The following is a 57,671-nucleotide window of genomic DNA, read 5'->3' as shown; positions in this document are numbered from 1 at the left end:
CTCTCATTAAAATAATCGTTTTAATTATAGAGGAAATATATATCAACTTAGTAGATAAAAGTTTACTTTATACTATATTAGGTGATTTATACTGGTTGACTGGTAAGATAAATAAAGCTATTAACTGCCACGAAAAATGTTATCAAATAGTAAATAATTCTCTAAATAATAAAAATTATTGCTCGGAAGAAATCAGGCTCAAATTTAGAGAAAATAAAATAGGATCTTTATTGAATTTAGGTCTTTGTCAAATAGCTTTAGGCGAATTGGAAAAGGCAGATGATTTTCTTCAGCAGTCAATTTTATTTGCTAATTCTGAGGGCCTTATTTCGGGAACTATCAGGAGTTGTTGGTTTTCCATTGCATTTGTTAAGTCATGTTTGGGTTTAACTGAAGAAGCACGTCATTTTGCTGAAAAAAATGAAAATTCTAATTATAAGACTAATGGTATTTGTACCGAGTGGAGCAGAGGAAATAAACTATTTTTTCTTGCCCATACTTATAAAAATTTGGGTGAGTTAGAAAAATCTCGTCAACTTTTCCTTACAGTAATCTCAGATGCTGACGAGAGTGGCTATACTCAAGTTAAAGGACAAGCTTTCAGTGGCCTAGCAGAACTCTATCGCATACAGGGAGAATTTGAAACAGCCCTTTCCCATCATTCAGAGTCGATCGCACTTCTAGAGAAAATCGGCGCTAAATGCGATTTAGCGGAGGCTCATTATCAACTTGCCTTAACTCACCAAAAGATGGGTGATACCGAAAATAGTCAGACTCATTTTCAAGAGGCGATTCGACTCTTCACTGAAATGGAAGCACCGAAGCAAGTTGAGAAAGTCCGAAAGGCCATAGGTAAGAGCGATGAAGTTTAGTTTTAGATATACAAATACCCTCTTAGTCCGCGGAGGCGGACTTCGTTTGTGTAGACGCGGTTTCAACCGCCGAGTCATAAAGAAGATAAATTTGCCCAGATTTAGTATCGCGCACTCCGACCAAAGAAACCGGGTTTTTACCAAATCTTTCAACTGCGACGAAGTATTCTCAAAAAAACCCGGTTTCTGGACTCCCATGCGTAATTCCTACTAAACCAAAGCCTGCCGCTGCGCCTCCAACAACTCCTGAATCCCAGTTTCTGCCAAATCCAAAATTTGATTTAACTGACTGCGACTAAAACTTCCCTCCTCCGCAGTTCCCTGAATTTCAATAATATTCAAATCCCCATTCATCACCACATTACAATCAATTTCCGCCGCCACATCCTCAAGATAATTCAAATCTAAAAACAGCTCGCCTTCCAAAAGTCCCACAGACACGGCCGCTACTTGGCGAATCAAAGGAGACTGCCCTAAATCACCTTTTTGCACCAACTTATTCAAAGCATCAGCCACAGCCACAAACGCGCCATTAATAGAAGTCGTGCGAGTCCCCGCATCTGCCTGCAACACATCAGCATCGACAATAATCGTCCGTTCCCCCAAAAGTTGCATATCCAAGCACGATCGCAAACTCCGGCCAATCAACCGCTGAATCTCTTGAGTGCGCCCCGATAATTTCATAAATTCCCGCTCTTGCCGCTGCGGCGTAGCCCCCGGTAACATTCGGTACTCCGCCGTCAGCCAACCTTTTCCGGTATTCTCCAGAAACCTAGGCACTCCCGGCTTAATCGTAACGCTGCAAAGTACCTGAGTATCGCCGCTTTTCGCTAGCACCGAACCGCTAGCAAATTTGTTGAATTCGCGATCGAAACAAATCGGACGAAGTTGATTTGGTAGTCGGCCATCGGCACGTTTTATAGACATAAAATGGGGAATGGGGAATGGGGAATTGGGAATTGGGAATTGGTGTCAATTTAACTTCTAACCCAGTCACAGACTGCTGTTTGACGATTAGGCCCCGATCCCCCCTTAGCTTGCCCCCTACTCCCCCTTAAGAAGGGGGGGACAAGAGTGCAGTCAAAGTCCCCCTTCTTAAGGGGGATTTAGGGGGATCTAGACTCAGGTAAAAACGAAATTTATCTTAAATCCCCCCTAGCCAAGAGGGCGGGCACTCTTGGCACCGCCCCTACAAGTAGGGGACAAGAAATTACTCAAAGTCCCCCTTCTTAAGGGGGATTTAGGGGGATCCGAGACTCAGGTAAAAACGAGATTTATCAAGGCTTTCAGTCTTAACTTGACACTACTTGAGCATTGGGCATTGGGTATCGATCGACAAATAACAAATAACAGCTAACAACTAACTATTAACCATTTTAAGAATATCCTGCTGCACTTCTTCGGGAGATCGATCGCCATTGATAGTTAACAGCTTGTTCCGATGTTCGTAATACTCTAAAATCGGAATAGTGCGTTCCTCGTACAAATCGAGCCGGCGCTGCAAAATTTCCGGCTCATCGTCCGATCGATCGCGTTCGATCGATCGACTCAGCAACACCTCAGTAGGCACTTTCAACCAAACCGCCCAATCTAGCTCCTGCGCCAAATCGTCTAACAAAAAATCCAATTCCTCAGCTTGAAAAGCCGTTCGCGGATATCCCTCCAACACCCAGCCATTAAAAACATCCCACAGCAGCAGCCGACGGCCGATAAATCGAATCAAAATTTCATCGGGAACTAACTCGCCTTTTTCCACATAAGACACGGCCAACTTGCCCAAGTCTGTCTCACCTGCGATTTCCGCACGCAGAATGTCCCCAACTGCCAGCAAAGGAATGCTCAAATTGGTGCACAAATGTTGTGCTTGAGTTCCCTTTCCCGCTCCTGGCCCTCCCAGAATCACCAATCTCACAGTGCCTGCTCCTAGTGCCACGACATTCAAATTCTATGCGATCTGTACGTTTTATTGACAGTCCTGGAGCCACCAAGACTCTCATCGCCCGGGTTTTTGGATCTATAACTTCATAACTGTCGGCTTCCCTGCTATATTTCGCTAAAAAAGCAGGCTTCTGCACAAGTGCTTGCTTGAGTTCAAAATCTAATTGACGGCTCCGAATGCTACTGCCGCGAGCTTTTGACAATTTGTATATCTAGCGTTCGATCGGATCTGCGATCGGCCAAGTACACTATATATTGTTAAGCAGGCTCCAGCCACGTGCAGCTCGGAGCAGCAGTCAAGACTTAGTTACTAATTAAATATTGCCCTATGGTTGCTCAGTTACAAACCCCTAAACTCAATTTGACCCACAGCTTGCCCTACACAGTTAAAGGGCTGGTGCAAGTTTTTACAGGCCCGCACCGCTGCTTTTTTACAAATGTTATGGCTCAAGCCCTGAGAATTGCAGGACAGGGATCTCCGGTGTTGGCGGTGCAGTTCCTCAAAGGGGGAATCAATCAAGGGCATCAACATCCCGTGCGACTCGGGCAAAATTTAGATTGGGTGCGGTGCGATTTGCCCCGCTGCATTGAGAATGCCGATTTAGATGAGATCGAAACGCGATCGATCGCACAATTGTGGGAGTACGTTCAAAATGCGGTGCTCTCCGGTAGTTACGCCTTAGTTATTCTCGACGAGTTGAGTTTGGCGGTGAATTTAGGTTTGATTCGGGAGACAGAAGTGCTCGAATTGATTGACAGCAAGCCCCACGATTTGGATATTATTTTGACTGGGCCTTCGATGCCGCCAGCAATTTTGGATGTTGCCGACCAAGTTACTGAAATTCGTCGCAGTTAACGACAATGATTTTAGTTGCGATCGCCCGCGCGTGCGATCGCAATTTTTATGTAATATTTTCTGTAAATTTTTATGTAAATTTTTATGTAAAAAAAAGAGGCGATCGCACAGATCGGGCGATCGCAGCACGCCGATCAATTTAGCAGCGACATCACGCTGGAACTACCGGATCGAACACAACAGTTAACCGATCGGCAGGAACCATCCGCTTCAGAATTTGCAAGTGACCGTCTGCATCAGACCAACTACGAAACTGACCCACAACCACCTTTTCCACATTCGGAAGCGATCGAACTACAGTCCACGGCTTGAGACGTTTTTCTTGCAACATAGTAAAGAAATCTCCTTAGTAAATTGGAGCTAAAGCCCGTCCTCATACTTTTCTACGGCTCGGGACTGGTCTGTAGCTTGATAAACTTGCCCTTCACTCAAAACATATCACAAAAAAATAGTTTGTGATTATACAACAGTTCTCAGAAAGATGAGGTATGTTGTTGGGATGCGAGCCCTTCTTAGTTTATTAGTTTAGTGGTGATATAAGCTGTCAGTCATACCTCATCTTTTTGACAAAGGCTATATCTTACTTTTTCTCTTTTTTTTATAAAATTCATACATAACACCTCATTTATGGTAATAGGCAATAGAGAATTGAGAATCGAGAATTAAAAATAACAAACCACCAATAACCAATAACCAATCACTACTAACTAATGACTAATGACTAATGACTAATGACTACAAATCTCGCCGCGACAGCAGAAACCAGATCCCACCCAAGCCCAAAACACCACACAAAACCCCACCTTCCCACCCAAAAACAGTCCCTCCCGGCAAATGTCCAGGCATTGCCTTAGAACTAAAATTCAGTTCAGAATAGTATACCCACTGACCGTTAACTCGCCAGCCCACTCGATCGCCAAACTTCTCCCAAACATCAGCATCATAAACACCAGCCTTTCCCCCCGACTTGACCCAAAAACCCTTTTGTACAGAAAAACCGAACCTCCGGTGACTGTGTCGCACCCAAAGTTGGTCAATCGTCTGCAAATCCTTAGCGGGAAACTTCCTAATATCTTCCTCACTCAAATAACCCCTCGAAACTTGCTGCATCACTTCCAGCATTTTCACAGAAGTTTCCTCATCAGCACCACGCCAATTTTTAGCAGCCAGCAGCCTTTCCAACTGAGAATAATCAATCCCTTTTTCCGACTCTAAATTCACAGAAACAATCGGATTTTTAGTCACAGGTTGAGTCGGCAAAGAAGCACTAAGAACAGTTGCCTGCTGCAACTTAGAATCTGGTGGAACAACAACAGCAGCAGGTTTTAAAATCTCAAAAACTTCCAGAGAAGACTTGTAGCGGTCTTTCACATATTCCTGAATCAACTTATCCAAAATCTGACCTAGATCCTGGCTAATTTTTGTTCCTTTCGGCAAAGCCTCCCTCCAAAGCCAGCGACCTTCGAGCGGGTCGTAAAGGTCATCGTGAATGTCCCCGTAGATATCCAAATAAGGCATCACAGAAGTCAGCAAGCGAATGCAAGTCACCCCCAAACTATAAAGGTCGCTAGCAGGAACAGCCCTACCGTGCCGCTGTTCTAGCGCCGCATAACCGGGAGTTCCCAACTTCGTCCCCGTTTTGGTTGGAGCATCAGTTACTACCTGTTTGGAAACCCCAAAATCTATCAGCACCAACTTGCGATCGCGATTGCGGCGGATCACATTCTCAGGCTTAATATCCCGGTGAATTACATTGCGCTCGTGAACAAAATTCAGCAAAGGCAACAAATCTAATAACAGTTCCCTAATTTTAAGTTCGCTATAAGCACCGTACTTTTCTAACTCATCCTTTAAATTATTCCCATCAATAAACTCTTGCACCAAATACAATCGACCATCTTCCTCAAAATAAGAAATTAGCTGAGGAATTTGTGGGTGCTTCAGTTCGTAAAGCCTTCTTGCCTCTTGTTCAAACAGTCGGACATATTTTTTAAAATGAGCCGGCTTCCGCTGAAATTCCTGCGGTGGCGACAACTGTTTGATAACGCAAAGTTCCTCAAATTTTCCATGATTGACAGCTCGAAAAGTCCTGCCAAATCCTCCGTCGCGCAGCGGTTCGGTTGCTGCATAAAGGTCTTTTAGCAACAGCTTGGAACCACAATTAAGACAATACTTTGTGCCTGGTGGGTTCTGACGCTTGTCTTTTGGGCAATCGAGATTAAGGCAGTATGTCATATATTAACAAAATGCGAACAAAATTATACTCAGGGGCAGAAATAACTCACTAATTCCTAACCAAAGCTTGACTTTACTTCCCAATGGGAAGCGCAGCATTCCATTTTTTAATTTGACATCAGCCTTGGAGAATGTGACCAATTTAAGAGAGTCTTTTCTGTATCCCGGCAATCTTGGATGTTGCGTTACCGTTCCAGATCCAATTCGTTTCAGCAGTCCAATGTATGAACTAAAAGATTCGGCGACGTTGGTTAGAGTTTGCTGTGCGACATGAGAGTACAGAGCTTTAAAATGCAAGTTTGACTTGAACATTTTATGGAAATCGTATTTTCCGGGAATCTTCCTAGTCTTGAAATATAACTGTCGTCCATAGTAAATGGCACAATTTGCTAGCTTGTTTGACTCACCACATACAAACTCTAAAATCGCTCTCAGATGAGAATCGGAACTAATTAAGTTTTGCTGGCAGCCATAACTAGACATTTTTTTGATTCTCAATATATTGCACTTCGAGATGTCAATAAATATTCAAGGCGCTTGAAACCGCTGCCGACTTGAACCCGTGTCTGAAGCTTTCGGGCCCGGCGGGCTCGATCTTCGGTTATTTTATTCAAGAGTCCGATCGCTAGCTGGTTTTTGTGCAAGCGAGATCCCGAACCTTAGGGAGGTTGCAGAACCCTCGCACTTGCTCGGAAGCGCCCTCGGCAGACTGCCCCTGAGCAAGTATACCTCTCTTGAGGGTTTGACCTCAAACTCGAAGTCCAAATCTAACCTTAAACTGCGATCGACGCAAGAGATTTGATTTAGCCCTCAAACAGCCAGCAGATTAAACAAAAATAGTAATTTATTACCAGCCCAGTTAGCTCTGCAACGCCGAAAAACAACTTAGGATTCTGCCTGAGATATAATTTTATTGCCAGAGAGAACCAAACTAACGGGAGCAGCAGCTACCGTTAAGTTCGATCGACCTTAATATTTTACAAGTATAAAATTTTACTCAACCCGGCAAAATCAACAATCCCAAACTACCCAACTTTCCCCTGGTTCAAATAAATACTAGCTTACTCGATCGCAATCCGATCGCAACCCGACAGTTAGCCAGTTTAAGCTGTTTCCTTTTTTCCAGCTATTACCAGTTACATTTATTTCGCTCCGTCTACTTATTTAGGAAATGCCAGTGACACCAAAACTACAGCCATCTCAAACTCAAGACTCCCGCAAAGAATCACCGAAAGTACCCTGGTTCGAGCGGTTCATTGCACTGGTCGCACTAGGAAATTTAAGCCTAGTATTATTTGATATGACTTATGTTACCTCCCGAGATTTCTACTTCCGGCAACTACCGGTTCTCACCCAAATATACGACCCATTCAAAGGAATTAAACCCCACCGAGACACCCAGAAATATCTAGAAACCTTAGCAGAATTAAAAAATCAAGTAGTGCAAACAGGCTTGTCCTCTCCTCAAGTAGCAGCCAAATTGGAAGAAATAAACACTCTGAGCGCGAACACGATCGACGAAGATCCGTTTCGATTAGCATCAAAAAGTGGCACCTTAGAAAAAATTAAAGACCGGATGCGCGATCGCACGCCGAATCCGCAGCAATCAGCCAAACAATCATTCAAAACATTCTGGAGCCAAGAGTATTTAAACAAAAAAGGCTGGCAACAAGAAATCACTTGGTTTGACGCCAAAATCAAGCCGTTAATCGCCACCAACTATTACCGCACGATCGGTGAAAATGGGGAATTTACAGACAACTTCTGGCAAATCGACCTGCCATTTATTGCCATATTCGCGATCGAATTTCTAGCCCGCACCTACTTCATCAGCCGCCGCCACCGCAGTGTCAGTTGGCGAGCAGCCATGCTCTGGCGGTGGTACGACATCTTTCTGTTCCTTCCCTTCTGGCGCCTGTTGCGAGTATTACCCGTCACAATTCGCATCCACCAAGCCAAAATGCCCGACCTCCAACCCATACGCACCCAAATCAGCCGGGGTTTCGTCGCCAACTTCGCCCAAGAATTGACCGAAGTAGTAGTAATTCAGCTGATCAACCAGATGCAACAATCAATTACCACAGGCGAACTAGCCCGTCAACTATTTAAATCGCAAAAACAACGCTATCTAGATATCAACAATATCAATGAAATAGAAGCGATCGCCACCCATCTCGTCCAAATCACCGTCTACAAAGTCCTGCCCCAACTCCAACCCGACTTAGAAGCCCTCCTCCGCTACAACATAGAATTATTTCTCAAACAATCCCCTCTCTATCAAGGATGGAAGCAAGTACCCGGACTGGGAAACCTCCCCGCACAGCTAGCAGAGCAATTAGTTGCAGAACTCTCGAAATTAGTCACCCTCGGCCCCCAAGATGCCTACGAAGCCTTTAAAATCGCCAGCGAAGACCCCGTAGGTACCAAACTATCAAGCCAGCTAGTCCAACATTTCGGGCAAGCTTTAGGGGCCGAACTGCAACAGCAGCAAACCTGGCAAGAAATACAATTGCTATTGTGCGACTTCCTAGAAGAGTTCAAAATCAACTACATCCAGCGGTTGAGCGAAGAAGACTTCGAGAAAATTTTAGAACAAGCTAAACAACTGCAACGGATAGCACCGCGTTAGACAGTTGACAGTTGACAGTTGACAGTTGACAGTTGACAGTTGGCCTGTTGTAGGGGCGGTGGATGGTGCGGGCCCGCCCTCTTTCTTTCTTTCAGTTGTCAGTTGACAGTTGACAGTTGGGGAACTAATGCCCGATGCCCAATGCCCAATGCCCTCTTTGCCCAATGCCCCATGCCCAATGCCCCACTTCGCAAATGGGCTTGTTCCGAAGGTGATTTGTCACTGGACGGGCGATCGAGCTAAACTGAGTAGCGAGGCCTCCCTTCGATCGAAAGTAGCCCTCAAACTTCTTGGAAGAAACTGTTTCACCTAGGAGTGGGTCGAACCCACTTTTTTTGTTGCACGAGTCCCAGCCAAACGGCTTAAGGCATCACACCTGCAAGTTGAAAACCAAGGGCCGCGGGCGACGAAATCAAGTCATCCCAAGGTAGAAAGCAGAAAGTAGAAGGCAGAATTTAAACCCCACAAGCTCATCGTCGGGCTTGAAAATCTGACATCTTTTTCTTCATTCCACGAATCAATTTGAGCGTAAAACACTCATATCTAACGGTCAAAAACCAGTCGATTTGAGATTTGAGACTTCGGCACGAGGTTGAACTGTCGAAGGATTTTAGATTTGAGATTTACTTGCACCTCGGTGAATCTGGGAGCTTGAACTAGAGTCTAAAATTTTGGGCCTAGCCCGAGGGCCCTGCCGGGGCTGGTCTCCGTTTTTTTTGGCCGATCGAAACAAAGCAATCTCAACAACTGATTTTTCATTGCCCTGTCCGAGTTCAGGAGTTTTAGTTTAAGTATTCGATATGACTCATCCCCTAATCCCACAAATCATTGACTTAGCTACCCCCGTTGCAGAAACACTGGGATTGGAAGTAGTGGGAGCAGTGTTTCACACCAACCAAAATCCTCCCGTCTTGCGGGTAGACATCCGTAACGTCCAGCAAGACACCGGTTTAGCCGACTGCGAGCGGATGAGCACAGCCCTGGAAGTCGAGTTAGACGCATCCGACATCATCCCCGACGCCTACGTGCTAGAGATTTCCAGTCCCGGAATATCCCGATTGCTCAGCAGCGATCGAGAATTCATTACTTTTAAAGGTTTCCCCGTCACACTCACAGCCACCGAACCCGACTCGCGAATCAAAGAGTGGAAAGGACTACTTGTGGGCAGGGATGAAACAACGGTTTATCTCAATCTAAAAGGGCGACAGGTTAAAATTCCCCGCCCCCAGATTGTCAAAGTTGAACTAGACGAAGGTAAAGAGTAAAAAAGGGAAATTTTGAATTTTGAGTTGTAGGGGCAGTACCCCTTGTCTGCCCGATTTGAGTTTTGAGATTGCCTCGCAGGAAGCTAAAAATGCTTCGCTGCGAGTTAATTTTTAAGAATCACATCTTTAGCCACAGGCTTGAAGTAGAACAACAATAAATTGTTGCAGCACCGAGATACCCTAATGCTATCTTTGTAACTCATCAATCATCAGTTATCACTTTTTTAAACTATTACCTGCTGTCAATCACCAATCGATCTATTTCCAATTACAAGTTACGTATTGTCCCATCAAACAAAGGAGTGTTTTATATGTCAATGGTTCCCTTGCGCGGACTCAAAGAAATGATCGAAGGTATTAGCAAAGAGCGAAATTTACCCAAACACGCCGTCCAAGCAGCATTGCGAGAAGCCCTGCTTAAAGGATACGAACGCTACCGTCGCACCCAAAAACTCGACCACTTCAGCGAAGAATACTTCGACAATTTTGATGTAGAATTAGACGCAGAACAAGAAGGTTTTCGCGTTTTAGCTAACAAAACTATTGTCGAAGAAGTCGTCAATCCCGATCACGAAATAGCACTTTCTGAAGTACAAGAAGTAGCGACGGAAGCTCAGCCTGGGAGCATCGTACTTGTAGATGTAACACCAGATCAAAAAGAATTTGGTCGCATGGCAGCGATCCAAACCAAACAAGTGCTGGCTCAAAAACTGCGCGACCAACAGCGCAAAATGATTCAAGAAGAGTTTAAAGATTTAGAAGAAACTGTTCTTCAAGCAAGAGTGCTGAGGTTTGAGAGGCAGTCGGTAATTTTGGCAGTTACCAGCAGCTTCGGTCAGCCGGAAGTAGATGCCGAACTCCCCAAACGCGAACAGTTGCCCAACGACAATTACCGTGCGAACGCTACATTCAAGGTTTATCTCAAAAAAGTAGGCGAAGGTTCTACTAGAGGGCCGCAGTTACTTGTTTCTAGAGCAGACGCCGGTTTGGTGGTTTACCTGTTTGCTAACGAAGTACCAGAAATAGAAGATGGGGTGGTGAGGATTGTCGCCGTAGCTAGGGAGGCAAATCCGCCCTCCCGGCACGTCGGCCCTCGGACTAAAATAGCAGTAGATACTCTCGATCGCGATGTAGACCCGGTAGGAGCCTGCATCGGAGCGCGGGGATCGCGAATTCAGGTAGTAGTCAACGAATTGCGCGGCGAAAAAATAGACGTGATCCGCTGGTCTCCAGATCCTGCAACCTATATTGCTAACGCTCTGAGTCCGGCTAGAGTAGATGAAGTGCGTTTGGTTGCCCCAGAAGGCAGGCGCGCTCACATTTTGGTCGCGGAAGACCAACTGAGTCTTGCCATTGGTAAAGAAGGTCAGAACGTCCGCCTCGCAGCCCGCCTGACAGGTTGGAAAATCGATATCAAAGATATTGCTAAGTACGATCGCGACGCCGAAGACATCAAACTGGCAGCAGAAGCAAGCAGGCTCGAAGAACTAGCAGGCGACGACTACGACGAAGAGGAAGGATCCGGCTACGACGGCGACGAGGAAACGGCAGAATTTGAGCAAGAGGAGCCAGCCACGGACGAAACCGCAGCCACAGTCTAAACACTGTGACATTCACTTTTATGTTTCTGGCACGGGAGACAAGGAGGACAATTCCCCTATTCCCCCCTCTCCCACTCTCTCAACTCTCCCCGAATCACTAGAAATGAAACCGAACTACCGGTGTTGCACAAGTTGTCGAAAAATAGCTCCTAAGGAAGCTTTTTGGCGAGTAGTCAGGCTCTATCCTTCTCATCAGGTACAATTAGATCGCGGCCTCGGTCGTTCCGCTTACCTTTGTCCGGCGAGCCAATGCCTCAAAGCAGCTCAGAAAAAAAATCGACTTGGGCGATCGCTCAAAGCGCCTGTGTCTGACGAACTGTACCAAACACTTTGGCAGCGTTTAGCCACATCTGACTGTACATCTGACTCGGAATCGATCGGACACCAAACCGACAATAGTTCGGCCTCGACTGTATAAACCCTCTTGGCAGCCCTACCAGTAATTACCGGTAGCGCCAGCTCTAAAACCCCGATCCGATCTGCCCACCAGTCTGGAAAGATTTGTGTCAGATTAGATAAGGGTAGGGTACTAGCAGAGGTATCCTCAAGGTGGAAAGACAAACTTTAAAGATTGATTTGTGGCAGTTGCCAAAATTCAGACTAGACAGTTCTCGCTTTCCCAAAAAAAACTTGAGAATTCTCCAACCGCAGACTTCAGCGAATTGCATCTTTTAGATAAAATTGCTGAGCGAGTACCAAAACCCCGATTCTTGACACTGAATCAATCACAGCGAATGATGTCGTCATTAGAACAAAAAATCAAAATGTAAAAACTGGTTGGCACAAAAGAGGGCAGAGTGGATGAACAACGGCAAAGTAAGAATTTACGAATTATCACGGGAACTAAATTTGGATAATAAAGACATCTTGGCAGTTTGCGAGCGGCTCAATATTTCAGTAAAGAGCCACAGCAGCACAATTACAGAATCTGAAGCAGAGCGCATTCGCAAAACGGCGGAAAAATACGTAGCCAGCCACTCTACCCCCGGCAAGCCAGCTCCCCCCGAAAGAGCAGCAGCGCCATCTAGAGAATCTGGCCCTCATCCTAACGACCAACAAAAAAAGCAGCAAATTTTAGAAATACGCAGTCCAAAAGTACGGCCGGCTGGTGCTTCGTCCCAGCCCGCAGGCAACGAGGAGCAAAAAAACCAGCCTGGGGCCACCGTGGCCACTCCTCCCAAATCGCCCGCCTCTCAACAACTCCAGCCTCCAGCTAAACCAAATATCAATCGACCTGTACTCTCGAAGCCAAATGTCGGTGGATCGGCGGCAGCTTCAGAAACAAGCTCGGAAACTGTAGGTGCGATCGCCCCGGAAACAAGCTCCCAGGCTCAAGCACCTGCGACACCTCAACGGCCGTCAGAAAAGGCTCCAGAACGCACCCCCCGCCCGCCGGTCGCCCCTCCAGCGCCGCCAGCAGGGGCAAAACTCACGTCGCCACCAGTCAGAGCGGCGTCCGAGCAGGCTGGCCGCAACCCACAAACTCTGGGAAACAAGCCGGTACTGAAACTGGCCAGAACCGATCAAGACCAATCAGAACAGGGAGAAACTCTGGAAGCGCCGGCGAAACCGAGCCGCCCCAGCAGACCTGCACCATCCGGTAGCGACGCTCAAAGACCTCGCCCAGGTGCTGGTGGGCCAGTGAAAACAGCACTTGCCGATCGACCCCAGCAGGGCGGCCCGCGCCGGAGCCTTGCCCCCGCAACGTCAGCCGCTGGGTTGCGTAGCCGGGGCGGTGACATTTCTGCCACCGGAGAAGACGCAGACGATGACGGAGACGATACGTCGTTGTTGCTGGATACTCTTCTCCTTCCAAAGCCGACTCTGCCAAAGCCAGCCAAAAAGACACAGGTCATTTGGGAAGAAGATGATGACGAAAACTCAGATGCTGCCAAAGCAGCCAAAGCAGCCAAGGCCAAAAATCGTCGCCTCAAACCCATAGACGAGGATGACGATGACTTAGAAAATGGCTTGGATATGCCAGCACCAGTCACCGTCAGCCTGTCTCTAGCCCGCCCAGCTAAGGCGAAGACACAAGCAGCACCAAAGTCAACACCAACTCCGGGCGCACCCGGTAGCAGCGGCAAAAATAAGAGACCGGGCCCTTCTCACGATAAAAGCTCTTCTGGTTCTTCCGGGGGACGCGGCAACCGCGGCAAAACAGCCGAAGCTAAGGTAGAACGTCCAGAAAAGCTGCTGCTGAGCAGACCGATGACCGTTCAAGAACTAGCAGTTACTTTGGCTGTTCCCGAAACCGAAATTATTAAGAGGCTGTTCTCTAAAGGTATTGCGGTCAACATTACCGAAACCCTGGACATTCCAGCGGTGAGAATGGTAGCCGAAGAAATGGGCGTAGAGGTAGAAACCCCAGAAATAGAAGAGCCAGCTACCAAAATCATCGAGATGATCGATGAGGCAGATTTGGAATACCTCCAGCGCCGTCCGCCAGTGGTAACGATTATGGGCCACGTGGATCACGGCAAAACTACTTTGCTAGACTCGATCCGCAAAACCAAGGTCGCTCAGGGAGAAGCTGGGGGTATTACCCAGCACATCGGTGCTTACCACGTGGATGTGGTACACGAAGGCAAGAGCCAGCAGGTGGTATTTTTGGATACGCCCGGTCACGAAGCCTTTACAGCTATGCGGGCTCGCGGTACGCGGGTGACAGATATTGCCATCTTGGTGGTGGCGGCGGACGACGGCGTGCGACCCCAGACAATTGAAGCTATCAGCCACGCGAAAGCGGCGAAAGTGCCAATTGTCGTGGCTATCAATAAAGTTGACAAGGAGGGCGCTCAGCCGGAACGGGTGAAGCAAGAGCTTACTGAGTACGGCTTGGTCGCAGATGACTGGGGCGGCGATGTGACGATGGTTCCAGTCAGCGCTATCCGAGGGGAAAACCTCGATACGCTGTTGGAAATGATTCTGACAGTCGCGGAAATGGAAGACCTCAACGCTAACCCGAACCGAGCGGCTAAGGGTACTGTAATTGAAGCTCACCTCGACAAGGCAAGGGGGCCAGTGGCAACTCTGCTGGTGCAAAATGGCACGCTGCGAGTGGGTGATATTGTGGTCGCAGGCTCTGCTCTGGGCAAGGTGCGGGCGATGATCGACGATCGCGGCGATCGCGTAGACCAAGCAAGTCCATCCTTCGCTGTGGAAGTGCTGGGGTTGCGGGAAGTACCGCAAGCTGGAGATGAGTTTGATGTCTTCGCTAACGAAAAAGAAGCAGCGGCGATCGCAAGCGGAAGAGCTACATCCCAAAGAGATTCGCGTCTACTTCAAGGTGGTCGGATCAGCCTCAGTGGCTTCTCTCAACAAGCTAAGGAAGGCGTTCTTAAGGAACTCAACTTGATCTTGAAGGCAGATGTCCAAGGCTCCCTGGAAGCCATTGTCGGTTCTCTGACCCAACTTCCTCAAAAAGAAGTTCAACTCCGATTGCTGCTATCTGCTCCTGGGGAAATCACAGAAACGGATATTGACCTGGCCGCAGCTAGTAATGCTGTGATTATCGGGTTCAATACTACTCTCGCCACCGGCGCTCGCCAAGCAGCCGACCAAGCGGGCGTAGACGTGCGGGAATACAGCATCATCTACAAACTCTTGGATGATATTCAAGGGGCGATGGAAGGACTGCTGGAACCCGAACTGGTGGAAGAACCTCTGGGTAAGGTGGAAGTGCGCGCTGTCTTCGCGATCGGTCGCGGGGCTGTGGCTGGATGTTACGTACTCGAAGGCAAGGTCATCCGCAACTGTAAGGTGCGGGTGCGCCGGGGCAACAATGTCGTTTACGAAGGTGTCCTTGACTCCCTCAAACGGATGAAGGAAGATGCCAAGGAAGTCAATACTGGCTATGAATGCGGTATTTCCTTGAGCGGGTTTAGCGACTGGGCGGAAGGCGATATTATTGAAGCCTACCGGATGGTTACTAAGCGCCGCACGCTATCTCAATAGTTTTGAGTTGTGAGTGTTGAGTTGGAAGAGAATTTTTGAGTGAAGGCAACTTGCATTGCCGATCGCTCCCAACTATTCTCTTCACTCAATACTCCCAAACTCATCGGACAGTTGACAGTTGACAGTTGACAGTTGACAGTTGACAGTTGACAGTTGACAGTTGACAGTTGACCGAAAGAAGAAGGAATAAGTCAAGCGTGAATTCGGAAGAAAGAAGAAAGAATTAAGAACTTCCTAATCGTCTTTACCCTTGCTTAAAATTGAAAATTTGCTCGCTCAAATAAGAATTACCGAAATAAACCAGATTTCTGCTTGTAAGTCCTCGGTTTGATAGCTAAATATTTACTCCTCGCATCGGATTTCAGAGTCAAGAGTGTATCTCAAAATCTCAAAATCCAAGATTCAAAACTCCTAATTCATAACTAATAATTAATTAAAGTGCGTTCTTTTTGGTCAGATCCTTTCTTGTGGATTCACCTTTCTGGGGTGGCTGCATTGCCGCTTTTCCTGGGACTGTGCTTGCTGGGACTTGCAGTGGGTTCTCCCACGCTCTCTGTCTGGTTAGAAGTGTTTTTAGTGGCTGTAGCAGGTATTGTTCCTGTGCTGTGGATGCAATGGTTCCGCCCTTTTTACATTTTTAGTATTTTAGTCGTGGCCGTGAAACCGCAGAATTTAACTTCTGTGCAGCAGCAGATGCTGACTCGGTTTAAAACTAAATTAAATCAAGGAATTGCTCTTTTTATCGCTGTTTTGCTGGCAGTAATTTTGTGGCAGCTATATCGATTTGCTCCCCTCGCTGCTGGGGTGGCTCCGTTTCCTCCTTCCTGGCGGTGGGCTGGATTGTTGTTGGCAGTTGCTGCTTTTTTAGCTAGCAATTTGTTTTTGCAGGTGTCTGCTAGTGTGATGGCTGTTTTGCTGACGCCGGAATCAGAATTTGCAGCGACAAAGCCTCATGTATTAGAAAACATTAGGCAGGATTTTACGATCGCACCTTGGCAAGTCGATCGACTTTTGCCAACTTTTGCGGGCGAGACAACTGTCGATCCGACTGCAGCCGCAGACTCAATCCCACCAGCCGAAGGCATCAAGAATGCGTCATCCAGCAGTACAGTCAACTCAGAACCTGCGGACACCAACGGCCCTACATCCCTAACCCAACAGTCGATCGAAAAATGAAATAAAACATTAATATCGACATAATTGTAGTTTAAGCTACTTTATTTTCGACAGATGTATGCTGTGAAAAAATAGGTAATGCTCCGGCTCAGATAGAGATTATTAATAATCTTAATATTTAATATTTAATCGCAGGTTGTGGCTATTTTATATTGGCTATTTGGAGAAAAGAATCTATAATAGAGAGAGTCAAGGTAAGCTTTCAATCCTTACAGGGAATTAAAACAGAGGTATAACAATATGGCGAATTATCTACCGATCGCACAAGAACCTCAAGCCGCAGAGCCGATCGAGCTGTGCGAAGATTCTGAAATCTGGGGCAGTCTCAAATCCGCGATCGGAGCAAGTTCAGGATTTCAACGCTGGCAGCTAGAACTCAATTTTGAGAGTCAACAGCAAAATTGCACCATCGATCAGCAGGTTCGATCCTATCTGCGGGAAACTTTAGAAACTTTGGCTTACTGAGCGTAGCAAAACCAGAGATTGCCATAGTTTGTGAAATTTAACCTCAAATTCCGCCCTATCCCCTCCAATATGCTATGGGAGTTAACTTTCAACTTCGGAGTTCAAATTGCAGGGGAGAGATCTAACTAAATCAAAGATAACCTAGACATCGCCGGACAATCTGATACAATCAAACAAAAGTTGAACAAAAAACTATTGTCAAGTATCTCCCACCCTAATCATCATCCTCCTCCATCCTTGGAGTCAAAAAAAGAAATCTCCGACGTTGGGAAGAAACAGGAAAAATCAAAAAGCTTCTTGCCCTATTGGAACGAATCTTCTCATGAAATGTCCGAATGGTTGTCGTTGCCCACAAAAACCGATTGGCAAGAAGAGGCTTTGACAAATGCCAATGGAATACCGAGCAAAACCGGTGTAAACTCCTGGTACCGGAGCAAACAAACCTTAGTCCAGAACCAGAAATGCTTGAAGACGTGCTTGCAGTCCTCCACCGAGCGAGTAGTAGATTGTACTCTCGATGAAAGTATAAATCTTAAATCTCACAAGCTCAGGATTTACCCAAGTCAGGAATTAAATAAAGTCTGGCGTAAATGGCTAGCAGCCTGTCGTTATTGTTTCAACCAAGCAATAGCAATGCAGCGAAAAAAGCGATTAAGCAAGCTGAATTGCGTAATTCAGTTATGCGAAGTGATTTACCAGAATGGGTAAAAGAAACACCTTGTCATATCAGGCAGAATGCTATTTTTGATGCTTACCGAGCATTTAAGGCAAGTTCAGACGCCAAGTTCCGTAGCGTCAGAGATTACTCTCAAACCATCAAGTTTAACGATTCAAACTTCAGGTCAGGCACTTGGTATCCTTCCTTAACCAAAGGATTAACCTATCATACTTCTGAGGTAATTCCTGATTGCGATCGAGGTACTCAGTTAGTCTACTGCAAGGGTCGTTGGTTTGGGGTGTTTCCTGTGCCAGTTACTTTGCCGCCTACGGTAGCAACAGGAATTATTGCATTAGATCCGGGGGTGAGAACATTTATGACCGGATTTGATGGCAATAAATTCCTTGAGTTTGGAGGTGTTGACATGGGACGAATAGCTCGTCTGTGCCAACACTTAGATAACTTAATGAGCCGAATATCTCAAGCCACGAAACGGCGCCGAAAACGGATGAGGCAAGCGGCTCATCGCATGAGAATACGGATTCGGAATTTAGTAGACGAATGCCAAAAACAAACCGCTTGCTATTTAACTAGCAACTATCGAGTCATATTTCTTCCAACTTTTGAGTCTTCCCAAATGGTAGCCCGGTCACGAAGAAAGATTCGTTCAAAAACCGCTAGAGCCATGTTGACATGGGCCCATTACAGATTCAAACAAACCATCAAACATCAAGCAAATATCAGAAACGTCAGCGTGATTGATGTCACAGAAGAATACACGTCTAAAACTTGTACCCATTGCGGTCACTTACATCAAAAGTTAGGTGGTTCTAAAGTGTTTACTTGCCCTGAGTGTGGCTACTCAATCCCACGGGATTACAATGGTGATGAAAGGTATATTACTGAAAGCTTTGCGGGATACCGCCTCTATCTCCTATGAGGATCAAGCGTGCTATCGTTACTTTGTCCGGCAATTGCCGGGTAAATGTCGCGTAAATGTATCAGAACTAGATAATTTTCGCACTCCCTCCACCCAAGCCTCAGTATCGTAGGGGAAATTGTGAGGCGACCAACCTTCTGTCGTTAAAAGTAGTTTATCTTTAGGAACTCCGGCTTCTTGAAACGATTTTGCTACTATCGGACTAGGACGAAATAGAAAATCAATTACATTAGACCTGTTGCAAAATAATTTTATGCTACGAGCTAGGGTTTGGCTTAAGTGGAGCAGATTGCAGGTTAGATCGGCACTTTACAATTATGAGTTAGCTCTGGGGGTCTAAAACTCAAAGCCTTTAATTGTTACATAGGTTTTTTTGCCAGAGGTCTATTGTGCGATCGCACAAATCAACCGCTGCTGACAAAATCCCCTACAGTCTAGGCAGGCGAATCTTGTTCAAAATGTCTTGCAGCCGTTCTGAAGCACCACCAAATTGTTCAGACAAAGCTACAAGTTTGCCGTAAGCTTCAACTAAGCGATCGCCCTCAACATTAACCTCTGGAGCAGGATAATTCTTCATAGCTTCCAGCAGCGTAATCTCGTTATCATTAGTTGCCGACAGCACCAAGGCCTCGCGCAAAGCTTCTCGATTTGCTTTCCCAGAAGGAGTGCGAATTACCTGACCCACTTCATCGAGAATTATTTCCCCAACTTTACTGTTGAGCGTCCTATTCAACAAGCTTTGACTAACTTTCACCGGTCTCATCAGACTGCGGCGAACCACTTCCGGGTCTTTTTTTGCCTTTCCCAGCAGCATTTCTAACCCGGGTGACATTTTCCCAGTTTCTGCAAAAATTTCTAATTCGCTGACTGGTAAAGTCATTCGGATCGCACTGTATTTGAGCACTACCTTTTCGGCCGCCGCCGCGGCACTGCTGTAAAACACGATTCCCACACCTGCTGCTAAAAATAACGTCCACCGCCCTTTGCAAAATGACTTGCTCATAGTAAAATCTCCCAAAATCTTGTTCTACTTTGACTTTGACATATTTCCCAATATCCCGCCCATAGCACAAAGCCGAACACCAGCTCTTCTATAAGTGAAGGCTGGCGATCGGCTGAAATTTATTTAATATGTTTAGGGTCTTTATGAAAGCTGACCCCAATTGAACGAGTTACAAGCGGTTTATGATTAGGGTCTTTAAATTTGCTGACCCCAATTGAACCCACCTTCATATAATGACAGGGATCGATCGCAAACCAGGGTTTCGTAATACTTTCTTTATAATTATAACTTTTCCTTGCCTCAGGTATCTTTTTGTGTAGATTTGTAAACCTTTGTTACTTCGACTTCGCCGATCGGGCTTCGGCGCGTTGCTCCCAACGAAACAAGAACACCATCAAAGCCACGACTCCGACTTGGAGGGCAAAATTGGGTAAAGCAGAGCCAAGTTCTCGGCCCGAGGCAATTTTCGCGAGGAAAACTACGCCGCCGATAAAGCCCGAAGCGCCACAAGCTACGTACACAAACTGTCGTAGAGGCCGGTAGGGAGTAGCCATTTCTGCGGTTAAACGCTGGTATTGTTGGCGGCTGAGGTTGCGCGGGTTTTTTGGGAGTAAAGTGCGATCGTCAGAATTTGGGGCTGGCATAAATTTAGAGAATAAGATGGGACGGCGGTTGAAACCGCGTCTACAAAAACCCCAGGACGCCTCCGCGGAATGAAGAAAATAACGTAATTGTAATCGCTCAGTATTCAACCCGCGGAGGCGCGTGAAAGTTTGTGTAGATGCGGTTTCAACCGCCCGGTTTTCTTTACCTACAACAAATATCTCACAAGTTCCGGAATAAATCATCGTTGAATCAACATCACAACTGTCTGCAAACAGCCTACAAAAACGCCCAAAATCCCTCCTAAATTTACAATTCCCTGCAACTCGCTTTTGACAATTCCCTGAATAGCTAGCTCCAACTCTTCGGGAGAAGTGCCTTTTACTCGATCGATAATTACCTGGTCGATATTCAAAATCGGGATAGCCTGAGCTACAATATTTTCTAAATCCCGCTCCAGATAGCGATCTAACACCAAAGCCAGTTCTTTGCTAACAATTTCTAGGGAAGCGCTCATCACCGCTGAAGTTTGCAATCGATTGAGAATTAACCGCGAAATATTTTCCCAGTCAATAGATTTGCTCAACCCATCAAGTACCTCTGTGCCCCGCTCTTGAACGTAGCTGCGAACGCTGTCGCGCATAGTTTTTCGCAACTGTCTCACCGTCGAAACCGGTAAGTTTTGCATCGACAAATTTTGCAGCCATTCCTGAAGTCGCCCACGAATTCCCAAAGAAACAGTTAATTCTGCTAACCGCTGATTTGTGACTTGTCTGTCATCCAGACAAAAAGTCCGCAGCCGAGTTAAAGTGTTGCGTAAACCAAACAAATTGGCTACTACCCAATAAGTGCCGCTGGTTTTTTCTCGAAATCCTTCATCGACGATCGAAATATTGCGATCGGTCAAAAAGTCAATCAAAGCCTGCCGCAGCACTTCTGGCGGTATTACTACCTGCAACAGCCAATCAGACAACTGACCAGCTTGAGCTTCTGTTAGCTGAATTTCCAGCAAAACTTGGTCAAAAATTTGATTTAGCTGAGCTTCTAAAAAATCTTCCCGGCGCGCCAAAACTTTGAGAATTCGCGGCACAGATTCCCCGAGCAAGTCTCGCAGAATGTTAGCAAGAATTTTAGCAGTTTTTTGCTCTGTGTCTGCCTTTACTTGATCCAGGGCCAACTGCAACAGCCAGAGAATGACTGACTGCATCCGCTCAGTTTGAAGGAGGCGGCGCGCCAAGTTTTGCAGTTCCTGCGGCGTCAGCAGCGAACCCATGATTGTGTCGGAAATTCGCTTAGCCAAGCGCTCTTGGTTGCGGGGGATCAAACCGGGAGTGAAAGGCAACTGCCGCCCTTTGATGTAAATAGCTCGATAGGGGCGGAACAGCATTTTGATAGCTATATCGTTAGTGAAATAGCCAATAATTCCTCCCACTACAGGCGGGGCTAACAACAGCCAAAGTTCAGAGGGATTCATCAATTATTGGGAAATTGGGAATTGGGCGAAGCGAAGCGGAGGGATGGGGCATGGGGCATGGGGCATTGGTTATTGGTTATTGGTTATTGGTTATTGGTTATTGGAAATTAGAACAACAAGTAACAAGTAACAAGTAACAAATAACTAATAGCAACTGTCAACTGTCAACTGTCAACTGTCAACTGACTAACACCAATACTCCCATCATAGCTCCGGCAATGGGATAGTGGGTGGCGGTGGCAAATCCGGCTTGGCGGGCGATCGCGACTTGCTGCTCGCCGATCGGGAATTTTTCTAAACTAGGATTAATGTAGGCATATTCTTGAGTCATGCCAAATTGCTGAGCCACTGGCACCACGAGAGTATCTAGATAAAACTGCTGAAAGCTCCGCATCAGGGAATTGCTGGGGCGGTGGAGGTCGAGAATAGCAGCCTTTGCGCCCGGTTTGAGGACGCGGTGCAATTCCTGAAGACTGCGGGGGATGTCCGTCACGTTTCGCAAGCCGTAACCCATGGTGGCGCAGTCGAAGTAATTGTCGGGAAAAGGCAAGTTTAGGGCGTCAGCTTCTACCCAGGTAATGGGACTTGCAGGAGTGAGAAAAGGTCGATCGCGCTTACCTGCAACGGCCAGTTGTTCAGCAGAAAAATCTACTCCAAATACCGAACCGGTAGGCCCTGCTTGTTTTGCCAGCAGCAATGCTATATCGCCGCTGCCGCAGCACAAGTCTAAACAAGTATTTCCCGGGCCCGCACAGCTCCATTTCACTGCCATTTGCTTCCAAATCCGGTGCTGCCCCAAGCTTAACCAGTCATTCAATTGGTTGTAAACTGGTGCAATTCGATTAAATATAGTTTTAATTTTTTCTGCGTTATTAGTCATTGGTGATTAGTTATTAGTTATTGGTTATTTGTGATTAGTTATTTGTGATTAGTTATTGGTTATTAGTTATTAGTTATTTCTCTGTTACGAATAACTGTTGACTGTTGACTACTAACAACTGACCACTGCCAACTGTCAACTAACAACTGTCAACTAACAACTAACAACTAACAACTGTCAACTAACAACTAACAACTGTCAACTAAAAACTGTCAACTGTCAACTGTCAACTAACAACTGCCAACTAACAACTGTCAACTAATTAATCACCCTGAAAACTCGTCAATACCAAAGCAACTTGTTGAGCGGCGAGGTGAACTGTTGTGAGTTCGTCGGGACGCAGGGAGCAAGGTTGCTTCCACTGAAGGGATATCAGGGCGATCGATCGACCTTTGTGAATCACCGGAACAGCCAAGTGAGCTTGAATGCCCGATTTTTGGTAGTGTGGCAGACTCGCTAGGGCTGCGTCGCTGGCAATATTCACAGCACCCTGAATAGCTTGAGAGGAGATCGCTTCTAGAACAAGAGGGTCATCTGCCAGCCAATTTTCCACAGTTTTACCGCTGGTGTGAGTGCCTTGAGCCGGCATTAAAGCAGTTCCTTCGACCAGTTGCAAAATGCAAGTATCAGCCAAAAAATTATCGCTCACAGCAGTAGTAATTGGATCTAAAGTTGCTTCCAAACTTGGATGATCTACAGCCGTTTGCATGATGGTTGCTAACAGTTGTATTTGATTTTGGGCGCGATGCAATTCCTCAGTCCGCTGCTTGAGAACTTCATAAGTCTCGGCCGCCTTTTGTACCACCATTTTCAATTCGTTCGGATCCCAAGGCTTGGTGATATACTTGTAAACCTGTCCGGAGTTAATCGCATCCACCAAGTCTTCAATATCCGTAAAACCAGTCAAGATAATTCTGACCGTATTCGGAAACTGGGGCACGGTTTTGCTGAGAAACTCAGTTCCCTTCATTTCTGGCATTCGCTGATCGGAAATGATGACGGCGACTTCGCCCTCTATGCCGAGGACTTCCAAGGCGCGAATCCCACTCTCAGCTTTGAGCACGTTAAAATCTCGTCGGAAAGTGCGGTAGAGTAAATCCAGATTGTCTGGTTCATCGTCTACTACCAGCATTTTTGGTTTTTTCGGTCGGTGTAGTGTCATGAGCTGGCGTTTAATTTGATCGAGCTCTGGAATGGCATTATCCATAACAATACGATAAACTCCCCTTTGTAAATTTAGGCGAGCAACTATTCTGTAACAATAGTCTCATAACTCCCTTACTATCAATCTATTGCTCTGCCGCGACACGAGCCTTGCTGGTATCCAATTACACATTACTCAACGCTGGTTTTTGATTCAATTATGACTGATACACCTCAAGATTCTTCCCCTTCTAAACCTGCACCCTCCACTGATGCTGTGGATGTGGAAAAGTTAATTCGATCGCTCCGCCGCAAGGAAGGCACCTGGGTAGAGTGGGGACAAGCCTGCACGGCACTGTTGCAAGCGGGCTGCAACTCTCAGCAGATTTTTGAACAAACTGGTTTTGAGCCTATTCAACAAAATCAGGTCGGCGTTGCAGCACAAGTTTACACCAGCATGGTCAATGCTGGTGCTTCGGAGGAAGTTCGATCGCACTTTCTGCGGAAAGGTAGTGATATTTTATACGAGTTTCGGATTCTTTCGCAAGCAGAACGAGCCGGAGCGGCAGCTTTGATGTTGGCCCACAATTTGGATGTTGATGATTCCCGCCAAGTTGCTAAGGCGATGAAGGAGTTTTCGCACTTCGGGAGTCTCCCACAGGGGTTCACAGACACTCCTGGGGATGCTGTAGCTTACCAGTGTTGGCAGTTGGCGAGACAGAAAAGCGATTTGCAAGAGCGATCGCGCTTAATTGCTCGCGGTTTAAAATTAGCTAGCAGCCAAACTGCTAGGGCGCAAATCGAGCAGTTGCTGGTCGATTTTACCGTAGTTCCGAGGCAGGAAGCGCCCCGCTTACCAGTTTACAGGCTCGATACCGAGGAACAACTGCCTCGGATTGTCCCGGTTGTAGGCAAATTGCCGCTTTCTACGTCAGATTTGCTGGCAGTGCCTTTGCCGGAGGAAATCGAGCCCTTCCGCATGGTAAAGTTTTCGGGAGCCGGAGCTTGGGTGGCGATTCCCGGATGGCAGGTAATTTTGAACGCGGAAGATCCGGTGGCGGTTTTGGAAATGAGCGATCGACTGCCGGTACCGCTGCAAGGTAAAGTTGAAGAAGTTTTGATTATTGCCGATCGCGCCCAAAGACAGTGGGATGCTGAGAGTTATTTCCTGGCCGATAACGGGGGGAATTTAGAATTGCAATGGTTTGAAACATCCCCGCAGTTGTCGATTTTGGGGCGAGTTGTTTTGGTGATGCGACCGAAGAAGATTGTGGACGAAGATTATACCAAAGATGGATGGCAAATTGACGATTAGTCAGTTGACAGTTGACAGTTGGCAGTTGACAGTTGACAGTCATTCATAGGGTGTGTCGCGATCGAAAATCCTAAACAAAGATAGACAATCTCATCGCGACGCACCTTATATTATTTGCGATTCTGAATTTGGGCAGGAGTTGCACAACTGTTACATTAATTGACACTCCCAGGTCTAAAGACACTGAGATTCTTAAGAAATTTCGTTCTTAATATCCCTATTGCTAGGGTTCCTGGGCGCAATCCTTTTGCCAAAAAATGGTGGGCTGCTATCCTTGCCTTTGGGCAAGCTCCTCAAGCGTTTAAGGGTTTTTAGCCCTTGGTAACGCGAGAGTCCCCGCGTACCTTTAATGTATGGTAGGCATTTGCTTCTCAGGTTTGCACCTGTGTATCCATCCCACTATGCTTAGTATAAGAGCTTTTGCCCTTTTTACACTGCCAAAAATGTTAAGAATTAAGAAAGACTCACGGCGGTTAAAACCGCCCGCGTCGCTTTCATCGAGCGGTCTAAAGACTCTGAGTTTTTCGCTTCCCGACTGTTTTTTATAAAAAAAAAGGTACGTAGTTGCGCTTCAGCGCTCTTTATAAATATCAGGAAAGAGCGCTGAAGTGCAACTACGTACCTTAAAATTAACCCCCCATAAGAGTAACTGTTGCGTTCAGAAGTGTTGGGAATGATATTACGTGCGATCGCAATATTTCGGTGCTTGGTGCGTCGCTACCAGATATTCGATTTGCTCCAAATATGGTCTGCAAGCGACACACCCTACAAACTGATGGGTGACCAAACGGGTCAGTGGCGGCACGTCGCAATTCACTTTTCCCTACAGGGGAATTGAAACTCAAATTGTCCTGAAAGAGGTGTCGCATTCCCGGAGAGTGAATCAGTAAAGTTGCTATTCACTTTTCCCTGCAAGGGGATTGAAACCAAAAAGGAGATATACATGGAATTAGTTGAATGTGGAAAATGCGATCCTGGCAATAAATATTCTGCATGGTATGCTGCTTACGAAGGTAAATATCGAGATTGTCATATCCGTGGATATGGCACTGGCGATACCAAAGCAGAAGCCAAAGAATCTGCACGCGAAGATTACCAGAATGAAAAAGAAAAGATTAAAGAAAAGTATTATTCTTAATCTGTCATTTGAGTCGCAATAAGTAAGGTGCGTCGCCATCAACAATCTGCAAGTTTCATGGAACAAGTCGTAGCGACGCACCCTACAGTCCTCCGTTTAGATCGTTCCGATGAAGAGCGGAATTGATATGACTAATTCGCAGCAGGCGGTTTCGGTTCTTGAACTTTCGGAACAGAATGCTGTTTCTTAAATCGAATTATACCATAAGTCGCCGCCCCAATTACTAGGAAATAAGGACTGTAAGCCAAAAGCCAAATGCTCAGAGCAAACAAACCTAAAGTTAATTCGCTCACAGAATGAGTCGCTTGTCCCCAAGTTTCCTGCACCCGCAAGCCGAGAGAAGGTTCCGGTTCTTGCTGGGCCGAGACTGCTGCTTCTAGAGTTAAACTAATAGTCGAATAGGCTACTTGATTCCGCAAACTTTTTAACTGAGCGTCGATGCGCTCGATCGACTCCCGAATCGTACTCAACTGCTGAGAAGCTTTGAGCACGTCGCCAACAGAGCCGGAGCGCTCCATAATTTTTAACACAACTTCCTCGGATTTGCGAAGGTTACGCAGCCTAGCCTCGCTGTCAACTAATTGCTCGCTAACATCCTCAGCCGTAAGCCCTCGGTTTTCGACACTTCCGAGTTTTGCTAAAGCATCTAAAGTAGTTTCTAACTTTTCTTGAGGTACCCGAATCTGCACGGTTGCAGTTTGGCGCACGCTAGAATCCGGCGGCTTTTGGTTTTGGAAACCCAAAATATCGCCTCGCTGTTTTTTCACAATCTCAGTAACTGATTTAGTGCTGCTGTCAATAGATTTGACAACTACACTGAGTTCGGCTTTTTTAATCAGTTGGGGAGCAGTTGCTGGAGTTTCTGCGGCTGGTTTTTTTGCGGTGTCAGCAGCAACTTTTGACGCTGCGCCTCCGGGTGTGCTTACAGGTGCGGGTGCGGATTGGGGAGCAGATGCGGCAATTTGCTTTTCAGCGCTGCGGGATGAGGTAAAGCCGTTTGCAGAGCCGGTGGGGGAAGTTGCACAGCTTGGTAAAGCAATGGCTGAGGATAAAGTTAAGAATGCTACAACTGCAAAGCGAGTTGTGCTGTTGTTGGCTGGGTTTGGCTGGTGTGGCGGGAAATTGGTTTTGGGGTAAGTTTTCATTGGGGATTTTTCCTGTAAAAAGGTTTGGGTATTGAATTTTATGCTGGTTTTAATTTAAGCTCGGATAGATAGGGTTAGTTTAGCCGATACCAAAATGGAAACGGTAGAGGTTGAAGAGTTGTTGGTTTTTAACCGCAGATGAACGCAGATAGACGCAGATTTAATACGAGTCCGATAACGGTTCGGGGTTCGGACTTTCACCCGAAATTCAGCAACTTGGTTTCTGATACGGTTTGGGGGGTATCTCAGTTTTGTATTTATAGTGCGAGCTTAAGAGCTCGCGTATTGTACAATACGCGAGCGGGGACAGCACTCAAAGAAAAAATGCTTTTTACAAAAATGAGATGCTCCCTACGGTTTGAAACTGTCGATCGCGAACAATATTTTTCTAATCTAAAATCTCAAATCTAAAATCGCATGACTGATGAATTTGATACTGATTTTAGTCGATCGACTGCCGAGATCGATCGCCCGAACAGCACTTTCTCCGAGTTAGAGCCCGCCGCGCTTTTGGCTGCCGCTTGCGGTAAAATTCGCGACAGCTTGCGTGCGGGCCAGCACGAGATGGCGGATTGGGCGGGCGGCCCCCTTGCGGTTTCGGCGGTTCCAGGGGCCGGGAAGTCTACAGGAATGGCTGCTGCGTCGGCAATTGTGATCGCCCGCAATCGACTTAACAACCGCCGTCAGTTAATTGTAGTGACGTTTACGCGATCGGCTGCTGCTAATATTAAAGCTAAAATTCGGGAAAGATTGGCACAATTGTCTTTATCCCAAGGCGGTTTTGCCGTGCACACTTTGCACGGTTTAGCTTTAAATATTGCGATGCGCCATCCCGATTTGTCGGGTTTAAATCTCGATAATTCGACATTAGTCACTCCAACTCAAAGTCACCGCTTAATTCGGACTTGTGTAGAACTTTGGATCGCCGAAAATCCGCGCCGATATCAAGTTTTGTTGGAAGGACAGCAATTTGATGGAGAAGAAACAGAGAGATTGCGGCGCCAATCGGTTTTACGCACAGAGATTTTGCCGCAGTTAGCTAAAACTGTGATTCACGAGGCAAAATCTTCCGGTTTATCACCCGAAGAGTTATTAAAAATGGGCGATATTGATTCTGGCGGTGGTTATGAAATTTTAGCCGTTGCTGGCGGTTTATATCAAAAATATCAGGCTTTGTTGAGAAGCCGGGAATTCATCGATTATGACGAGATGATTTTAGCAGCTTTGCGGGTGTTGGAAAATCCGGGAGCGAAGGCGATCGAGCAAAAGCAAGTATTTGCGGTGTTTGAGGATGAAGCACAGGATTCTACACCTTTACAGACTGAGCTTTTGAAAACATTGGCGATCGATCCCGACCGTCCTAATTCACCTCCTAATTTTATCAGAGTTGGCGACCCAAATCAAGCAATAAATTCAACTTTCACTCCCGCAGATCCGATTTATTTTAACCAATTTTGTGACGAATGCGAAGTTGAAAATAAGTTAGCAACAATGGACGGTGCAGGCCGCAGTAGCCAGATCGTTATTGATGCAGCTAACTTTATGTTGCAATGGGTAAACCGCTCAGAATTAGCGGGAACCGAACAGCCTTTTCGCGACCAAACTATCAAGACAGTTCCCAGCGATGACCCGCAGCAAAATGCCAATCCCGCCCCCATAGGTCGAGGCTTAGAATTGCATACTCCCCGCGATATTTACCAGACAGTTGAGTTAATTGGCAAGCGGGTAATTGAGTTAGTCGAAGAATTTTTACCTGCGGATTTTGTCTGGACAAGTCACGAGCAAAATATTCAATCTAGCAGTGAATCGAGGGATGAAGAAAATCGCCCTAAATTGCCGTTAGAAAATCTAAAATCAATGGCTGTTTTGGTGCGGGAAAACAAACAAGGCAAGTTTATCAAAGAAGTCCTAGAAAATCCGCAAAAACACGGATTGAGCTGCGATTTACGCAAATACGGGATTAAAATTGAGGATGTCGGGGAACGAGACAGACATTCTCAAGTACCTTGGGAAATATTAACATTGCTGCAATTTCTCGATCGCCCGCACTCACCAGACTACCTGAAAGCAGCCTTAAAGATTTTGAGCGATCGACAACTCATCCCCAAACAAGACTATAATGCCTTCGCCACCAGCCCCGAACAATTCCTCTACCCAGGCCCCCTAGACCCCCAGCAGTCAGATCCAGTCCGCAAATGCCGTTATTTTTGCTGCGGTTTGCTGCAAGCACGCTTAGAACTCCCGCCCTACCAAATCATCTCATTCTTAGCCTTAGCCCTGCAATACGACCAAACAGAATTAGCCACCGCCGACAAATTAGCAGAACGGGTAGCAATCCAAACAGCAGGTAACAATTCAATGAGCAATATTTTGGGAGTGCTCAGCGAAATTGTTAGTTCAGAAAGATTTGAGCCTGTAGATGCAGATGACAAAATAGAAGAACGCTACACCAGCAAAGGTCAACTCACAATTATTACCATGCACAAAGCCAAAGGATTAGATTGGGATTGTGTATTTTTACCATTTCTGCACGACCAAACAATCCCCGGAAGCTTGCGAGTTTTGCCACAAACCAGATTTTTAGGAGATTTCACTTTATCCGAGGTAGCGAGAGCGCAAATTCGAGCCAGTTTGCACGAAAAACATCCTTTACCAAATCTCGGCGAAGCGTGGGAACAAGCAGGTTATTTGAAAACAGCAGAAGAGTTTCGATTGCTATATGTAGCCATGACGCGGGCAAAAAGTTTGCTGTGGATGGCAGCGGCTAAAAAAGGGCCTTTTACCTGGAACAAACCCGAGAATTTGCAAGAGCAAAAACCTTGTCCGGTAATGCCTGTTCTGAAACAGCAATTTCCGGGAAATGTGATGTTGTAAAATAGATTTTTGGAACGAACCGCGAACTCCGCAAACTTGGAGAACAAAAGCTCGATCAAAAAAACATCCTTGGTCGAGTTTATTGAGTCCGAAATTTGGTACAATGCCAACAATTTCTCTCAAAAACTTCTCTTTTCTTCCTCTGCGTTCTCTGCGCCCTCTGCGGTTAAAAAAAATCTCATTCACAAATCAAATAAAAACAGCAATTTCCGGGAAATGTGATGTTGTAAAATAGATTTTTGGAACGAACCGCGAACTCCGCAAACTTGGAGAACAAAAGCTCGATCAAAAAAACATCCTTAGTCGAGTTTATTGAGTCCGGAATTTGGTACAATGCCAACAATTTCTCTCAAAAACTTCTCTTTTCTTCCTCTGCGTTCTCTGCGCCCTCTGCGGTTAAAAAAAAATCTCATTCACAAATCAAATAAAAACAGCAATTTCCGGGAAATGTGATGTTGTAAAATAGATTTTTGGAACGAACCGCGAACTCCGCAAACTTGGAGAACAAAAGCTCGATCAAAAAAACATCCTTAGTCGAGTTTATTGAGTCCGGAATTTGGTACAATGCCAACAATTTCTCTCAAAAACTTCTCTTTTCTTCCTCTGCGTTCTCTGCGCCCTCTGCGGTTAAAAAAAAATCTCATTCACAAATCAAATAAAAACAGCAATTTCCGGGAAATGTGATGTTGTAAAATAGATTTTTGGAACGAACCGCGAACTCCGCAAACTTGGAGAACAAAAGCTCGATCAAAAAAACATCCTTAGTCGAGTTTATTGAGTCCGAAATTTGGTACAATGCCAACAATTTCTCTCAAAAACTTCTCTTTTCTTCCTCTGCGTTCTCTGCGCCCTCTGCGGTTAAAAAAAAATCTCATTCACAAATCAAATAAAATTGCACTAAAACTCCCTATGACAAACCCAGAAATTCGCACAGCTAACGTCACAATTCCCAACGGAGATTTGCAAATCGCGGCTTACCTAGCCCAACCCGCCACAACAGGTCAATTTCCCGCTGTTATCGTTATTCAAGAAATCTTTGGCGTCAACGCACACATCCGCGAAGTTACAGAAAGAATAGCAAAGGAAGGATATCTGGCGATCGCCCCAGCCATTTATCAGCGCCAAGCCCCCGGCTTTGAAACCGGCTACACGCCCGAAGACATCAAAATCGGCAGACAATACAAAGAACAAACTACCGCATCCCAACTGCTGAGCGACATCCAAGCCGCCATCGATTACCTCAAAACTTTACCCTCCGTCAAACAGCAAGGTTTTGGGTGCATCGGTTTTTGCTTTGGCGGGCACGTCGCCTACCTCGCCGCTACTCTGCCCGAAATCAAGGCTACAGCGTCGTTCTACGGCGCTGGTATCGCCACTCTCACCCCCGGTGGTGGATCTCCCACGATCGATCGTACAGCGGACATTAAAGGTACTCTCTACGCCTTTTACGGCACTCAAGACGCCAGCATTCCCAAAGAACAAGTTGACCAAATTGTCGCAGAATTGCAAAAACACAGAATTCCTCACCGAATTTTCAGCTACAATGCCGATCATGGCTTCTTCTGCGACCACCGTGGCAGTTACGACGCTACCGCAGCAGCCGAGTCGTGGGAGGAGGTAAAGCAGCTATTTCAACACGAACTTCAACCAGCGTAGAGAGTTGAAGATAGTGTTTGTAGGGGCGGTGCCCCCGTGCCCGCCCCCGATGGGAAGAAGGGGAGAGTGGGAGAGTGGGAGGACATCTTCCTTCTTGCTTCAACAACAGACAACTGTCAACTAACAACTGACAACAGACAACTGAACAACTGACAACTAACAACTGACATGAATTCCAAATCTACAGGTTCTCAAAGCGCAAAAGCATCCTTTTCAATGGATGATTTTGCTAAAGCCCTCGAACAGCACAATTATGAGTTCCAGAAGGGACAAGTAGTGCGCGGCAAAGTGTTCGAGTATGACTCAAATGGCGCGTATGTTGATATCGGTGGCAAGTCTTCGGCTTTTTTGCCGATCGAAGAGGCTGCTTTGAGAACGGTAACGGATTTGTCGGAAGTCGTTCCGCTAGACGAGGAACGGGAATTTTTAATTATCCGCGAACAAGATGCAGACGGCCAAGTTACTCTGTCTCTGAAACAGTTACAAATTCAGCAAGCTTGGGAAGATTTAGTTGCATTGCAGGAAACTGGTAAAGTGCTTCAGGTGCGGGTTTCTGGGGCGAATAAGGGCGGCGTGACGGTGGATGTTGAGGGAATGCGCGGTTTTATTCCCCGATCGCACTTAGCCCAACGCGATAACATAGAATCGCTGATTGGTCAATCTTTGACCGTGAATTTCTTGGAAGTCGATCGCGAACGAGAAAAACTCGTACTTTCCCAGCGGATGGCCACTCAATCTTCTGCCTTAAATCAGTTGCAAATCGGTCAATTAGTGGAAGGAACAGTCAGCAGCATCAAGCCTTTTGGCGTGTTTGTGGATTTGGAAGGAGTTAGCGGTTTGCTGCACATCAAGCAAGTCAGCCAAAAATATATTGAGAACCTCGGACAAGTTTTTGCCCCTGGCCAACCCCTGAAAGCCGTGGTAGTTGACCTCGATCAAAGTCGCGGCCGAATTTCGCTTTCTACTCGGGTATTGGAAAATTATCCAGGGGAAATGGTGGACAAAATGGCGGATGTCATGGATACCGCAGAAGAGCGATCTGAACGTGCTAGAAAAACTCTTTCTTAGGTTTTGACAATTGTAAATGTCTAAGGTATGTAGTTGCGCTTCAGCGCTCTTGGTATATTAAATTTATCAAGAGCGATCGAGCGCAACTACGTGCCTTTTCGGAGCGATCGATCGCAACTACGTGCCTTTCCGGAGCGCTGAAGCGCAACTAATTGCCTTTCCGGAGCGCTGAAGCGCAACTACGTACCTAAGAGCGTCCAAGCGCAACTACCTGCCTTTTTGGAGCGCTTTCATCGCAAGTTTCCATTAAACAGTTTTAGTAGCAGTCGAACTTGTTTTAGTCTCAGCCTGTGCTTGCACCGTCCAAGCATTTTCCATATCTAGCGCTTGTTTTGCCTGATAAACTGGTAAGTCAAACCAGAAAGTAGTACCCACATTAACTTCGCTAACTAAATTAATTTTAGTGTGGTGTTTGTCAATAATGTTTCTGACAATCGAAAGACCTAATCCCGTGCCTTCTAGAGTGTGGACTCGGTTTTCTACCCGGAAAAAGCGATCGAAAATTGCCTGCTGATCTTCGGGATCTATGCCAATCCCGGTATCAGAAATTTCGATCCGCACCACCGGAAAATGGCTGGTATTTGGTGGTAATTTGTGGGTTCCGGATGCGTCGTCTTCGCGTGGATGAGCATCCGACTCTAGGAAATAGGCTCGAATTGCCACCTTACCACCGGACTCGGTAAATTTTAAGGCATTTCCTACTAAATTTGCAAATACTTGGAGCAGCAAATCGTAATGACCTAAAGCTGGCGGCAAACAGGGGTCAACTTCTTGTTCTAATTCAATGCCTTTATCCTTGGCATTTAACTGATAAGTCCGCAGGGTTTGTTCGACAGCTTGGGGGAGGTCAACAGCGTCCAATTGATAAATTCGGCAGGATTCTAGGCGCGATAAGTCTAACACGTCGTTGACTAAACGAGTGAGGCGATCGGTTTCTCGATTGGCAATTTCCAGAAATTCCCGGCGTTCGCTTTCTAGAAGGTCTTCTCCGTACTCGTGGAGAGTTTCGATAAAAGATTTGATATTAAATAAAGGGGTTCTCAATTCGTGAGAAACATTGCTGATAAAATTGCTTTTAGCCTCATTTAGTTCGACTTCGCGAGTGATGTCCTGCACTGTCATGGCAATGCCTTTGAGACTGTCTCGGTACTGTCCGGAACCTTGATGCTTCGAGGTTTGCTCGTAGAATGTACACTCGATCGCGTTTGGGCGTTTTGACTCGGTACAGGTATTTTCCTCGTCGCGCACGCAGCTTTTGCACAGCGGTTCGGTGCCCGGGGCTTTGTGGAGAATTACGGTGGTTAGCAGAATCCGAATTGTGCGGTTGACTGGTTCGCTCAGAGTAATCCGAAATTCGCCGCCTTCGCGATCGCCCGCAGCAATTTCGTACAGGGGTCTTGCTAACTCGCGCTGCACTTCCGCAGGTAAAATATTGACGACGTTAATGCCGATCGCATTTTTACCTTCCCATCCAAAAATCCGCGTCCCCGTCGGGTTGACTAAAATCACCTGCAAATTCGCATCCAGCAACAGCGCCCCATCAGCAATAGTTGAAACCAAAGTTTCTAGTTTCGCTTTTTCCGCTGTCAACTCTTCAATATTTTGTTCTTCATAACTTTCTAATTTCTCGGCCATCTCGTTAAAACTGCCGATCAACTCGCCCAATTCTCCCCCCAAAGGCAGGTCAACTCGCTGCTTAAAATTCCCGCCCGCGATATTTTTTACCCCAAATACTAATTGTTTGATCGGGTGAGTAATTGTCAGCGCATTAAATACAGCGCCCAAAATCACCATTACCCAAATCGTGACAAATACTGCTAAAGTGACATCCCTGGTCAGATTTGAAGAGATAACTGCTGCGGGATTGGGGTTAATGCCGATCGCCAAAACGCCTAAATATTTGTCCTCGTGAATTAGCGGCACAAATACGTCAGTAACTTCTCCGTCTGGCGTCAAGTGCTGCCGCACCAAAGGCAAAGAAGTTAAATTTCTTGCCTCAATGTCGGCGATAAAATTATCTGGGAGTTTAATTTGGCGCCGCAGTGTCAGGGAAGTACGCACCTCAGATTCCGAGAAAGGTATCCCCAGAAAAATATCTCCTGCTTCGTCGCCGTACAGCATATAGCGGACGCTGGAGGTGCTGCTATAAAATTGGCGGGAAAAACGGGCCACTTCGGAGCGATCGTTTTTTGCAATCAACGGCGCCACATTTGCCGCCAATAGCAGACCGAGGTCCCGGCCGTAGCGAGTATCGTTAAGTCTGGCGTCTTGCTGAATAGTATTCACGGCCCAAAAAGTCAGGCCGCTCATAATTAACGAAACTACGAGGGTAGCACCGGCCATCAGGCGAGTCTGGAGGGTAAAATCCGACCACCAGCGGGCAATAATTTCTCCGATTTTGTTTAGTATGGCCAGCATTTGAGCAGTTCACCAGTTGAATATTAAAAGGAAGATTAATTCAGTTTGCGATCGATCGATTTTTCTGCCGCGAGTTGTCCGCTACCGCCACCGCAGATGTGCCAAACTTTATTGTGGCACTTCTACCTTGAAATTGCTCTGCTTTGCTGCGGTCAAAACCTGTATCCTCCGGGGTTTTAATTCTATCTTCTGCCTGGGGTAGTTCTACTATCCCCAGCGTGTCCAGCTTTCGGATAGCAGCGGCCAGCAGGCCGCAATTCCTAATTTCGATCTACACTGGGTTCGACACTGGGCTCGACACTGGGCTCGACACTCGGCTCGACACTGGCCTCGACACTGGGCTCAACACTGGGCTCGACACTGGGCTCGACACTGGGCTCAACACTGGCCTCGATACTGGGCTCGACACTGGGCTCGACATTTTGATGAGCCAGCGCCCGAAGGCCGATATCCCGGCGGCAGTAAACCCCTTCAAATTGGATGCAATCAACTGCTGCATAAGCTTTAGAGATAGCTTGTTCCAAAGTTTCTGCAACCGCCGTTACCCCCAAAACGCGGCCGCCCTCGGTCACCAACTGCTGGTGCTTCAACTGAGTGCCGGCGTGAAACACTTCTGCACCTTTGGCTTCAGCTTCCTCGATACCTGTAATAACTTTGCCTTTTTGATAATTTCCGGGATAGCCCCCAGAAGCTAAAACCACGCAAACAGAAGCCCCAGACTTCCAGCGAATGTTGGAATATTCACCCAGACGCTGCTGACAACAAGCAAACACCAAATCTTCCAGGGGAGTTTCCAAGAGGGACAAAACCGCTTGAGTTTCGGGATCTCCAAAACGACAGTTGAATTCTAAGACTTGAAGTTCTCTTTTCGGTGTAATCATTAAACCTGCGTAGAGGACGCCCCGGTAATCGATGTTGCGTTTTTGTAGCGCAGCGAGGGTAGGTTCAAGAATTTCTGCTTGAATCCTGTCCATGAGTTTGGGCGAGACAATTGGCGCTGGGGCGTAGGCTCCCATACCGCCGGTATTGGCTCCCTTGTCGCCTTCGCCAATGGCTTTGTGGTCTTGAGCTGCCAGCAGCGGTTCTACTGTGATACCGTCGGTGAGGGCGAGAATCGAGACTTCTTGACCGGTTACATATTCTTCGACGACGACTCGGAGGTTGTCGGTGCCGAATTCGCCTCTAAAAATGGTGTTGATGGCGCTGTGAGCCATTTTGACGGTGGTGGCAACGGTGACTCCTTTGCCTGAGGCGAGTCCGTCTGCTTTGATGACTATGGGTACTCCTTGTTCCACAACATATGCCTTGGCTGCTTCTGCGCCTGTAAATACGGCAGCTTTGGGTGTTGGGATTTGTGCTTCCAGCATCAATTCTTTGGCCCAGGATTTGCTGGATTCAATTTGGGCGCCGGCTTTGTTGGGGCCGAAAATCATCAGTTTTCGCTGTTGGAAGTAGTCAACGATGCCTAGCGATAGGGGCAATTCCGGGCCGACGATGACGAGTCCGATGTTGTTCACCATCACAAAGCGTTCTATGCCTTGGAAGTCGTCGATGTTGAGCGACAGATTTTGACAGCCTTTTGTGGTAGCTGTGCCGCCGTTGCCCGGAACGCAGAATACTTGTTTAATCCGCGTAGATTCTAGCAGTTTTTTTGCGATCGCGTGTTCGCGACCTCCGTTCCCCACAACCAAAACTTTCACAGTATCCTCACCTATAAATTTTGTTCCCTGAATGTCGCATTTTCAGTGTTTGCACCTGTCTATCTGCTTTTTGCAGTGCTGTCAATTATGCCATGCTTGGCGCTAAGGAATTGCTAGATGTGGCACTTTTCTGGAGGAGTGGGGAGCGATCGCTATTTGCCAAAGCCTGGGATCGTGCAATAATTCAAGACTTTCGCCGGCGATTTTTTATAGGTTCTGCCTCGATTAAATCGTGCAATTAGCTAAAAAAAATTGCTTTTAAATATTCAATATTTCTCATACATTCGGCTACAAATAGCGATAAAATAAACAAGTTGATACCAGGAATTTTACTCACATGAAATCTAATCAAACCGCTGCGAGTTCGCCTGCCAAATTGAAGCGGGTGGGCGTTGTCGGCGGCGGCCAGCTAGCTTGGATGATGGGAGAAGCTGCTAGCGCGCTGGGTATTGAATTGGTAGTCCAAACTCCTAATGGTGATGACCCGGCAGTTTCTGTTGCTGTGGGTGCTGTTTTGGGGGCTGTTGATGATGTTTTGGCTACGGCTTATTTGGCAGATGGCTGCGATGTTATTACTTTTGAAAATGAGTTTGTGGATTTGGATGGTTTGCGAACGCTAGAACAGCAAGGTGTGTTATTTCAGCCGAGTTTGTCGTCGCTTTCTCCTTTGTTGGATAAGTACGTGCAGCGCTGTTATTTACAAAGGTTGGGTTTGCCAACTCCCAGGTTTTGGGCGCCAGATAGTATGGCGGATTTGGACTTAGATTTGTTGCAGGAACCCCAGGGAAGGCAGATTGGAGCAGGGGCTGTGGGGCATGAACCTATGTGCGGGGAAGTTGCGATCGACAATTTAGCAATTTCTGTTTCCGACAGCACACAGATAGAACAAAACTCGGAATCTGGGCCTAGAGATTTTCCCTTTGTCGTCAAAGTTCGCCGCCACGGTTACGACGGCCAAGGTACTTTTATTGTTAAGGATCGCGAGAGTTTTGAGTCAATTAGCGCTACACTTAAAGGTCAGTCTTTGCTGGTAGAAGAGTTTGTGCCGTTCGATCGCGAGTTGGCTGCGATCGCAGCTCGATCGGCAACTGGTGAAATTGCGATTTACCCGATCGTCGAAACTCAACAGCAAAATCAGGTTTGTCGTGTAGTGATTGCCCCCGCCGATATTAGTTTAGAGGTGCAAACCGAAGCTTGTGCGATCGCCCGTACTCTCCTCAATAGCTTAGAAGCTGTCGGCGTGTTTGGCATTGAATTATTTTTAACCGCCGACAATAAGCTGTTAGTCAATGAAATTGCCCCCCGCACCCACAACTCGGGACACTTTACAATCGATGCTTGCAAAACTTCACAATTTGAACAGCATTTGCGCGCAGTTTGTCAACTGCCTTTAGGCAATTGCGATCTGAAATGTGCAGGTGCAGTGATGGTAAATTTGCTGGGCTACGAGTCTGCGGAGTCAGATTATTTAGAGAAACGAAAACAACTGGCACAAATTAGCGGCGCTTTTGTACATTGGTATGGTAAGAAAGTATCGCGCCCGGGCAGAAAACTGGGTCACGTTACTGTCCTCTTCGACGGGGACTTGGGGGAGAATGAAGGAAAGTCGGCTAGTGCGATCGCTCAAACCATTGAATCTATCTGGTATGCAACTTAACTTGCTTCAAGCTTGCCAAAATTTGGTTAGTTGCTGTATATTGAATAAAGGTTCTACTGCGACGTTGGTGACTGCCAATAATGTTTTTTTGATCTATAACTCTTAACTCTCGGGAATCAAGATGTTTGGACAGCAGTAAACTGGGCTTGTACCCAGAAACTTTAAGTCCGAGCCAACGGTGCCCACCTGGTAAAATACCAGGTCAAAAGCTGAGGTAAGACGGCGTTGCGGTGAACCCTTAAAATATTGATAGAGATAGGCGCTAATATGGCTAGCCTATTTTTTTTAATTGGGAATTGGGAATAGGGAATAGGGCATCGGCCAAAGAGGGCATTGGGCATCGGCCAAAGAGGGCATCGGCCAAAGAGGGCATTGGGCATCGGCCAAAGAGGGCATCGGCCAAAGAGGGCATTGGCCAAAGAGGGCATAGATAATTGATTACTGATTCAGTAATAACAAATAAATACTGACTAATGACTAATGACTAATGACTCATGACTAATGACTCATGACTAATGACTAATGACTCATGACTAATGACTCATGACTAATAACAAATAACAAATAACAAATAACCAATAACCAATAACCAATAACTAATGACTAATGACTTCTTTTCAACCTTCACGTACCATCCAGACAAGCATCGACAAAATTGTCTCAACAGGAGGAAACGGATAGTCGCTGACATCAATAGTAACAACTTGCCCTTCGAGTTTCATAAATCTCCAAGCAGTGCCGCTAGTTACTGAACCGTAAATAATCGGAATTGAATTATTGTTAATTTCATTAAATCTTTGAGCCGCAACCATTTCAGCAATGCACTGTCCCAAACCGCTGTTGATGTTATCTCGCTTCGCTTCTACCAGCATAACAGCAGGTGCTTCTATCTCAAATTGTTCGGGAGAGCGACTGATTAAAAAGTCACAAACTCCGTTTAATCCCGCTGCGGTATCCACGGTGAAATCAGTACCTGAAAATACGCTGATTTGGCGGTTCAGCAACCGTTTGACTTCCAAAAGTGCAGGAGCGATAATTATTTCTGATTTAGCTTTTTCGGTTCCTACGGCGATCGCCCAAGGCACTGTATCTGCCAACAAACCTGCTAAAATGGCACTGGGTGCGATCGGCTCAACTTCCGGCAAAAAGCGCCCGCCTTCAACTGCCGTCAATCCGAAGCTTTGCTTCACCTTTCGCAGTGTAAAATCGCTGTATACCATGAATTTTATTTCAGATTTAATCCAATGCTACGTTTATGATTAAGGCAAGCGTGTCACACTGAAATCAACTTGTAGGGTGCTCCAGAAAAAGTTATAGACGGATTATCGAGGGTTTGGGGATCTGACGAACCTTACTCTATTATTCTCCAATCTGTGATTCTAATGACGAAGGCTCAATTTTTCTCAGAGACAGAACCTCGATCGGTTCAGCTAATGTCTCTTCATAAGCTTTCAAGACCTGTTTCACATAGGGTTGTTGAAAGTGGGCATCGAGAGCTGCTTGACTTTCCCAATTTTCGTAAAGCACAGCAACAGCTAAATCTTGGTCATCTACAAGCAAGTCAAAGGTAATACAACCCGCTTCTGACCGCGTTGGAGCCAGCAAGCTGAGTAGGTCTTGTTGCATTCGCTGCTCCATACCAGGCTTCGCCTTGATTCGAGCAATGATTGTGATTTGTTCAGTGAGCATTATTTCCCTCTACAAATATATTATGGTATCTTCAATGCCCTACAGTGAATTTACGCTCAAAAAGGCTAAACGCGATTTCGGATTAACAACCGTAGAAGCAGGGCGATTTCTGCCACCAACCGAACCCATCGCCCCTAGTGTATATTTGACTGAATCGCTAATTGAAGGATTGCCGCTTGCTACGGCTACTGGTTCAGAAAAAGCTCGCTCGGAACTGATTATTAGTCCTATTTTAGTCGAAGTCCGCAAGATTTTACAGCGGCAAGTGAGTCTATTTTCGGGAGAAGATTTTACTGTAGAGCCGGAGTTGGGATTGGGCGGTATCTGCGATTTTTTAATCAGTCGTTCTCCCGAACAAATATTAATCGAAGCACCTGCGATCGTAATTGTTGAAGCTAAAAAAGCCGATTTAAAAGTGGGATTAGGACAGTGCGCGGCCGAGATGGTGGCGGCTCAAAAGTTTAATGAAATCAACAATATTGCGATCGGCACAATCTACGGAAGTGTCAGTAGTGGCACTGCTTGGAGATTTTTGAAGTTGGAGGCAAAAACTCTGACAATTGACCTCAACGACTATCCTGTGCCGCCTGTGGAACCTTTGCTGGGGATGTTGGTTTGGATGGTGCGGGATGGTTAGGGCGATCGGCTTTAAGTTAAATTTTAAATTAATTGCCGATCGCCCCTTGCCATTCACAGTTCGCTCTGCTATTCTCTAAAAAAGACCGATAAGTCGGTTAGCGCCATAAAAATGTCAAAAGCTCAAGAAACCAGAGAAAAAATTCTCAGGGAAGCCGCAGCACTGTTCAATCAGTACGGCTACTCAGGTTCTTCTATGTCTGACATCATGCGCGTTACAGGCTTGCAAAAAGGAGGAATTTACAACCATTTTAAAAGTAAAGACGAGTTAGCCCTGCAAGCTTTTGACTTTTCTGTCGAATGTACGCGCAAACAATTTCTCATAGTTTTGAAAGGAAAACACAATTCGGTCGATCGGCTAAAAGCTATCATATCTTTATTTAGCAATCTCACCGAAAATCCGCCAATTCCAGGCGGTTGTCCCCTGTTAAATACAGCAATTGAAAGCGATGATGCTCATCCAGCTTTGCGTCAGCGGGCGCAAATAGCAATGGACGGTTGGCGCGCTTTGATTTGCAACATTATTAACAAAGGAATTGCCAAAGGCGAAGTTCGAGAAAATGTCGAAGCCGATGCAGTCGCAACTATTGTGACTTGCACGCTGGAAGGGGCAGTGATGATGAGCAAACTTTACGGAGATGCAATTCATATCAAGAGAGCCATTGAGCATTTGCACGGATATCTCGACAGTCAACTTTAGAGCCGGATAATTTTTTTTGAGACAAAACAGACCGTTCGGTCTCAAAAGTGCGATCGGCTAGTTCTACTCGTTACTAGGATCTGCCTAGTAACGCAGATCCGGGGGCTCTGCCTCCAATTTTTCTACTCCAAGCGAACCCGTTTTTCAATCATTAAAAATAGACTAAGAGTACCCAAAATGCAAGTATCTAGCGAACAAAAAAGACCTTTGGAAATAGAATTAAGCTTTCCCGTACAAACTTACGATATCGACTTTGCGGGAATCGTCAGCAATATTGTTTACATCCGCTGGTTAGAAGACTTGCGAATCGCACTTGGTGCTGCTTATTTCCCCATCCAAAAAATGCTGCAAAACGGCGTAGCTCCGATGCTGATGAAAACAGCAATTGAATACAAGCAGCCGATTAATATTTTCGATAAACCAACTGGTAAAATGTGGATTAGTAAAATGAAATCGCTTAAGTTAATAATGGAAGCTGAAATAATTGTAGCTGGTAAAGTCGCTGCGATTGCCCAACAATCTGGTTGTTTTATTGAACTGTCAACTCGCAAACCAGTGCCGATTCCATCTGAGTTTTCTCAAGCATATTTTGCACAGCAATAAATCGATAAATCTTTAGCCAAAATACTGTTTGTATTAAGCACTTCAGTCCTTTAATTTTCCGGACTAGAAATAATGCGAATGTCCAAAAAACTGCAAACATTCACAAATCTCAATTACTTTATGAATCATTCAACAGTTTCCAATACCGAAGTTGTCCGCCTTATCACCATCCCCATCAGCCACTACTGCGAAAAAGTTCGCTGGGCGCTAGACTTGCTAAAAATTCCCTACGTTGAAGAACAACACGTACCTGCTTTTCACCGCTCTGTTACCCGCAAATACGGAGGTAGCAGCGTTCCCATATTAGTTGCTAAATCTGGTATTTTTACCGATTCAACCGATATTTTGCATTATCTCAATACCCTAAGTTCATCAGATTTTTGCTTGTATCCAGAACAAGCTGAATTGCGTCGAGAAGTCGAAGAATTGGAAGAGTTGTTTGATACGAGATTGGGGGTAGATATTCGCAATTGGGGATATTATTATCGATTGGATAATCGCCAAACAATGCGAAAAGCTTGGTGCAAGGGGACGCCCCTGTTTGAGCGAGTGGGATTTGAAATAGCCTTTCCGTTTATTAGCGCCAAAGTGCGGCAACTCTACAGCATTACAGCAGAGTCAGCAGCCCTTTCGCTGCAAGGGATTCGGGAAGTTTTCGAGATAGTTAATCAAAGATTAGCAGACGATCGCCCTTATTTAGCTGGCGATCGACTATCGGCAGCAGACTTGACTTTTGCAGCATTAGCTGCTCCTGTGTTGCAGCCTCGCGAACATCCGGTTTTGGTGGCTAAAATTGAGGAATTGCCGATCGATATGGCAGCGGTAATTAAAGAATTGCAGGCTACTGTTGCCGGAAATCACGCACTCCGCTTGTACCGAGAGCAGCGCCAAGTTTACTAATGATACGACTTGTACCACAGGATTTTTAGCCTGGATCGGCAACGAATATTCACGATTTTGCCTGCTGTCTTGCTGTCTTTGCTGCTGCGATTAATTTGTTGTACAAAAACGGATCTGTAGACTGTAGCGGTTGAAGCATCGCATCAAATTTGGCTTCTTCTGCCTCCATATAAGCATCGATTTCAGTACGATTGGCTCAGATGCACCTTCCTACTGCCGTGATGCTGCTTGTTTTATGATGAATCGCATAAAGCGATCCATCATAGCGTCACTCGCAAACTTGCGAAATGTAACCAAAAACTTAGCTCCATTTCCTGCTGCATATCGTGCTTTCGGTTTCTCTGCTTTGAGGGCTTTTGATATTGTATTTGCGATCGCTTCGGGTTCAGAAGCAACCTTCTCATCATTGCTGAGCGCTAATAATTTTGCTCCAGTTTGAGCCGCCTTTGCATAGACAGTATGACCGGACATCCGCATCAATTTTTCGATCGCAATCGAACCCCATTGCGTTCTAATTGGTCCCGGTTCAACAATGATTACGTCAATCCCAAAAGGTTCAAGTTCAAGTCTAAGACAATCACTGAGTCCTTCCACAGCAAACTTGCTGGCGTGATACCAGCTTCCAAGCGGTTCGTAGATTTTGCCGCCCACAGATGTAATATTGACAATTTTTCCAAACGACTGTTCGCGCATCTGTGGGATCGCTAACTGTGTCAGCCTTCCCAGTCCAAAAACATTGATTTCAAATTGATGTCTTGCCTCTTGCATCGGAATATCTTCTAGAGCACCGTAAGAACCGTATCCAGCATTGTTGATTAAGATGTCGAGTCTGCCGCATTCACGAATGATGCGATCGACTCCCGATTTCATCGATTCGTCTTGGGTGACATCCAATTCAATAATTTTTGCACCTCTGGCTTCTAGGTGTTTCAATTTATCGATGCTTCGTGCAGATGCGTATACGCAGTAGCCATCCTCAAGTAGTTTCTCAGTCGTCGCCTTACCGATTCCACTTGAAGCACCTGTAATTAGAACTGTTTTCATCATTTTCACGCTCTCTATGTCGAGATCGTAACCGATCGCCCATCCACACAGCCAAGATTAGCCGATCGCCCATCCCGATCGATCGTCGCAAATCTCGCTTGCAGAAAGTACCACAAACGTGATACAGTTGAAGCTTGTGTCCAAATAACACCAGTCCATGCCAAAACTCAAAACTCGCAAAGCAGCCGCAAAGCGCTTTAGAGCGACCGGCAGCGGAAAAATTGTGCGCCGCAAAGCTTACAAAAGCCACTTGCTTTCACACAAAAGTTCAGCTCGCAAAAGCCGTCTCTCTAAGCTGGTCGTCATCGATGAGACCAATGATGGTAACGTGCGGTTAATGCTTCCATACTTGTAAAGTTTAACGGAAATTAAAGATGACACGGGTAAAACGCGGTAATGTCGCCAGAGCGCGCCGCAAAAAAATTCTCAAATTAGCCAAGGGTTTCCGAGGCGCACAGTCCAAACAGTTCCGCACAGCTAACCAACGGGTGATGCAAGCCCTGCGTAACGGTTATCGCGATCGCAAAAAACGGAAACGCGATTTCCGCCGCCTGTGGATTGCTCGGATCAATGCTGCATCGCGCCAACACGGCACGAGCTACAGCAGACTGATCGGCAACATGAAGAAAGCCAATATCGAAATCAACCGCAAAATGCTGGCACAAATGGCAATCATTGACCCCGCAACATTCGGTAAAGTCGTGGAAATGGCAAATCGAGCCGGATCGTGAAAGCTTGAATAGTTTTCCGACAGAAGAAAGCAGAAGTAGGAAAGATTTAGCTATCTGCCAGAGAAGGAAAACTCCTGATAAATCTAGGAGGTTGAGACTCATTTTCCTTCTTTGTTCTTACTTCTGGATTCTTGATTTTTCAGAAATTGCGATCGGGCTAGTCGATCGCCATTTTCGTCTTTTTATCAGAAGAATGGGTTTAAAACCCCGTCTTTTAAGACGGCTTTGTATTTAATCTTTTTCTATGTTACCATAGTATTAGTAGTTTGGTAAGCAAAATGCTAAAAGCCTTCAAGTACAGAATATATCCGACCAGTGAGCAATCCATTTTGCTTGCGAAGTCGTTTGGCTGTGCAAGATGGTTTTACAACTACACGCTCAATCTAACGTCTGAAACCTATAAGCAAACAGGGAAAGGATTAAGTAGAAATGAAATAATCAATCTTCTACCTTCTCTTAAGAAAGAGTACGAATGGCTGACAGAAGCACCATCACAAGCCCTGCAGCAAGCAGCCTTAAATCTTTCTAGTGCTTTCCTTAACTTTTTTGAAGGTAGGGCTAAATATCCTAACTTTAAGAAAAAGCGGAATAGACAATCTATTAGATTTCCTCAAGGATGTAAATTAAAAGACGATATATTGAGATTGCCTAAAATTGGTGATGTTCATTGTAAAGTCTCAAGGCAACCAGAAGGGACTCTAAAATCTGTCACGGTTTCAGTTAATCCATCGGGGGAATATTTTGCAGCCTGCCTCTATGATGATGGTAAAAATTTACCTGAAAAATCATCAGAAGGAAAGGCGATTGGGATAGACGTTGGTTTAACCCATTACGCTATTACATCCGATGGAACCAAGCATGGGAATCCTAAATATTATCGAAAATATGAAAAGAAGTTAGCTAGGAGACAAAAGCAACTAAGCCATAAGCTTAAAGGTTCTAATAACCGTCATAAAGCTAGGATTAAAGTTGCCAAGGTTCACGCTAAGATTGTCCGATGTCGCGAAGATTTTATACACAAACTAAGTCGTAAATTAGTTGACGAAAATCAAGTCATAGTTGTAGAGAATCTAGCAGTTAGAAACATGGTGAAAAACCACAAACTAGCTAAATCAATTAGTGATGCTGGTTGGGGAGAATTTTGTACCATGCTGAAATACAAGTCGGAATGGGAAGGAAAAACCTACATCGAAGTAGATAGGTTCTATCCCAGTTCTAAGACTTGTAATAACTGTTTAAATCGCGTGGATAGCTTGAGTTTGGATATTCGTAGTTGGCAATGTCCTAAATGTGGAGAAAACCATGATAGAGATATTAATGCTGCTAAGAATATTCGGGATGAAGGTTTACGAATTTTGGCGGTAGGGCATACCGTTACTGCTTCAGGAGGGAGAGTAAGACCGAGTAAAGGCACTGCTTTTACAAGGCATCTCCCTGTGAATGAAGAATCCTAGCCGTTTACGGCGGGGAGTGTCAAATAGTTGCCAAGGCAAATCTCACAGATTGCTAACAGATTAAAATAAATAAAACCTTCCACAAACCAACTAACATAAAAAAACATGGATAGTAATTTGCTGATTGTTTACCTGTCAGTTTTGTTGGCTATACTCGGCGGCAGTGCCTGGTTTATTGTGCGCCAGATTTTCAAAACTCGGAAGCTGGAAATGTCTTTGGAACGCTTAGAGAATAAGCTGACCATAGAAAAAGGAACAGCACAGGAATACTACGAGTTAGGCAGTATCTATGTAGATAAGAAACTTTACTCCCAGGCGATCGTACTATTTCAAAAAGCTCTGAAAAGCCAAGAATTAGCAGGCGAAGAAGATCTAGCATTTCTTTACAACGCCCTAGGTTTTGCCCACTTCGGCCAAGAACAGTACGACATCGCGATCCGTCAGTACAAAGAAGCCCTGAAGTTGCAGCCCGACTACGTTACATCTCTCAACAATCTCGGTCACGCCTATGAGCGCAAGAAATTAACCGCTCAAGCCTTGGAAATGTACGAACAAGCTCTTACCTGCGATCCAGAAAATGCCACTGCTAAAAAGCGAGTAGAGTCCCTCAGGAAGCGTTTGGTAATCTATAATTGAGGGCCGGTGTTACGAGCAATACAGATCCCGCAAACCTGGTTTCATTCAGAAACCGGGTTTTTTCTTCCCATAATCAAAGAGACTCGACTATCGAACACCTTAATGCGTTAGTTTTTAAGAACAGGAATTCACCTAATGCGAGCGATCGCAGGCGATCCCAACAGTTTAAACTACTGTCAAGATCGAAGCAGTGCCTGCAACATCGGTCAGTCCTAAACAATTGAAGGAGGAGAACGTAGTGACATCAATTCTCGTTGTCGAAGATTCGTGGTTGACTCGCAGGGTAATCTGCAAAATCCTGCGAGCAGAAGGATACGAGACTTGGGAAGCATCGAGCGGCCCGGAAGCTCTGGAACTGCTGACCGCTAAGACCCCAAACTGTATGCTCTTAGATTTGCTGATGCCAGAAATGGAAGGTCGCGAAGTCCTGCAAGCCATGCGCGATCGAGGATATAACATTCCAGTCATCGTCATTACCGCAGATATTCAATCAACCACCAAATCCGAATGCATGGAACTCGGAGCCCTGGCAGTAATTCACAAAATGCCCAACTCAGACGAACTGATCGGGTGGATCAAAAAAGCTCTCAGTGCCAGCGAGGAGAGCGCCCCATGAAATTAAGCGCTCGACAGCTCGATGCTTTGCAGGAACTCGTCAACATCGGGATCGGTCAAGCAGCAGGGATTTTGAACGACATGATCGAATCTCCCATTCGCTTGCAAATTCCCTACCTCCAAATCCTGTCTCCAGCCGACGTGCAAACAGAATTAGAGCAGCACCTCAACGGCGAACAAATTTCCGCCGTCCAGCTCAAATTTACTGGTTCCTTTGGAGGCATTGCCCAGCTAGTCTTTCCCACCAACAGTGCGGCCACGCTCGTGACCATGCTGACTGGGGAAGAAGCTGGAACTCACGACCTGGATTCGGTCAAAATTGGTACGCTGAGTGAAGTAGGAAATATTGTAATCAACGGGGTCATGGGTGCAATCAGCAACGTACTTCAGCAGCGCCTGAACTACTCAATTCCCAATTACACGGAAGGGACGATCGCTACTTTGCTCACATCTGGCGGTTTGGCTGCTGATACAGTGGTTTTATTAGCCCAAACCCGTTTCATTATTGAAAGGCTTCACATTGAAGGAGATATCATCCTCATTTTCAATGTCAGTTCCTTTGACGCCTTGTTGGCTGCGATCAATCAACTTGCCGGGGGTCTATGATCGAGGAGAGCAAAACTATTGAGGAAAAGTTTGGAGTTCTCGACAGTGTACCAGTCGGCGCCTGCCTGCTGCGAGATGATTTTGTGGTGCTGTTTTGGAATGCCTGTCTGGAAGACTGGACGAAAATAGGGCGCGAGCAAATGTTGGGAACCAAGATCACAACTCATTTTCCTCACCTGAGCCAGCTCAAGTACGCAAATCGCTTCCAGCAAATCTTTGCAGGAGGCCCGCCAACAATTTTTTCTTCTCAAATTCACAAGCACCTGATTCCGGCAACTTGGCAAGAGGGCCAGCAGCGCATCCAGCAAACTACTGTGACGGCTGTCCCTGCACTTTCACCGGGCGTTGCAGAACTGAATATTCCCAACTTGATTCGATCGACTGTGGAGTTGGAACCAGATGGTATGGTGCGACAAGGAGATTCTGTTGGTGTCGGATTGCCATCAAACTTTCGGGATTCAATTTCGCCTTACGGCTTTATCCCACCAAACTGTCAATCGTTTTACGCCCTGTTGGTAATACAAGACGTAACCGACCTCACCCACCGCATCCAAGCTTACCGCACGATGCGAGATCAAGCTTTGGAAGAAGTGGAAGTGCGCCAGCGGGTGGAAGCAGAATTGCGCGAGAGCCAGCATTTCATCCAGCAGATTGCCGATGCGGCGCCTTATTTACTATACATTTACGACTTGACCGAACAGCGCAACGTCTATGTCAACGGTCAAGCTTCTAAGCTGCTAGGCTACACTCCCCAAGAAATTTTACAGATGCAAACAGCTTTGTACTCCAGTTTGGTGTACCCAGAAGATTTGCCGAGGCTATCAGCCCACCTGCAAAAATTTCCCTCAGCCGCAGACGGGCATATTTTGGAGTTGGACTATCGGCTCCAACACCGATCGGGCGAATGGCGCCACTTTCGCTGCCGCGATCAAGTGTTCGCCCGCACAGCAGAGGGTAAGCCCAAACAAATTTTCGGCACCGCTCAAGATATTACTGAGTACAAGCAGGCAGAAGAGGCGCTGCGACAGCAAAACGAACGGGAACTGCTGATGGCGACGATTACTCAGCACATCCGCCAGTCTCTAGATTTGGGCGAAGTGCTCAGCACGACAGTGACAGAAGTGCGCCAGTTCCTTCAGGCCGATCGAGTGATGATCGTCCGCTTTAACCCCTGCACGGGCAGTCACTGCGCCACACCCGCAACGGGAGCGGTGACAGTGGAATCTGTAGCACTCAACTGTCGGCCGATGCTGGGAGAAACCCTGGAAAATTTCTGTTTTGACGAGTTCTATCTTGAAGCCTACCAACATCGGGCGATCCGACCGATCGCGGATGTCTCCACCGCCGATTTGCCGCACGATCAAATTGACTTGCTCGCACAATTTGAAGTCAGAGCTTATTTGGTAGTACCGCTAGTGCAAGGGGAGGAATTGTGGGGACTGCTGATGGCTCACCAGTGCAGTCCCCGACAGTGGATGCAGTTGGAAGTCGAGTTATTGTCTTCTCTGGCAGCTCAGTTGGCGATCGCGATCAAACAAGCAGAACTCTACCAGCAGTTGCAAGCAGCAAACCTCAAGTTAGAGCGTTTAGCAACTTTAGACGAACTCACGCAGCTAGCAAACCGCCGTCGGTTCGATCAGTATTTAGACAGGGAGTGGCACCGACAAGCGCGGGAACAAACACCTCTGTCCCTAATTTTGTGCGATATTGATTCTTTTAAAACTTATAACGATACCTACGGACATCCAAAGGGAGACGAGTGTTTGCGGCAAGTCGCCCAGGCGATCGGCAAAGCAATTAACCGCCCTGCCGATTTAGTAGCTCGCTACGGAGGCGAAGAATTTGCCGTTATTTTGCCGAATACGGCGAGTGAAGGGGCCGAGCTGGTAGCCGAACACATACAGCTCAAAATCGCAGCTTTACAGATTCCTCACGCTGGTTCTCAGGTGAGCAACTACGTCACTGTCAGTCTTGGGATAGCGACTATGGTTCCTATCTCTGAATCCGAAGCCTCTATGGTGATTGACGCAGCCGACGCAGCAGCGAGTACGGTTCCTGCATCTAAATCCCCAGCCTCGATATTGATTGACGCAGCCGACGCAGCGCTGTACCAAGCCAAAGATCTCGGGCGCGATCGCATCCAAGTTTACCAACCAGACCCTCCCACAGCCAAGACCAACGGCACAGCCCCTCCCGTGCGCCCGGTTGACTTTTCCCGACCCAATACTAATTTCCCCTCACCCACAAGCGCTTGACTTCTGCCAATATTTGTGAATTCGGCATAGACACTGACCCGAATCCGGCACTAATACCATTAAATATTTTAGATTAAATATTTTAAATTAAATATTTTAAATTAAATATTTTAGAATGACTTATGACTATCAGGCTTTGGAGCTTGCCTACAGTTACATTCTTTTTTTAACCGCTATAACTTCGACACCGGAGACATTTTTATTCTAGCATTTTGGAACCAGCTTTGGTAAGAAAAAGTCTCAAATATAATCCAATACGGTTTACTTAAGGCAGATCCCCCCTAACCCCCCTTCCCAAGAGGGGGACAAGAAAGCTCTTAAGTCCCCCTACAACCAGGGGGATGCGAGGGGGATCTCCGGGGCATAAAAAGTGTTAAGTAAACCGTATTGAAATATAATCAGTTTTTTCTGACAATTTTAGTGACTTTATACCATTTTTTTAAAGTTATGACAGACTTTAGCAAACAGGGAAAGTGGATAAATTACAATGTCTTGTCGTCCTCGATCTCTATCGGATCTTGAGAAAAATGGTATGATCACTTGTTTGACCGAGAATGCTCCCAGTATAGATTAAAGTTTAATATCAAGTCCGCTGCTACCGGACTTGTATGGTGGGCTTCGATCGCAATTAGCAATAGAACAATGCCACCAATGAAAGAAAGTTAAATCAGTAATTAAGTCTTGTTGTTGAATTAAGCCCTGACAGCGATGAAATATTACCTCTTCGGCTACCCATCTTCTAGCGTTCCAGCCAGATCGTATGGTATCAAGTGAGATCGATCGGGTCGGATGCCTAACCGTAGTTGCCTTCAACTTCTTCTACTGAAAGATGTGATTCAACAACCAGACGCTTGACCATAATTGTACGATCGCACGCTATATTCACCACACCGCCATTATAGCCAGGACGGTGCTACCGGACTTGATATCAGTAAAATTCAAAAAAGTCAAAAGTAATAAAGCTTTGAGTAAAAACAAGATTTTTACTTTTTACTTTTGACTTTTGACTTTTTAGCACATCGAGTATCAAACTCAAAACTCAAAACTCTTAAGGCGCTGCCGCCGCCCTGCGGTTGGCAACAATCAGATTTGCCTGATACTCTGCCGCTTTTTGCTGAGCCTTTGAATGGTTGGGGCTAGTTGACGGCACGGCTCTCATAAGCTGAACCGCTTTCTGCCATTCGCTTGCTACCGCAATCCACTCTGCTTGAGATTGAGCCGTCTGTGCCAAAACTGCCGCCTTCTGAGCGTTGTTAACGCCTTCCCTCCAAGAGTCAGGCTTAGGCGCGGCGGCTTTTGGTGCAGGAGATGCTGCTTTTGGCGCTGGAGATGCTGCCTTGGGCGCTGGAGATGCTGCCTTGGGCGCTGGAGGTTTGGGAACAGGGCTCGCGGGCGCAGCAGCAGTAGTGGGAGCGGCTTTTGGTGCAGGAGGAGATGCTGCCTGTGGGGTCTCCCCAGATGCGCTGGGAGATGGAGATGTGGCTTTAGACGCAGGAGATGTGGCTTTTTTGGGGGAGGGCGAAGCTGCTTCGGGGGCGCTCGGTTCAGGGTTCGAGCCGCCACCGAAGGGGAAATTTCCAGTCAAGTAAAGCGCTGCGATCGCCCCCAGAGGCACTAAGATACCCACAGGTATTGCCCATTTTGGGAATTGTTTTTTCGGAGGGGGGGCTACATCTTCGTCTTCGTCTTCCTCGTCGTCTTCCTCGTCGTCTTCCTCGTTGTCATCTGGATCGAATTGTCCCTCTTGATAATAGTCTTCGCCATCCGGTTCGACATCATCTAAACCTACAGAGTCGTCAGGCATTCCAGTATCCGAGGCATAAAGCATTGGATCTGCGGGCATCAGATCTATTTCATCTTCCCACGCAGGGGAGCCGTCACCTGTGCGACGCCCGTAAACTTTGACAGTGTGAATTGATTCGACTCCCAAATTCGTCATCCCGCTGCGGATGAAATCCACCAATGCCATTTGACTCGGTACTTTGCCTGACTCCAGAGTTATGTGGAGGCAGCCGTTGTCCCGCGTCACATCGGCGTTGATGCCTTTGGGTTTGAGTGTACGGTTGATGCTAGATGCGATCGCTTTTGGATCGCCCTGCTTCAGAAGTTCCCGCAGGTTCTGTTGTGTCATGGTAGCGCTCTTGTTTTTTTTGGGGGGAGTGGAGAGCCGACAAATAATATTAATCGATCGGCGTTAGGCGGCGGACAATATTTATTTACCGAAAAATTGGGGTAGGAACCCCGTCCCGATCAGACGGCTTTCATAAAAATACTCGGTAAGTGGGAAACGAGCGAGTCTTTAGATCTGAGAGGAAAACGACTCGGCGGTTTCAACCGCCTTGAATCCCCTTGCGGGGTAGAGGGGTATGGTTGCCCCTCTGCGGAGATATGGTTGTCTCCAAGCCCTTACGGGTAATGTTAGGCAACGCCCAAGGTTATGAGAGCTTGAGAGACCTGCAACACTGTTGAGCGTGACTTTCAAACTGTTTAATTGCAGATGACAGAGCAAGGAACTAGCGAGAGCATTCGCTTGGTGTCGTGACTCAAATAACGTAGTCAGTTAAGACGCTTGGCCCGTCAGTATAGCTTGCTCAATTACTCTTACAAGCTCAGTGGCGTTGACTCCCTGAGTTACTGACGATAGAATCATAGATTGTTGATTCGCGAGATGTAAAAATCCGGTCTCAACTCTATAGTCCAAAAAAATCTTATAGGTTGGGGCATCAACCTATGGGCCAGGCAACATCAGACAAGCTGTGCTTGAAGAAAGCTGTTTGAATCCAGAATCCCATGCCTTTATGGTGGGGAGTATGTCAACACATTAACTTCTACTGTGGCATTCTGAGAGTATTTCTCGTAGTTATTGAGCTTTTTGTGCGCGATCGCACATCTAAAGATATATCCGATCGCGGACTTTGTTGTAAAAATTTACAGTAAGATATTGTCCGATCGATTAACGGCAGTAAAATTCGATCGCACGTGTGGAATACGAGTCCGCACTCTGGCTGCGGGCTTAAGCCCGCACTACAAACCGGCGAGTCCGCACTCTGGCTGCGGGCTTAAGCCCGCACTACAAACCGTTAAACCGTTGTTGTTATGGTAATCGACCGGACATGATATAATCCGCCAATTTTGCTGCGCGGTCTCTCGTCAGCGAAACAAGCTAGAAAGTTCTATTACTTTGGTTTGCAGGGTTGAGACTTCTTCCCGGCCCCGCTTTAAAGAAGCTTCTAACTCTAGCAGCAAAGGCAAACTTTTTTGCAGTTTTTCTAAGCTGGCGTTCTTGACTTCTTGGCGAAAGTAGTATACTCGTTTCGGATTGCCGAGGTCTAGAGCTTGAGCAATTTTATCATCGCGATCGCCCGCTTGGATCATCGCCTTCACCCACAGCCAAATCCGAAATTTACCAGTCAAGCCCGCCACAATCCTCAAACCAGGCTCGCTCTGAGCCGTTAAGCCCGCCAATAACTCTAAAGCACCGGAGGTATTGCCGGCGCGTATCGCATCGGCTAGCTGAAAGGTATTCTGGGCGTGACAGTGCACCAGTGCGGCGACTTCCTCGGGGTTGAGAGGTTGACTGCGATTGCCGGCAAACAGCAGCAATTTTTCGAGTTCGCTGTATAGCTGGCGCGTATCGCTACCGATGGATTCGGCCAAAAGTTCGATCGCGGTGGCGGTCAATTTAACATTCATTTCCCCGGCAACTTGGCGCACCCGCTGGGCTAACTCTTTTTCATTCCAAGGCGGAATCGGTGAAAATTCTCGAAATTCGACGGACTTGGCGATTAACTTGGTAGATTTGAGCCGGCTGTCGGGTTTTTTGACGGATGTCAGCAGCAATACGGTACTGGGGGGTATGACTGGCAGAGTGCGTTCCAATTGGGCTAAAAGTTCCGCAGAACACTGCTGCGTTACAGTAGTATTTGCGAGCCAGACAAAACGGCTGCCGGTGCCGAAGGGTGGCGTTAAAGCTCGATCGAGTCCTTCAACCACAGCGTCGGGTCGATCGGCAACAATCTTGTCATAGTTAAAACTAGCCCAGTTGGGGTCGAGGACTGAGGAGCGCAAACTTGTGACTGCTTGCGCGATCGCAAAGTCGTCTTCCCCCCAAAACAGGTAAATTGGCATATTTCAAGTTCAGCAGGCCAAAAAATCAGATTTGCACGATCCCGAAGTCCAACATATCCTGAATCAGACTGTTGATACAAAGTAAATGATTTTCTAGAAAATTCTTGAATAATTAGGTAAAAGCTGGTAGTGTAGATTGAGAAAAAAAAATGCTTTAGCGATTAAAACAGCTAAGACCATGGTCACTTAGAGTCATTATCATTTCCAGCAAATGTTGAAGCATCAAGCTGCTGTTAAATATGGCAGTTTTGTAGTAGGCATAACGGAAGAATACACATCAAAAACCCGTTCAAAGTGTGGACAGAAATTCAAATGGCGCTTTCAATATCTTGTTGAAAGCTTTGAGAGATACCTCCTTGACAGGAGAGCTTGCAGCTTTTTCTGTATTGCCATACACGGTAGTATCAGGCTTAGTCCTGGATTTGCCGGGTTAAATGTATCTGTTGGAAGCCCGCACGATAATATAAAATTTGGTGTGGCAGTATTTCACCGCGAGGAAATCAAGATTGGATGATACTTATCAAGCTTACGTAAATCGGGTGGCGCGAATGACGCTGCTGGACTCCTACAAGTCCCAGGTGGAACACATTCAGGAATCTCCAAAATTTAAACCTGATGAAGTCGGTCACAGAACTCCTGTACCTTTTCCGGGTTATTCGGTGATTACGCCACCTGCGGGAGAAGATGCAGACAATACTGCACTTTATACTAATTTACACTCGGTCCAACAACGGCTATTGCAGGAAATCGCGGACGGTGCGATCGTAGCACTGCCTCCTGATAGCTTCCATTTAACCGTGGCCGATCTGATTTGGAGCAGCGCTTTTCGAGATGCCTCTGAGAAAAATCCAGAATTTGAGGGGCAACTGCGCGATCGCATGAAAGATGGTTTTGCGGCCTGCAAACCCTTGGCGGGCGGCCCTCCCATACGCTGGACGGTGCTGGGGTTGATGGTGATGACTAGAGCTGTAGGTGTGTGTTTGGCACCGACGGACGAAAACTCTTACAAGCAAATTCTGGAGTTTCGTCGATCGATCTATCAAAATCCCGATTTAATTGCTTTGGGAATTGAACAGCAATATCATTTTACGGCACACATTACTCTGGCTTATTTTGGGGACACCGGGCCGAACCTAAACCGCGCTCATTTTTCTGCCCTGATGGCTGAGTTAAACGACCAATGGCTCGACACGCCCCAGGATTTGTGGGTGCACAAAGCCGAACTGCGGAAGTTTGACGACATGACTAGCTACGTGCGGCAACCAGACTGGCCTGTTTTTGAGTTTTGAGCCGATCGTCAAATATTTAGTGTTGGGCATTTGGCAGCATAAAAATCAAATATGCTGTCAATTGTCTAATACTTGTCGATCAACTATTAACTATTCAAAAGCAGTGGAGCGCCGAGCAGTCGCCTTCAAGCCGTAGATAGGATTATTTACCAGATCTTTGCCGTAGGGCGTAAGACCTGAGAAATTCCCGTCCCGAGTCATTTCCCTGCGATCGCAACCATCCTTCCACCAACACCAAGCCAGCCAACCAATTTCCTGCTCTTTTAGCACCTTCAAAAGCGCTTGATAGGTAAAATTATTCTGGGGTGAATGATTTTCCTTACGGCCATCGATATCGTAGTAGCAGTATGCGGTTTTTCCCGCGATCGATTCATCTTGTTTGTTGGCGATTTCACCAAAGACGATCGGTAAATTAGCTTTGATGACTGCATTAAGATGCGACATTCCATCATAACCAGCCCAATAAGCGTGTCCGCTAAACAAAAGATTGCGATTTGGATCGCTATCGATTAATTCCCGACCTATCTTGGCGAACACTTCGATCGAACTACCGCAATCAGGTGCATCAATTGCGATCGGAACTTGCAAGTGTTGTCGAATCCTAGCAATTGCATTTTTATATGAGGTTTTATACGCCTCCAATGCTGCCACAGAATTGCTCGCCCAACGATAGACACCCAATTCGTTAGCAGGATTAACAATCAGATACCGCTGATGTTTTTTCAATACAGCCAAAACAGGTTCGGAAGTCCACCAAGGAATCAACTGGGTGTTGAGGAGGGTGGTATCGGGCTGACAGGTTAAGTCAAACAACCCCAGGATCGGAATAATTTTGTTCGCCTTGCATTTGGCGAGAAAATTATCCAAGTTTTGCAGCGAATAGGCAGGGCGAGTCAGTTGACCGTAATCCTTGTACCATTGGATTCTGACAGCATTGGCTCCTGTTTTTTCCAATTCTGCCAGTCGATCGCTTTGAGGAAAATTCCAGTCATCCAGGAGGGGTAGGTTAATTCCTCGCAGGACTATCTTCTGCCCGCTTGAATCAAAAAGATAGCGTCCCTTTGTATAAAGTGTATTCTTGGTTTGCGAAGGCTGCCTAGCGGGTTGGGCTAAAACGACGGGGCGATCGCCAAACATAACTGCACTTCCTATTCCAGCAATTAAACCGACACCTGCCTTCAAAAATTGACGGCGGCAAAGCTCATCAGACATCATGTTTTCTCCATAAATAGAACTTCGAGTAATTTGAGATGTAGCTGGCGATCGCCCGATCGACAAAAACAATTGGGCTTGTGAGATCGATCGGGAAAACTAACCTAATTAAAATCGGCGATCGCACTAAATGTTTGAAGGTTAGACCTAACCTCATTTCTTGCTTTTTTATAGAAAGCGAAGAAAAGAAACGAGACTGTACTAAGTAAGTCCACTTAATTAAAACCAAGATCTCCTTCTCTCAAAAGCTTACTGGCTGGCTTTTCTTCCTTCTTCCGACTTCCCTCGGACTTCTTCCTTCTACTTATTTCCAGCATGAAAGCGGATATCGCTTACCGTTCCACGTCGTCCAACCCGTGGTTCTATTGCCTGTGGGTTTAGCGCTCTTTCATCACTTTAGCCATAGTATAATATTCCTGAAGCCGTCAAATAGTTAAAATGTATGGTAGTACCCCGCGAACCAGTCCCTACAGTCAGTTTTGTAGACGAATACTGTCAAGCCTATCA

Annotated in this window: 51 protein-coding genes, 1 other RNA gene and 3 pseudogenes (1 of these 55 running past the window's edge); 34 read left to right on the top strand and 21 right to left on the bottom strand. The window is 46.3% G+C overall.

Features of this window, described 5'->3' with window-relative positions; genetic code table 11:
• Positions 1–872 carry the end of a tetratricopeptide repeat protein gene (locus QZW82_RS12845; protein WP_293148657.1) on the top strand. 1,519 nt of this gene lie to the left of the window's left edge, so the window shows 872 of its 2,391 coding nt (coding positions 1,520–2,391); the start codon falls outside the window, past its left edge; its stop codon occupies positions 870–872.
• Positions 873–1,082: 210 nt separating this feature from the next.
• On the opposite strand, the gene rph is transcribed toward QZW82_RS12845, so the two are convergent.
• Entirely contained in the window at positions 1,083–1,799 is a 717-nt protein-coding gene (rph, locus tag QZW82_RS12840) for a ribonuclease PH (protein ID WP_293148655.1), read from the bottom strand.
• Between the two features lie 433 nt (positions 1,800–2,232).
• A complete protein-coding gene (locus tag QZW82_RS12835; protein ID WP_293148737.1) occupies positions 2,233–2,784 on the bottom strand; it encodes a nucleoside monophosphate kinase in 552 nt (183 codons plus the stop codon).
• 354 nt (positions 2,785–3,138) lie between these two features.
• On the opposite strand from QZW82_RS12835, the gene QZW82_RS12830 reads away from it, so the two are divergent.
• Positions 3,139–3,666, top strand: coding sequence for a P-loop NTPase family protein (locus tag QZW82_RS12830; RefSeq protein WP_293148653.1), 528 nt, complete (start codon positions 3,139–3,141; stop codon positions 3,664–3,666).
• Positions 3,667–3,671: 5 nt separating this feature from the next.
• Positions 3,672–3,809 carry a hypothetical protein gene (locus tag QZW82_RS12825; RefSeq protein ID WP_293148651.1) on the top strand — a complete coding sequence of 46 codons (138 nt, stop codon included), beginning with the start codon at positions 3,672–3,674 and terminating at the stop codon, positions 3,807–3,809.
• Between the two features lie 8 nt (positions 3,810–3,817).
• On the opposite strand, the gene QZW82_RS12820 is transcribed toward QZW82_RS12825, so the two are convergent.
• Both QZW82_RS12820 and QZW82_RS12815 read right to left on the bottom strand, forming a co-directional pair.
• Entirely contained in the window at positions 3,818–3,997 is a 180-nt protein-coding gene (locus QZW82_RS12820) for a hypothetical protein (protein ID WP_293148649.1), read from the bottom strand.
• Between the two features lie 404 nt (positions 3,998–4,401).
• Entirely contained in the window at positions 4,402–5,901 is a 1,500-nt protein-coding gene (locus QZW82_RS12815; RefSeq protein ID WP_293359695.1) for a GUN4 domain-containing protein, read from the bottom strand.
• Between the two features lie 1,177 nt (positions 5,902–7,078).
• On the opposite strand from QZW82_RS12815, the gene QZW82_RS12810 reads away from it, so the two are divergent.
• Positions 7,079–8,530, top strand: a complete 1,452-nt coding sequence (locus QZW82_RS12810; protein WP_363318750.1) for a hypothetical protein — start codon at positions 7,079–7,081, stop codon at positions 8,528–8,530.
• Here QZW82_RS12810 and QZW82_RS12805 read toward each other — a convergent pair.
• Positions 8,489–8,695 (bottom strand): hypothetical protein, encoded by a 207-nt coding sequence (locus QZW82_RS12805; protein ID WP_293148644.1) that lies wholly within the window; start codon positions 8,693–8,695, stop codon positions 8,489–8,491. The two genes, QZW82_RS12810 and QZW82_RS12805, sit on opposite strands and share 42 nt — an antisense overlap.
• A gap of 635 nt (positions 8,696–9,330) precedes the next feature.
• Here QZW82_RS12805 and rimP point away from each other — a divergent pair.
• The 9 genes and pseudogenes from rimP (at position 9,331) to QZW82_RS12760 (ending at position 18,592) form a co-directional block, all read left to right on the top strand.
• A complete protein-coding gene (gene rimP / locus QZW82_RS12800; protein ID WP_293148642.1) occupies positions 9,331–9,795 on the top strand; it encodes a ribosome maturation factor RimP in 465 nt (154 codons plus the stop codon).
• Positions 9,796–10,106: 311 nt separating this feature from the next.
• Positions 10,107–11,396, top strand: coding sequence for a transcription termination factor NusA (gene nusA, locus QZW82_RS12795; protein WP_293148640.1), 1,290 nt, complete (start codon positions 10,107–10,109; stop codon positions 11,394–11,396).
• A 103-nt stretch (positions 11,397–11,499) separates the two neighbouring features.
• Positions 11,500–11,814, top strand: a complete 315-nt coding sequence (locus QZW82_RS12790) for a YlxR family protein (RefSeq protein ID WP_293148638.1) — start codon at positions 11,500–11,502, stop codon at positions 11,812–11,814.
• Between the two features lie 383 nt (positions 11,815–12,197).
• Positions 12,198–15,353, top strand: a complete 3,156-nt coding sequence (gene infB, locus QZW82_RS12785; RefSeq protein ID WP_293148636.1) for a translation initiation factor IF-2 — start codon at positions 12,198–12,200, stop codon at positions 15,351–15,353.
• A 438-nt stretch (positions 15,354–15,791) separates the two neighbouring features.
• On the top strand, positions 15,792–16,529 hold the full coding sequence (locus QZW82_RS12780; protein ID WP_293148634.1) for a low-complexity tail membrane protein: 738 nt from the start codon (positions 15,792–15,794) through the stop codon (positions 16,527–16,529).
• Positions 16,530–16,769: 240 nt separating this feature from the next.
• Positions 16,770–16,994 carry a hypothetical protein gene (locus QZW82_RS12775; RefSeq protein WP_293148632.1) on the top strand — a complete coding sequence of 75 codons (225 nt, stop codon included), beginning with the start codon at positions 16,770–16,772 and terminating at the stop codon, positions 16,992–16,994.
• Positions 16,995–17,227: 233 nt separating this feature from the next.
• A pseudogene (locus QZW82_RS12770) lies at positions 17,228–17,530 on the top strand (hypothetical protein).
• Positions 17,520–17,585 (top strand): annotated as a pseudogene (locus tag QZW82_RS12765) (transposase); the annotation flags it as partial. The pseudogenes QZW82_RS12770 and QZW82_RS12765, both read left to right, overlap by 11 nt.
• Positions 17,585–18,592 carry a transposase gene (locus QZW82_RS12760; RefSeq protein ID WP_293148630.1) on the top strand — a complete coding sequence of 336 codons (1,008 nt, stop codon included), beginning with the start codon at positions 17,585–17,587 and terminating at the stop codon, positions 18,590–18,592. The pseudogene QZW82_RS12765 and the gene QZW82_RS12760, both read left to right, overlap by 1 nt.
• 427 nt (positions 18,593–19,019) lie before the next feature.
• On the opposite strand, the gene QZW82_RS12755 is transcribed toward QZW82_RS12760, so the two are convergent.
• The 5 genes from QZW82_RS12755 to QZW82_RS12735 all read right to left on the bottom strand — a co-directional run bounded on the left by QZW82_RS12755 (position 19,020) and on the right by QZW82_RS12735 (position 23,759).
• Positions 19,020–19,595 carry an alpha/beta hydrolase gene (locus tag QZW82_RS12755; RefSeq protein ID WP_293148628.1) on the bottom strand — a complete coding sequence of 192 codons (576 nt, stop codon included), beginning with the start codon at positions 19,593–19,595 and terminating at the stop codon, positions 19,020–19,022.
• Positions 19,596–19,930: 335 nt separating this feature from the next.
• On the bottom strand, positions 19,931–20,239 hold the full coding sequence (locus tag QZW82_RS12750) for a DUF3493 domain-containing protein (RefSeq protein WP_293148626.1): 309 nt from the start codon (positions 20,237–20,239) through the stop codon (positions 19,931–19,933).
• Positions 20,240–20,439: 200 nt separating this feature from the next.
• A complete protein-coding gene (locus QZW82_RS12745) occupies positions 20,440–21,672 on the bottom strand; it encodes a DUF445 family protein (RefSeq protein ID WP_293148624.1) in 1,233 nt (410 codons plus the stop codon).
• Positions 21,673–21,850: 178 nt separating this feature from the next.
• Positions 21,851–22,552: a bifunctional demethylmenaquinone methyltransferase/2-methoxy-6-polyprenyl-1,4-benzoquinol methylase UbiE gene (gene ubiE / locus QZW82_RS12740; protein ID WP_293148622.1), complete on the bottom strand. Its 702-nt coding sequence runs from the start codon at positions 22,550–22,552 to the stop codon at positions 21,851–21,853.
• Between the two features lie 262 nt (positions 22,553–22,814).
• Positions 22,815–23,759 carry a response regulator gene (locus QZW82_RS12735; RefSeq protein ID WP_293148621.1) on the bottom strand — a complete coding sequence of 315 codons (945 nt, stop codon included), beginning with the start codon at positions 23,757–23,759 and terminating at the stop codon, positions 22,815–22,817.
• A 156-nt stretch (positions 23,760–23,915) separates the two neighbouring features.
• On the opposite strand from QZW82_RS12735, the gene QZW82_RS12730 reads away from it, so the two are divergent.
• From QZW82_RS12730 to QZW82_RS12720, 3 genes are all read left to right on the top strand, one after another.
• A complete protein-coding gene (locus QZW82_RS12730; protein ID WP_293148619.1) occupies positions 23,916–25,010 on the top strand; it encodes a RuBisCO accumulation factor 1 in 1,095 nt (364 codons plus the stop codon).
• A gap of 652 nt (positions 25,011–25,662) precedes the next feature.
• Positions 25,663–25,848: a hypothetical protein gene (locus QZW82_RS12725; protein ID WP_293148617.1), complete on the top strand. Its 186-nt coding sequence runs from the start codon at positions 25,663–25,665 to the stop codon at positions 25,846–25,848.
• 105 nt (positions 25,849–25,953) lie between these two features.
• Positions 25,954–26,148: a hypothetical protein gene (locus QZW82_RS12720; protein ID WP_293148615.1), complete on the top strand. Its 195-nt coding sequence runs from the start codon at positions 25,954–25,956 to the stop codon at positions 26,146–26,148.
• Between the two features lie 131 nt (positions 26,149–26,279).
• Here QZW82_RS12720 and QZW82_RS12715 read toward each other — a convergent pair whose 3' ends face one another.
• A complete protein-coding gene (locus tag QZW82_RS12715; protein WP_293148613.1) occupies positions 26,280–27,293 on the bottom strand; it encodes a DUF4349 domain-containing protein in 1,014 nt (337 codons plus the stop codon).
• Positions 27,294–27,710: 417 nt separating this feature from the next.
• On the opposite strand from QZW82_RS12715, the gene QZW82_RS12710 reads away from it, so the two are divergent.
• From QZW82_RS12710 to QZW82_RS12700, 3 genes are all read left to right on the top strand, one after another.
• Complete coding sequence (locus QZW82_RS12710) at positions 27,711–30,167, top strand: ATP-dependent helicase (RefSeq protein WP_293148611.1); 2,457 nt, start codon at positions 27,711–27,713, stop codon at positions 30,165–30,167.
• A gap of 909 nt (positions 30,168–31,076) precedes the next feature.
• Positions 31,077–31,823 carry a dienelactone hydrolase family protein gene (locus tag QZW82_RS12705; RefSeq protein WP_293148609.1) on the top strand — a complete coding sequence of 249 codons (747 nt, stop codon included), beginning with the start codon at positions 31,077–31,079 and terminating at the stop codon, positions 31,821–31,823.
• Between the two features lie 168 nt (positions 31,824–31,991).
• Positions 31,992–32,891: a S1 RNA-binding domain-containing protein gene (locus QZW82_RS12700; RefSeq protein ID WP_293148607.1), complete on the top strand. Its 900-nt coding sequence runs from the start codon at positions 31,992–31,994 to the stop codon at positions 32,889–32,891.
• Positions 32,892–33,137: 246 nt separating this feature from the next.
• Here the strand turns inward: QZW82_RS12700 and QZW82_RS12695 are convergent, their stop codons facing one another.
• Together QZW82_RS12695 and purD are read right to left on the bottom strand one after the other, a co-directional pair.
• Positions 33,138–35,309, bottom strand: coding sequence for an ATP-binding protein (locus QZW82_RS12695; protein WP_293148605.1), 2,172 nt, complete (start codon positions 35,307–35,309; stop codon positions 33,138–33,140).
• Positions 35,310–35,569: 260 nt separating this feature from the next.
• Complete coding sequence (gene purD / locus QZW82_RS12690; protein WP_293148603.1) at positions 35,570–37,009, bottom strand: phosphoribosylamine--glycine ligase; 1,440 nt, start codon at positions 37,007–37,009, stop codon at positions 35,570–35,572.
• A 337-nt stretch (positions 37,010–37,346) separates the two neighbouring features.
• On the opposite strand from purD, the gene QZW82_RS12685 reads away from it, so the two are divergent.
• Positions 37,347–38,666 (top strand): 5-(carboxyamino)imidazole ribonucleotide synthase, encoded by a 1,320-nt coding sequence (locus QZW82_RS12685; RefSeq protein ID WP_293148601.1) that lies wholly within the window; start codon positions 37,347–37,349, stop codon positions 38,664–38,666.
• Positions 38,667–38,716: 50 nt separating this feature from the next.
• Positions 38,717–38,904, top strand: a non-coding RNA gene (ssrS, locus tag QZW82_RS12680) — 6S RNA.
• A gap of 379 nt (positions 38,905–39,283) precedes the next feature.
• Here ssrS and QZW82_RS12675 read toward each other — a convergent pair.
• Both QZW82_RS12675 and QZW82_RS12670 read right to left on the bottom strand, forming a co-directional pair.
• Positions 39,284–39,886 (bottom strand): hypothetical protein, encoded by a 603-nt coding sequence (locus tag QZW82_RS12675; RefSeq protein ID WP_293148599.1) that lies wholly within the window; start codon positions 39,884–39,886, stop codon positions 39,284–39,286.
• A gap of 139 nt (positions 39,887–40,025) precedes the next feature.
• A complete protein-coding gene (locus QZW82_RS12670; protein WP_293148597.1) occupies positions 40,026–40,355 on the bottom strand; it encodes a putative quinol monooxygenase in 330 nt (109 codons plus the stop codon).
• Between the two features lie 22 nt (positions 40,356–40,377).
• On the opposite strand from QZW82_RS12670, the gene QZW82_RS12665 reads away from it, so the two are divergent.
• The 4 genes from QZW82_RS12665 (at position 40,378) to QZW82_RS12650 (ending at position 43,194) form a co-directional block, all read left to right on the top strand.
• On the top strand, positions 40,378–40,992 hold the full coding sequence (locus tag QZW82_RS12665; protein WP_366665013.1) for a hypothetical protein: 615 nt from the start codon (positions 40,378–40,380) through the stop codon (positions 40,990–40,992).
• Positions 40,993–41,103: 111 nt separating this feature from the next.
• Entirely contained in the window at positions 41,104–41,691 is a 588-nt protein-coding gene (locus QZW82_RS12660) for a TetR/AcrR family transcriptional regulator (RefSeq protein WP_293148595.1), read from the top strand.
• 177 nt (positions 41,692–41,868) lie between these two features.
• Complete coding sequence (locus tag QZW82_RS12655) at positions 41,869–42,294, top strand: thioesterase family protein (RefSeq protein WP_293148593.1); 426 nt, start codon at positions 41,869–41,871, stop codon at positions 42,292–42,294.
• A 120-nt stretch (positions 42,295–42,414) separates the two neighbouring features.
• A complete protein-coding gene (locus QZW82_RS12650) occupies positions 42,415–43,194 on the top strand; it encodes a glutathione S-transferase family protein (RefSeq protein WP_293148591.1) in 780 nt (259 codons plus the stop codon).
• Between the two features lie 210 nt (positions 43,195–43,404).
• Here the strand turns inward: QZW82_RS12650 and QZW82_RS12645 are convergent, their stop codons facing one another.
• Positions 43,405–44,241, bottom strand: coding sequence for an oxidoreductase (locus QZW82_RS12645; RefSeq protein ID WP_293148589.1), 837 nt, complete (start codon positions 44,239–44,241; stop codon positions 43,405–43,407).
• 54 nt (positions 44,242–44,295) lie between these two features.
• Positions 44,296–44,472, bottom strand: a complete 177-nt coding sequence (locus tag QZW82_RS12640) for a hypothetical protein (protein ID WP_293148741.1) — start codon at positions 44,470–44,472, stop codon at positions 44,296–44,298.
• Here QZW82_RS12640 and rpmI point away from each other — a divergent pair.
• From rpmI to QZW82_RS12605, 7 genes are all read left to right on the top strand, one after another.
• Positions 44,396–44,593, top strand: coding sequence for a 50S ribosomal protein L35 (gene rpmI / locus QZW82_RS12635; protein ID WP_293126590.1), 198 nt, complete (start codon positions 44,396–44,398; stop codon positions 44,591–44,593). The two genes, QZW82_RS12640 and rpmI, sit on opposite strands and share 77 nt — an antisense overlap.
• 19 nt (positions 44,594–44,612) lie before the next feature.
• Positions 44,613–44,969, top strand: a complete 357-nt coding sequence (gene rplT, locus QZW82_RS12630; protein WP_293148587.1) for a 50S ribosomal protein L20 — start codon at positions 44,613–44,615, stop codon at positions 44,967–44,969.
• A 278-nt stretch (positions 44,970–45,247) separates the two neighbouring features.
• Complete coding sequence (tnpB, locus tag QZW82_RS12625) at positions 45,248–46,423, top strand: IS200/IS605 family element RNA-guided endonuclease TnpB (protein ID WP_293148585.1); 1,176 nt, start codon at positions 45,248–45,250, stop codon at positions 46,421–46,423.
• A gap of 105 nt (positions 46,424–46,528) precedes the next feature.
• Positions 46,529–47,059 carry a tetratricopeptide repeat protein gene (locus QZW82_RS12620; protein WP_293148583.1) on the top strand — a complete coding sequence of 177 codons (531 nt, stop codon included), beginning with the start codon at positions 46,529–46,531 and terminating at the stop codon, positions 47,057–47,059.
• Positions 47,060–47,297: 238 nt separating this feature from the next.
• Complete coding sequence (locus tag QZW82_RS12615; protein WP_293148581.1) at positions 47,298–47,675, top strand: response regulator; 378 nt, start codon at positions 47,298–47,300, stop codon at positions 47,673–47,675.
• Positions 47,672–48,280, top strand: a complete 609-nt coding sequence (locus tag QZW82_RS12610; protein WP_293148579.1) for a chemotaxis protein CheC — start codon at positions 47,672–47,674, stop codon at positions 48,278–48,280. Before QZW82_RS12615 ends, QZW82_RS12610 begins: the two co-directional genes overlap by 4 nt.
• A complete protein-coding gene (locus QZW82_RS12605) occupies positions 48,277–50,535 on the top strand; it encodes a diguanylate cyclase (protein WP_293148577.1) in 2,259 nt (752 codons plus the stop codon). The genes QZW82_RS12610 and QZW82_RS12605 overlap by 4 nt, the downstream gene beginning before the upstream one ends.
• A gap of 1,048 nt (positions 50,536–51,583) precedes the next feature.
• Here QZW82_RS12605 and QZW82_RS12600 read toward each other — a convergent pair.
• Positions 51,584–52,666 (bottom strand): hypothetical protein, encoded by a 1,083-nt coding sequence (locus tag QZW82_RS12600; protein WP_293148575.1) that lies wholly within the window; start codon positions 52,664–52,666, stop codon positions 51,584–51,586.
• A gap of 1,019 nt (positions 52,667–53,685) precedes the next feature.
• Positions 53,686–54,663 (bottom strand): DNA polymerase III subunit delta, encoded by a 978-nt coding sequence (holA, locus tag QZW82_RS12595; protein ID WP_293148573.1) that lies wholly within the window; start codon positions 54,661–54,663, stop codon positions 53,686–53,688.
• Between the two features lie 163 nt (positions 54,664–54,826).
• On the opposite strand from holA, the pseudogene QZW82_RS12590 reads away from it, so the two are divergent.
• Together QZW82_RS12590 and QZW82_RS12585 are read left to right on the top strand one after the other, a co-directional pair.
• Positions 54,827–55,097, top strand: a pseudogene (locus QZW82_RS12590) (RNA-guided endonuclease TnpB family protein); the annotation flags it as partial.
• A 114-nt stretch (positions 55,098–55,211) separates the two neighbouring features.
• Complete coding sequence (locus QZW82_RS12585) at positions 55,212–55,952, top strand: DUF1868 domain-containing protein (RefSeq protein WP_293148731.1); 741 nt, start codon at positions 55,212–55,214, stop codon at positions 55,950–55,952.
• Positions 55,953–56,042: 90 nt separating this feature from the next.
• Here QZW82_RS12585 and QZW82_RS12580 read toward each other — a convergent pair whose 3' ends face one another.
• Both QZW82_RS12580 and QZW82_RS12575 read right to left on the bottom strand, forming a co-directional pair.
• A complete protein-coding gene (locus tag QZW82_RS12580; protein ID WP_293148571.1) occupies positions 56,043–57,167 on the bottom strand; it encodes a cellulase family glycosylhydrolase in 1,125 nt (374 codons plus the stop codon).
• Positions 57,157–57,321, bottom strand: a complete 165-nt coding sequence (locus QZW82_RS12575) for a hypothetical protein (protein WP_293148569.1) — start codon at positions 57,319–57,321, stop codon at positions 57,157–57,159. The genes QZW82_RS12580 and QZW82_RS12575 overlap by 11 nt, the downstream gene beginning before the upstream one ends.
• Between the last annotated feature and the right edge of the window lie 350 nt (positions 57,322–57,671).

The organism is Microcoleus sp. bin48.metabat.b7b8b9.023 (assembly GCF_013299185.1).
Lineage (GTDB): Bacteria > Cyanobacteriota > Cyanobacteriia > Cyanobacteriales > Microcoleaceae > Microcoleus.
The sequence above is the reverse complement of the archived record's forward strand: the minus strand, read 5'-3'. Positions and strand labels throughout refer to the sequence as shown.

Bases quoted from the DNA above. Each gene is read 5' to 3' on its own strand.
- QZW82_RS12580 (WP_293148571.1), bottom strand. From the start codon at position 57,167: ATGATGTCTGATGAGCTTTGCCGCCGTCAATTTTTGAAGGCAGGTGTC.
- QZW82_RS12605 (WP_293148577.1), top strand. From the start codon at position 48,277: ATGATCGAGGAGAGCAAAACTATTGAGGAAAAGTTTGGAGTTCTCGAC.
- holA (WP_293148573.1), bottom strand. From the start codon at position 54,663: ATGCCAATTTACCTGTTTTGGGGGGAAGACGACTTTGCGATCGCGCAA.
- infB (WP_293148636.1), top strand. From the start codon at position 12,198: ATGAACAACGGCAAAGTAAGAATTTACGAATTATCACGGGAACTAAAT.
- rimP (WP_293148642.1), top strand. From the start codon at position 9,331: ATGACTCATCCCCTAATCCCACAAATCATTGACTTAGCTACCCCCGTT.
- QZW82_RS12700 (WP_293148607.1), top strand. From the start codon at position 31,992: ATGAATTCCAAATCTACAGGTTCTCAAAGCGCAAAAGCATCCTTTTCA.
- tnpB (WP_293148585.1), top strand. From the start codon at position 45,248: ATGCTAAAAGCCTTCAAGTACAGAATATATCCGACCAGTGAGCAATCC.
- QZW82_RS12820 (WP_293148649.1), bottom strand. From the start codon at position 3,997: ATGTTGCAAGAAAAACGTCTCAAGCCGTGGACTGTAGTTCGATCGCTT.
- QZW82_RS12760 (WP_293148630.1), top strand. From the start codon at position 17,585: ATGGCTAGCAGCCTGTCGTTATTGTTTCAACCAAGCAATAGCAATGCA.
- rph (WP_293148655.1), bottom strand. From the start codon at position 1,799: ATGTCTATAAAACGTGCCGATGGCCGACTACCAAATCAACTTCGTCCG.
- QZW82_RS12575 (WP_293148569.1), bottom strand. From the start codon at position 57,321: ATGAGGTTAGGTCTAACCTTCAAACATTTAGTGCGATCGCCGATTTTA.
- QZW82_RS12660 (WP_293148595.1), top strand. From the start codon at position 41,104: ATGTCAAAAGCTCAAGAAACCAGAGAAAAAATTCTCAGGGAAGCCGCA.
- QZW82_RS12735 (WP_293148621.1), bottom strand. From the start codon at position 23,759: ATGGATAATGCCATTCCAGAGCTCGATCAAATTAAACGCCAGCTCATG.
- nusA (WP_293148640.1), top strand. From the start codon at position 10,107: ATGTCAATGGTTCCCTTGCGCGGACTCAAAGAAATGATCGAAGGTATT.
- QZW82_RS12830 (WP_293148653.1), top strand. From the start codon at position 3,139: ATGGTTGCTCAGTTACAAACCCCTAAACTCAATTTGACCCACAGCTTG.
- rpmI (WP_293126590.1), top strand. From the start codon at position 44,396: ATGCCAAAACTCAAAACTCGCAAAGCAGCCGCAAAGCGCTTTAGAGCG.
- QZW82_RS12815 (WP_293359695.1), bottom strand. From the start codon at position 5,901: ATGACATACTGCCTTAATCTCGATTGCCCAAAAGACAAGCGTCAGAAC.
- QZW82_RS12685 (WP_293148601.1), top strand. From the start codon at position 37,347: ATGAAATCTAATCAAACCGCTGCGAGTTCGCCTGCCAAATTGAAGCGG.
- QZW82_RS12675 (WP_293148599.1), bottom strand. From the start codon at position 39,886: ATGGTATACAGCGATTTTACACTGCGAAAGGTGAAGCAAAGCTTCGGA.
- QZW82_RS12610 (WP_293148579.1), top strand. From the start codon at position 47,672: ATGAAATTAAGCGCTCGACAGCTCGATGCTTTGCAGGAACTCGTCAAC.
- QZW82_RS12790 (WP_293148638.1), top strand. From the start codon at position 11,500: ATGAAACCGAACTACCGGTGTTGCACAAGTTGTCGAAAAATAGCTCCT.
- QZW82_RS12655 (WP_293148593.1), top strand. From the start codon at position 41,869: ATGCAAGTATCTAGCGAACAAAAAAGACCTTTGGAAATAGAATTAAGC.
- rplT (WP_293148587.1), top strand. From the start codon at position 44,613: ATGACACGGGTAAAACGCGGTAATGTCGCCAGAGCGCGCCGCAAAAAA.
- QZW82_RS12750 (WP_293148626.1), bottom strand. From the start codon at position 20,239: ATGCCAGCCCCAAATTCTGACGATCGCACTTTACTCCCAAAAAACCCG.
- QZW82_RS12670 (WP_293148597.1), bottom strand. From the start codon at position 40,355: ATGCTCACTGAACAAATCACAATCATTGCTCGAATCAAGGCGAAGCCT.
- QZW82_RS12600 (WP_293148575.1), bottom strand. From the start codon at position 52,666: ATGACACAACAGAACCTGCGGGAACTTCTGAAGCAGGGCGATCCAAAA.
- QZW82_RS12755 (WP_293148628.1), bottom strand. From the start codon at position 19,595: ATGAGCAAGTCATTTTGCAAAGGGCGGTGGACGTTATTTTTAGCAGCA.
- QZW82_RS12775 (WP_293148632.1), top strand. From the start codon at position 16,770: ATGGCGAATTATCTACCGATCGCACAAGAACCTCAAGCCGCAGAGCCG.
- QZW82_RS12715 (WP_293148613.1), bottom strand. From the start codon at position 27,293: ATGAAAACTTACCCCAAAACCAATTTCCCGCCACACCAGCCAAACCCA.
- QZW82_RS12720 (WP_293148615.1), top strand. From the start codon at position 25,954: ATGGAATTAGTTGAATGTGGAAAATGCGATCCTGGCAATAAATATTCT.
- QZW82_RS12710 (WP_293148611.1), top strand. From the start codon at position 27,711: ATGACTGATGAATTTGATACTGATTTTAGTCGATCGACTGCCGAGATC.
- QZW82_RS12665 (WP_366665013.1), top strand. From the start codon at position 40,378: ATGGTATCTTCAATGCCCTACAGTGAATTTACGCTCAAAAAGGCTAAA.
- QZW82_RS12825 (WP_293148651.1), top strand. From the start codon at position 3,672: ATGATTTTAGTTGCGATCGCCCGCGCGTGCGATCGCAATTTTTATGTA.
- QZW82_RS12695 (WP_293148605.1), bottom strand. From the start codon at position 35,309: ATGCTGGCCATACTAAACAAAATCGGAGAAATTATTGCCCGCTGGTGG.
- QZW82_RS12705 (WP_293148609.1), top strand. From the start codon at position 31,077: ATGACAAACCCAGAAATTCGCACAGCTAACGTCACAATTCCCAACGGA.
- QZW82_RS12585 (WP_293148731.1), top strand. From the start codon at position 55,212: ATGACGCTGCTGGACTCCTACAAGTCCCAGGTGGAACACATTCAGGAA.
- QZW82_RS12645 (WP_293148589.1), bottom strand. From the start codon at position 44,241: ATGATGAAAACAGTTCTAATTACAGGTGCTTCAAGTGGAATCGGTAAG.
- QZW82_RS12730 (WP_293148619.1), top strand. From the start codon at position 23,916: ATGACTGATACACCTCAAGATTCTTCCCCTTCTAAACCTGCACCCTCC.
- ubiE (WP_293148622.1), bottom strand. From the start codon at position 22,552: ATGACTAATAACGCAGAAAAAATTAAAACTATATTTAATCGAATTGCA.
- QZW82_RS12745 (WP_293148624.1), bottom strand. From the start codon at position 21,672: ATGAATCCCTCTGAACTTTGGCTGTTGTTAGCCCCGCCTGTAGTGGGA.
- QZW82_RS12650 (WP_293148591.1), top strand. From the start codon at position 42,415: ATGAATCATTCAACAGTTTCCAATACCGAAGTTGTCCGCCTTATCACC.
- QZW82_RS12620 (WP_293148583.1), top strand. From the start codon at position 46,529: ATGGATAGTAATTTGCTGATTGTTTACCTGTCAGTTTTGTTGGCTATA.